Source organism: Lelliottia sp. RD5, from assembly GCF_056032945.1.
Window position 1 is genome coordinate 343,867 of the sequence record NZ_JBVYHQ010000003.1, and the last position, 56,459, is coordinate 400,325.

The 56,459-nt window shown below is 52.8% G+C and carries 55 protein-coding genes and 1 riboswitch (2 of these 56 only partly in view); of the genes, 34 read left to right on the plus strand and 21 right to left on the minus strand.

Annotation, left to right across the window (positions count from 1 at the left end; translation table 11 throughout):
- Positions 1 to 316 carry the final stretch of a multidrug resistance outer membrane protein MdtQ gene (gene mdtQ / locus AC0LWE_RS12565; RefSeq protein WP_219347555.1) on the plus strand. It extends 1,103 nt beyond the left edge of the window, so only the last 316 of its 1,419 coding nucleotides appear in the window; its start codon lies off the left edge, out of view; its stop codon occupies positions 314 to 316.
- 51 nt (positions 317 to 367) lie between these two features.
- Positions 368 to 1,141: an SDR family oxidoreductase gene (locus AC0LWE_RS12570; RefSeq protein ID WP_219347556.1), complete on the plus strand. Its 774-nt coding sequence runs from the start codon at positions 368 to 370 to the stop codon at positions 1,139 to 1,141.
- Between the two features lie 48 nt (positions 1,142 to 1,189).
- Here AC0LWE_RS12570 and AC0LWE_RS12575 read toward each other — a convergent pair whose 3' ends face one another.
- Positions 1,190 to 1,756, minus strand: coding sequence for a DedA family protein (locus AC0LWE_RS12575; RefSeq protein WP_059179245.1), 567 nt, complete (start codon positions 1,754 to 1,756; stop codon positions 1,190 to 1,192).
- Between the two features lie 175 nt (positions 1,757 to 1,931).
- Here AC0LWE_RS12575 and AC0LWE_RS12580 point away from each other — a divergent pair, with 175 nt between their 5' ends.
- Positions 1,932 to 2,519 carry a Yip1 family protein gene (locus tag AC0LWE_RS12580; RefSeq protein WP_059179244.1) on the plus strand — a complete coding sequence of 196 codons (588 nt, stop codon included), beginning with the start codon at positions 1,932 to 1,934 and terminating at the stop codon, positions 2,517 to 2,519.
- Between the two features lie 168 nt (positions 2,520 to 2,687).
- Positions 2,688 to 3,632, plus strand: a complete 945-nt coding sequence (gene pbpG, locus AC0LWE_RS12585) for a D-alanyl-D-alanine endopeptidase (RefSeq protein WP_202667491.1) — start codon at positions 2,688 to 2,690, stop codon at positions 3,630 to 3,632.
- Here the strand turns inward: pbpG and AC0LWE_RS12590 are convergent, their stop codons facing one another.
- Together AC0LWE_RS12590 and dld are read right to left on the minus strand one after the other, a co-directional pair.
- Entirely contained in the window at positions 3,633 to 4,187 is a 555-nt protein-coding gene (locus tag AC0LWE_RS12590) for a GNAT family N-acetyltransferase (protein WP_131488817.1), read from the minus strand.
- Positions 4,188 to 4,280: 93 nt separating this feature from the next.
- Positions 4,281 to 6,047, minus strand: a complete 1,767-nt coding sequence (gene dld / locus AC0LWE_RS12595) for a D-lactate dehydrogenase (protein WP_219347557.1) — start codon at positions 6,045 to 6,047, stop codon at positions 4,281 to 4,283.
- A 188-nt stretch (positions 6,048 to 6,235) separates the two neighbouring features.
- Between dld and bglX the strand changes: the two genes are divergently transcribed.
- The 5 genes from bglX to AC0LWE_RS12620 all read left to right on the plus strand — a co-directional run bounded on the left by bglX (position 6,236) and on the right by AC0LWE_RS12620 (position 12,430).
- Positions 6,236 to 8,533 (plus strand): beta-glucosidase BglX, encoded by a 2,298-nt coding sequence (gene bglX / locus AC0LWE_RS12600; protein WP_174343207.1) that lies wholly within the window; start codon positions 6,236 to 6,238, stop codon positions 8,531 to 8,533.
- 145 nt (positions 8,534 to 8,678) lie between these two features.
- Positions 8,679 to 9,596 carry a glycine betaine ABC transporter substrate-binding protein OsmF gene (osmF, locus tag AC0LWE_RS12605; protein WP_131488814.1) on the plus strand — a complete coding sequence of 306 codons (918 nt, stop codon included), beginning with the start codon at positions 8,679 to 8,681 and terminating at the stop codon, positions 9,594 to 9,596.
- Positions 9,597 to 9,608: 12 nt separating this feature from the next.
- Entirely contained in the window at positions 9,609 to 10,766 is a 1,158-nt protein-coding gene (locus AC0LWE_RS12610) for an ABC transporter permease (RefSeq protein ID WP_202693186.1), read from the plus strand.
- Positions 10,759 to 11,709: an ABC transporter ATP-binding protein gene (locus AC0LWE_RS12615; RefSeq protein WP_131488810.1), complete on the plus strand. Its 951-nt coding sequence runs from the start codon at positions 10,759 to 10,761 to the stop codon at positions 11,707 to 11,709. The genes AC0LWE_RS12610 and AC0LWE_RS12615 overlap by 8 nt, the downstream gene beginning before the upstream one ends.
- Positions 11,693 to 12,430 (plus strand): ABC transporter permease, encoded by a 738-nt coding sequence (locus AC0LWE_RS12620; RefSeq protein ID WP_202693185.1) that lies wholly within the window; start codon positions 11,693 to 11,695, stop codon positions 12,428 to 12,430. Before AC0LWE_RS12615 ends, AC0LWE_RS12620 begins: the two co-directional genes overlap by 17 nt.
- Here the strand turns inward: AC0LWE_RS12620 and AC0LWE_RS12625 are convergent.
- On the minus strand, positions 12,405 to 12,518 hold the full coding sequence (locus AC0LWE_RS12625) for a protein YohO (protein ID WP_015959724.1): 114 nt from the start codon (positions 12,516 to 12,518) through the stop codon (positions 12,405 to 12,407). The two genes, AC0LWE_RS12620 and AC0LWE_RS12625, sit on opposite strands and share 26 nt — an antisense overlap.
- 79 nt (positions 12,519 to 12,597) lie before the next feature.
- A complete protein-coding gene (gene mlrA / locus AC0LWE_RS12630) occupies positions 12,598 to 13,329 on the minus strand; it encodes an HTH-type transcriptional regulator MlrA (RefSeq protein WP_131488808.1) in 732 nt (243 codons plus the stop codon).
- A gap of 219 nt (positions 13,330 to 13,548) precedes the next feature.
- Here mlrA and AC0LWE_RS12635 point away from each other — a divergent pair, with 219 nt between their 5' ends.
- Genes AC0LWE_RS12635 through AC0LWE_RS12645 form a run of 3 tightly spaced genes read left to right on the plus strand, consistent with a single transcriptional unit; the run spans position 13,549 to position 16,463 of the window.
- Positions 13,549 to 15,237 carry a sensor histidine kinase gene (locus tag AC0LWE_RS12635; protein WP_219347558.1) on the plus strand — a complete coding sequence of 563 codons (1,689 nt, stop codon included), beginning with the start codon at positions 13,549 to 13,551 and terminating at the stop codon, positions 15,235 to 15,237.
- The gene (gene btsR / locus AC0LWE_RS12640; RefSeq protein WP_059179234.1) at positions 15,231 to 15,950 is read left to right on the plus strand and encodes a two-component system response regulator BtsR; all 720 of its coding nucleotides are present in this window, start codon (positions 15,231 to 15,233) and stop codon (positions 15,948 to 15,950) included. Before AC0LWE_RS12635 ends, btsR begins: the two co-directional genes overlap by 7 nt.
- Positions 15,951 to 15,995: 45 nt before the next feature.
- On the plus strand, positions 15,996 to 16,463 hold the full coding sequence (locus tag AC0LWE_RS12645) for a YehS family protein (protein ID WP_219347559.1): 468 nt from the start codon (positions 15,996 to 15,998) through the stop codon (positions 16,461 to 16,463).
- A gap of 31 nt (positions 16,464 to 16,494) precedes the next feature.
- Here the strand turns inward: AC0LWE_RS12645 and metG are convergent, their stop codons facing one another.
- Complete coding sequence (gene metG, locus AC0LWE_RS12650; protein ID WP_219347560.1) at positions 16,495 to 18,528, minus strand: methionine--tRNA ligase; 2,034 nt, start codon at positions 18,526 to 18,528, stop codon at positions 16,495 to 16,497.
- 166 nt (positions 18,529 to 18,694) lie between these two features.
- Here metG and apbC point away from each other — a divergent pair, with 166 nt between their 5' ends.
- Positions 18,695 to 19,804, plus strand: a complete 1,110-nt coding sequence (gene apbC / locus AC0LWE_RS12655) for an iron-sulfur cluster carrier protein ApbC (protein ID WP_219347561.1) — start codon at positions 18,695 to 18,697, stop codon at positions 19,802 to 19,804.
- A 23-nt stretch (positions 19,805 to 19,827) separates the two neighbouring features.
- Here apbC and AC0LWE_RS12660 read toward each other — a convergent pair whose 3' ends face one another.
- Entirely contained in the window at positions 19,828 to 20,310 is a 483-nt protein-coding gene (locus tag AC0LWE_RS12660) for a GNAT family N-acetyltransferase (RefSeq protein WP_219347562.1), read from the minus strand.
- Positions 20,258 to 20,587: an RcnB family protein gene (locus tag AC0LWE_RS12665; protein ID WP_216981158.1), complete on the minus strand. Its 330-nt coding sequence runs from the start codon at positions 20,585 to 20,587 to the stop codon at positions 20,258 to 20,260. Before AC0LWE_RS12665 ends, AC0LWE_RS12660 begins: the two co-directional genes overlap by 53 nt.
- A gap of 484 nt (positions 20,588 to 21,071) precedes the next feature.
- Here AC0LWE_RS12665 and AC0LWE_RS12670 point away from each other — a divergent pair, with 484 nt between their 5' ends.
- The 3 genes from AC0LWE_RS12670 to etk are packed head-to-tail and all read left to right on the plus strand — an operon-like array spanning position 21,072 to position 24,841.
- The gene (locus AC0LWE_RS12670; RefSeq protein WP_202693182.1) at positions 21,072 to 22,211 is read left to right on the plus strand and encodes a polysaccharide export protein; all 1,140 of its coding nucleotides are present in this window, start codon (positions 21,072 to 21,074) and stop codon (positions 22,209 to 22,211) included.
- Entirely contained in the window at positions 22,199 to 22,645 is a 447-nt protein-coding gene (locus AC0LWE_RS12675; RefSeq protein ID WP_059179228.1) for an arsenate reductase/protein-tyrosine-phosphatase family protein, read from the plus strand. Before AC0LWE_RS12670 ends, AC0LWE_RS12675 begins: the two co-directional genes overlap by 13 nt.
- A gap of 15 nt (positions 22,646 to 22,660) precedes the next feature.
- Complete coding sequence (etk, locus tag AC0LWE_RS12680) at positions 22,661 to 24,841, plus strand: tyrosine-protein kinase (protein ID WP_474265516.1); 2,181 nt, start codon at positions 22,661 to 22,663, stop codon at positions 24,839 to 24,841.
- A gap of 119 nt (positions 24,842 to 24,960) precedes the next feature.
- Here etk and AC0LWE_RS12685 read toward each other — a convergent pair whose 3' ends face one another.
- The 3 genes from AC0LWE_RS12685 to AC0LWE_RS12695 all read right to left on the minus strand — a co-directional run bounded on the left by AC0LWE_RS12685 (position 24,961) and on the right by AC0LWE_RS12695 (position 28,614).
- A complete protein-coding gene (locus tag AC0LWE_RS12685) occupies positions 24,961 to 26,427 on the minus strand; it encodes a pyridoxal phosphate-dependent decarboxylase family protein (protein WP_202667499.1) in 1,467 nt (488 codons plus the stop codon).
- 18 nt (positions 26,428 to 26,445) lie between these two features.
- Positions 26,446 to 27,822, minus strand: a complete 1,377-nt coding sequence (locus AC0LWE_RS12690) for a diaminobutyrate--2-oxoglutarate transaminase (RefSeq protein WP_202667500.1) — start codon at positions 27,820 to 27,822, stop codon at positions 26,446 to 26,448.
- A gap of 288 nt (positions 27,823 to 28,110) precedes the next feature.
- A complete protein-coding gene (locus AC0LWE_RS12695) occupies positions 28,111 to 28,614 on the minus strand; it encodes a hypothetical protein (protein WP_219347564.1) in 504 nt (167 codons plus the stop codon).
- Between the two features lie 670 nt (positions 28,615 to 29,284).
- Positions 29,285 to 29,381: riboswitch (TPP riboswitch) on the plus strand.
- 35 nt (positions 29,382 to 29,416) lie between these two features.
- On the opposite strand from AC0LWE_RS12695, the gene thiM reads away from it, so the two are divergent.
- From thiM to AC0LWE_RS12710, 3 genes are read left to right on the plus strand one after another with little or no spacing between them, the layout of a single operon-like run.
- Complete coding sequence (thiM, locus tag AC0LWE_RS12700) at positions 29,417 to 30,187, plus strand: hydroxyethylthiazole kinase (RefSeq protein ID WP_219347571.1); 771 nt, start codon at positions 29,417 to 29,419, stop codon at positions 30,185 to 30,187.
- Entirely contained in the window at positions 30,184 to 30,984 is an 801-nt protein-coding gene (gene thiD / locus AC0LWE_RS12705; protein ID WP_219347572.1) for a bifunctional hydroxymethylpyrimidine kinase/phosphomethylpyrimidine kinase, read from the plus strand. The genes thiM and thiD overlap by 4 nt, the downstream gene beginning before the upstream one ends.
- Positions 30,985 to 31,033: 49 nt before the next feature.
- Positions 31,034 to 31,780 carry a GntR family transcriptional regulator gene (locus AC0LWE_RS12710; RefSeq protein ID WP_059179221.1) on the plus strand — a complete coding sequence of 249 codons (747 nt, stop codon included), beginning with the start codon at positions 31,034 to 31,036 and terminating at the stop codon, positions 31,778 to 31,780.
- Here AC0LWE_RS12710 and AC0LWE_RS12715 read toward each other — a convergent pair.
- The 3 genes from AC0LWE_RS12715 to AC0LWE_RS12725 are packed head-to-tail and all read right to left on the minus strand — an operon-like array spanning position 31,754 to position 34,985.
- The gene (locus AC0LWE_RS12715; RefSeq protein WP_219347573.1) at positions 31,754 to 32,710 is read right to left on the minus strand and encodes a PfkB family carbohydrate kinase; all 957 of its coding nucleotides are present in this window, start codon (positions 32,708 to 32,710) and stop codon (positions 31,754 to 31,756) included. The genes AC0LWE_RS12710 and AC0LWE_RS12715 overlap by 27 nt on opposite strands.
- Positions 32,707 to 33,711 carry an ADP-ribosylglycohydrolase family protein gene (locus AC0LWE_RS12720; protein WP_219347574.1) on the minus strand — a complete coding sequence of 335 codons (1,005 nt, stop codon included), beginning with the start codon at positions 33,709 to 33,711 and terminating at the stop codon, positions 32,707 to 32,709. Before AC0LWE_RS12720 ends, AC0LWE_RS12715 begins: the two co-directional genes overlap by 4 nt.
- On the minus strand, positions 33,708 to 34,985 hold the full coding sequence (locus AC0LWE_RS12725) for a nucleoside permease (protein ID WP_059179218.1): 1,278 nt from the start codon (positions 34,983 to 34,985) through the stop codon (positions 33,708 to 33,710). The genes AC0LWE_RS12720 and AC0LWE_RS12725 overlap by 4 nt, the downstream gene beginning before the upstream one ends.
- A 251-nt stretch (positions 34,986 to 35,236) precedes the next feature.
- Between AC0LWE_RS12725 and fbaB the strand changes: the two genes are divergently transcribed.
- The 7 genes from fbaB (at position 35,237) to AC0LWE_RS12760 (ending at position 43,241) form a co-directional block, all read left to right on the plus strand.
- The gene (fbaB, locus tag AC0LWE_RS12730; RefSeq protein WP_219347575.1) at positions 35,237 to 36,289 is read left to right on the plus strand and encodes a class I fructose-bisphosphate aldolase; all 1,053 of its coding nucleotides are present in this window, start codon (positions 35,237 to 35,239) and stop codon (positions 36,287 to 36,289) included.
- Positions 36,290 to 36,877: 588 nt separating this feature from the next.
- Positions 36,878 to 38,032 carry a mandelate racemase family protein gene (locus AC0LWE_RS12735; RefSeq protein WP_059179216.1) on the plus strand — a complete coding sequence of 385 codons (1,155 nt, stop codon included), beginning with the start codon at positions 36,878 to 36,880 and terminating at the stop codon, positions 38,030 to 38,032.
- A gap of 38 nt (positions 38,033 to 38,070) precedes the next feature.
- Positions 38,071 to 39,687 (plus strand): ABC transporter substrate-binding protein, encoded by a 1,617-nt coding sequence (locus AC0LWE_RS12740; protein WP_219347576.1) that lies wholly within the window; start codon positions 38,071 to 38,073, stop codon positions 39,685 to 39,687.
- Positions 39,684 to 40,721, plus strand: a complete 1,038-nt coding sequence (locus AC0LWE_RS12745) for an ABC transporter permease (RefSeq protein ID WP_059179214.1) — start codon at positions 39,684 to 39,686, stop codon at positions 40,719 to 40,721. The genes AC0LWE_RS12740 and AC0LWE_RS12745 overlap by 4 nt, the downstream gene beginning before the upstream one ends.
- A complete protein-coding gene (locus AC0LWE_RS12750; RefSeq protein WP_059179213.1) occupies positions 40,718 to 41,623 on the plus strand; it encodes an ABC transporter permease in 906 nt (301 codons plus the stop codon). Before AC0LWE_RS12745 ends, AC0LWE_RS12750 begins: the two co-directional genes overlap by 4 nt.
- Positions 41,595 to 42,458 carry an ABC transporter ATP-binding protein gene (locus AC0LWE_RS12755; protein ID WP_059179491.1) on the plus strand — a complete coding sequence of 288 codons (864 nt, stop codon included), beginning with the start codon at positions 41,595 to 41,597 and terminating at the stop codon, positions 42,456 to 42,458. The genes AC0LWE_RS12750 and AC0LWE_RS12755 overlap by 29 nt, the downstream gene beginning before the upstream one ends.
- A 9-nt stretch (positions 42,459 to 42,467) precedes the next feature.
- A complete protein-coding gene (locus tag AC0LWE_RS12760) occupies positions 42,468 to 43,241 on the plus strand; it encodes an ABC transporter ATP-binding protein (protein WP_059179212.1) in 774 nt (257 codons plus the stop codon).
- Between the two features lie 58 nt (positions 43,242 to 43,299).
- Here AC0LWE_RS12760 and yegS read toward each other — a convergent pair whose 3' ends face one another.
- A complete protein-coding gene (gene yegS, locus AC0LWE_RS12765) occupies positions 43,300 to 44,199 on the minus strand; it encodes a lipid kinase YegS (RefSeq protein WP_202667508.1) in 900 nt (299 codons plus the stop codon).
- 228 nt (positions 44,200 to 44,427) lie between these two features.
- Here yegS and AC0LWE_RS12770 point away from each other — a divergent pair, with 228 nt between their 5' ends.
- Positions 44,428 to 44,868 carry an MFS transporter gene (locus tag AC0LWE_RS12770; RefSeq protein WP_219347577.1) on the plus strand — a complete coding sequence of 147 codons (441 nt, stop codon included), beginning with the start codon at positions 44,428 to 44,430 and terminating at the stop codon, positions 44,866 to 44,868.
- A 186-nt stretch (positions 44,869 to 45,054) separates the two neighbouring features.
- Positions 45,055 to 45,537, plus strand: a complete 483-nt coding sequence (locus AC0LWE_RS12775) for a glutathione peroxidase (RefSeq protein ID WP_219347578.1) — start codon at positions 45,055 to 45,057, stop codon at positions 45,535 to 45,537.
- 508 nt (positions 45,538 to 46,045) lie between these two features.
- Here AC0LWE_RS12775 and AC0LWE_RS12780 read toward each other — a convergent pair.
- On the minus strand, positions 46,046 to 47,515 hold the full coding sequence (locus AC0LWE_RS12780; RefSeq protein WP_219347579.1) for an SEC-C metal-binding domain-containing protein: 1,470 nt from the start codon (positions 47,513 to 47,515) through the stop codon (positions 46,046 to 46,048).
- Between the two features lie 446 nt (positions 47,516 to 47,961).
- Here AC0LWE_RS12780 and AC0LWE_RS12785 point away from each other — a divergent pair, with 446 nt between their 5' ends.
- On the plus strand, positions 47,962 to 48,705 hold the full coding sequence (locus AC0LWE_RS12785; RefSeq protein ID WP_059179490.1) for an SDR family oxidoreductase: 744 nt from the start codon (positions 47,962 to 47,964) through the stop codon (positions 48,703 to 48,705).
- A gap of 399 nt (positions 48,706 to 49,104) precedes the next feature.
- Here AC0LWE_RS12785 and trhP read toward each other — a convergent pair whose 3' ends face one another.
- Both trhP and AC0LWE_RS12795 read right to left on the minus strand, forming a co-directional pair.
- Positions 49,105 to 50,466 (minus strand): prephenate-dependent tRNA uridine(34) hydroxylase TrhP, encoded by a 1,362-nt coding sequence (gene trhP / locus AC0LWE_RS12790; protein WP_219347580.1) that lies wholly within the window; start codon positions 50,464 to 50,466, stop codon positions 49,105 to 49,107.
- A gap of 128 nt (positions 50,467 to 50,594) precedes the next feature.
- A complete protein-coding gene (locus tag AC0LWE_RS12795) occupies positions 50,595 to 51,005 on the minus strand; it encodes a hypothetical protein (protein ID WP_219347581.1) in 411 nt (136 codons plus the stop codon).
- Positions 51,006 to 51,246: 241 nt separating this feature from the next.
- Between AC0LWE_RS12795 and AC0LWE_RS12800 the strand changes: the two genes are divergently transcribed.
- Both AC0LWE_RS12800 and AC0LWE_RS12805 read left to right on the plus strand, forming a co-directional pair.
- On the plus strand, positions 51,247 to 51,675 hold the full coding sequence (locus AC0LWE_RS12800) for a VOC family protein (RefSeq protein WP_202667516.1): 429 nt from the start codon (positions 51,247 to 51,249) through the stop codon (positions 51,673 to 51,675).
- Between the two features lie 175 nt (positions 51,676 to 51,850).
- Positions 51,851 to 52,504: a hypothetical protein gene (locus AC0LWE_RS12805; protein ID WP_202667517.1), complete on the plus strand. Its 654-nt coding sequence runs from the start codon at positions 51,851 to 51,853 to the stop codon at positions 52,502 to 52,504.
- A 181-nt stretch (positions 52,505 to 52,685) separates the two neighbouring features.
- Here AC0LWE_RS12805 and AC0LWE_RS12810 read toward each other — a convergent pair whose 3' ends face one another.
- Positions 52,686 to 53,051 (minus strand): DUF596 domain-containing protein, encoded by a 366-nt coding sequence (locus AC0LWE_RS12810; protein WP_234592794.1) that lies wholly within the window; start codon positions 53,049 to 53,051, stop codon positions 52,686 to 52,688.
- Positions 53,052 to 53,237: 186 nt separating this feature from the next.
- Here AC0LWE_RS12810 and AC0LWE_RS12815 point away from each other — a divergent pair, with 186 nt between their 5' ends.
- Complete coding sequence (locus AC0LWE_RS12815) at positions 53,238 to 53,648, plus strand: ASCH domain-containing protein (protein WP_059179511.1); 411 nt, start codon at positions 53,238 to 53,240, stop codon at positions 53,646 to 53,648.
- 99 nt (positions 53,649 to 53,747) lie between these two features.
- On the opposite strand, the gene AC0LWE_RS12820 is transcribed toward AC0LWE_RS12815, so the two are convergent.
- Positions 53,748 to 54,257 (minus strand): GNAT family N-acetyltransferase, encoded by a 510-nt coding sequence (locus AC0LWE_RS12820; RefSeq protein ID WP_219347582.1) that lies wholly within the window; start codon positions 54,255 to 54,257, stop codon positions 53,748 to 53,750.
- Between the two features lie 110 nt (positions 54,258 to 54,367).
- On the opposite strand from AC0LWE_RS12820, the gene AC0LWE_RS12825 reads away from it, so the two are divergent.
- Positions 54,368 to 54,619, plus strand: a complete 252-nt coding sequence (locus AC0LWE_RS12825) for a hypothetical protein (protein ID WP_219347583.1) — start codon at positions 54,368 to 54,370, stop codon at positions 54,617 to 54,619.
- Complete coding sequence (locus AC0LWE_RS12830) at positions 54,616 to 55,293, plus strand: type 1 glutamine amidotransferase domain-containing protein (protein WP_219347584.1); 678 nt, start codon at positions 54,616 to 54,618, stop codon at positions 55,291 to 55,293. The genes AC0LWE_RS12825 and AC0LWE_RS12830 overlap by 4 nt, the downstream gene beginning before the upstream one ends.
- Positions 55,294 to 55,520: 227 nt before the next feature.
- On the opposite strand, the gene AC0LWE_RS12835 is transcribed toward AC0LWE_RS12830, so the two are convergent.
- A protein-coding gene (locus AC0LWE_RS12835; RefSeq protein WP_219347585.1) for an NADP-dependent oxidoreductase crosses the window boundary here: on the minus strand, positions 55,521 to 56,459 show its 3' portion. The gene runs 81 nt beyond the window's last position; the window shows 939 of its 1,020 coding nt (coding positions 82-1,020); the start codon falls outside the window, past its right edge; the stop codon is at positions 55,521 to 55,523.

The following is a 56,459-nucleotide window of genomic DNA, read 5'->3' on the forward strand; positions in this document are numbered from 1 at the left end:
GCAAAGTAATCTGAGCGTGGCAAATTACAATAAAGCCGTGATTGACGCGGTAAATCAGGTTGAACATGCCGCCAGTGAAGTTGAAACACTGATGCACAAAAATCAGCAACAGCAACATGTCGAAGCCGATGCCGCGCGCGTGGTTGCGCTCGCGCAGGCCCGTTTTAACGTCGGGATCATTGCCGGGTCGCGCGTCAGCGAAGCGAAAATCCCGGCGTTGCAGGAGCGCATCGCCGGTCTGGCGCTGAAGGGGCAATATGTTGATGCGACGCTTCAACTGACGGCGGCACTGGGCGGCGGTTATCACCAGAGTTAATCAGTGAGCATTATCTATACTTAACTCTTTGTGATTTCACCGGAGGTGAGTATGGCAGCAGCAAATCGCGTCGCAATTGTAACCGCATCAGATTCAGGGATAGGCAAAACCACGGCGTTGATGTTGGCTGAACGTGGCTTTGACATTGGTGTGACCTGGCATTCCGATGAAGACGGGGCGCTGAAAACCTGCCGTGAAATTAAGGCGCGGGGTCAGCGCGCCGAAGCTATCCAACTGGATCTAAGCGACCTTCCGCAGGGCGCGAAGGCGATCGAATCACTCATCGCCCGGTTTGGTCGCCTGGATGTGCTGGTAAACAACGCCGGGGCAATGACCAAAGCGCCGTTTCTGGATATGGCATTTGACGACTGGCGGGCGATATTCACCGTCGATGTGGATGGGGCATTTTTGTGCTCGCAAATTGCCGCGAGGCAGATGGTGAAGCAGGGGCGGGGTGGGCGGATCGTCAACATTACGTCCGTGCATGAACACACGCCGCTCCCTGATGCGAGCGCCTACACGGCGGCTAAACACGCGCTGGGCGGATTAACCAAATCGATGGCAATGGAACTGGTGCAGCATAACATTCTGGTCAACGCCGTCGCGCCTGGGGCGATAGCCACGCCGATGAACGACATGGATGAAAGCGAAATCGAAGAGGGGTCAATGCCAGAAATCCCGCTCGGACGCCCGGGGCACACCAAAGAGATCGCCAGCCTGGTGGCCTGGCTCTGCGACACTGACGCCAGCTACACCACCGGACAATCTTTTATTGTCGATGGGGGATTCATGATCGCAAACCCGCAATTTAAACCGGCAGAGTAATCTCTCCCCCTCTCTCATCGGGAGAGGGGATGACGTCACCCTGCTGATTTACTCTCGCTTTTTGTCCCGGTATTTCAGCCACAGCCGCACCGCAATGACCGCCACGGCAATCACTATCACCCAAATCCAGTGTTTCAAATGCTGATCGAGATCGTGCAGCCATGGGCCAATCACTTCGCCGCCAACGTATCCCAGCGAGGTGAAAATCAACGCCCAGGCGATGGCGCCGATGATATTGAGCGGCAGGAAGATTTTCGGCGACAGTCGACTGGCACCAATCAGCAACGGACCGATGATGCGAAACCCGTACATAAACCGCGTTCCGATAACGAACAAATAAGGGTGACGCTGTATCAGGCGCTGCGCGCGATTAATCTTCTTTTGATGTTTCTTAAAACGTTTTAAAAGCGCAGGGCCGAAGCGTAATCCCAGCAGATAAAGCAACTGATCGCCAATCATGCCGCCTAGCGCGACAGCGGCAACCACCAGCGGGAAGCGCAGCAATCCCTGATGGGCAGCCACGCCGCCTAGCAGGGTAATGGTTTCGCCCTCTGCCACGCTACCAATCACCAGGGCAACATATCCGTACTGTTCAATTAGATTATTGATATCCATAAGGTAAGCATAGTCTCCCTCAGTGAACCCGCTTTAATCATACACCCTGTCAATCAATGGTGTCGCAACCAACGCCGTTTCGTCTCCGTGGCCTTTTTTTAGGCTGTACATAAAATAATCGAAACCCTGCATTATACTGACAGTAACGCTTGCGGGCTGACAATGAGGGGGCTGTATGAACCATGTCTGGGGCCTTTTTTCCCATCCCAATCGTGAAATGCACGTTATCAGAAGTGAGAACGAAACGGTCGCGCACCATTACACGCACCATGTCCTGCTCATGGCGGCAGTCCCGGTGATATGCGCTTTTATTGGTACCACGCAAATCGGCTGGAATTTTGGCGATGGCAACATCGTAAAACTGTCGTGGGTGACCGGCCTGGCACTTGCGGTGATCTTCTACGGCATCATGCTCGCAGGTGTGGCGATCATGGGGCGCGTCATTTACTGGATGGCGCGTAACTATCCGCAGCGCCCATCATTGACGCTGTGTATGGTTTTCGCAGGTTACGTGGCAACCCCTCTGTTTATGAGCGGCATCGTGGCGCTGTATCCGCTGGTCTGGCTGTGCGCGCTTGTCGGCACTCTTGCGCTGTTTTACACCGGTTATCTGCTGTTTGTCGGTATCCCGACCTTCCTGAATATTAATAAAGAGGAAGGGTTAAGTTTCTCGGGATCGACGCTGGCTATCGGGGTGCTGGTGCTAGAGGCCTTGCTGGCGCTGACGGTGATCCTGTGGGGTTACGGCTATCGCCTGTTCTAACCTGTATGCATTGCTGGCGTAAATGCCAGCAATGCAGCATCTGTTCACGATTCTTCGCTGGCGACATGCGCCCGGCACCGCTATGATGCCTTTGCCAGCCTGTGTCCGCGCGTTTTCACAGGAGGCGTACGTCATAACGTGCATGAATAATTATCAGAAGTTTCCCCCATGCTGAAATTCCGAGTCTCATTACTTAGCCTTGCGCTGATCCTGGCGGTGCCCGTTGCCGCACCAGCGATCGCGAAAACACCTGCACTGACGACTGCCGCTCAACCGGAAATTGCTTCGGGTAGCGCGATGATTGTCGATCTGAACACCAACAAAGTGATCTATTCCAGTCACCCGGATCTGGTGCGTCCGATTGCCTCAATTACCAAATTAATGACCGCGATGGTAGTGCTGGATGCACGACTGCCGCTGGATGAGAAACTCAAGGTCGATATCAGCCAGACGCCGGAAATGAAGGGGATTTACTCTCGCGTGCGTTTGAACAGCGAAATCAGCCGTAAAAATATGCTGCTGCTGGCATTGATGTCCTCGGAAAACCGTGCGGCAGCGAGCCTGGCACATCATTATCCTGGTGGTTACGACGCGTTTATCCGCGCGATGAATGCGAAAGCGAAATCACTGGGGATGAAGAATACGCGTTTTGTGGAGCCGACGGGTCTGTCGATCCATAACGTGTCGACCGCGCGCGATCTGACCCAAATGCTGATCGCCAGCAAGCAGTATCCGCTGATCGGACAGCTCAGCACCACGCGTGAAGAGATGGCTACGTTTGCGAATCCGGCTTACACGCTGCCGTTCCGCAATACTAACCATCTGGTTTATCGGGAGAACTGGAATATTCAGTTAACCAAAACGGGCTTTACCAATGCGGCGGGTCACTGTCTGGTGATGCGTACCGTGTTCAACGGTAAACCGGTTGCGCTGGTGGTAATGGATGCCTTTGGTAAATACACCCACTTTGCCGATGCCAGCCGTCTACGGACCTGGATTGAAACCGGTAAAGCCCAGCCAGTACCGGCGGCAGCGTTGAGCTATAAAAAGCAAAAAGCTGCGCAAATGGCCTCAGCGTCATCGGCGGGTGAACAAACCGCGCAAAACGATTAACTATTCCGGCAGCGTCCAGTCACCGTCGTTGAGTGGACGCTGCATGATCAGCGTATCCCGCCAGTTCCCTTTCTTGTAGCCCACGCTTCTGAGCTGTCCGGCCACTTCAAAGCCATGCTTTTTATGCAGACGAATAGAGCCTGAATTGTTGTGCCCGTCACCCACCACCGCAATCATTTGTCGCCAGTGGCCTTGTTCGCAGCGTTCAATCAGGGCATCCATCAGCGCGCTGCCAAAACCGCGTCCAGTGGCGCTGGCATCGACATAGATCGACTCTTCAAGCGTATAGCGATAGGCAGGGCGAGCGCGATACAGCGCGGCATAGCAGTAACCCACCACCACACCACGATAAAGCGCCACCAGCCAGGGCAACCCCTCGGCGGCGATATCGCGCATGCGCTGGCGCATTTCATCAATAGCGGGAGGGACTTCTTCAAACGAGGCGCGACCGTTCAACACATGCCAGGCATAGATGGCGGCAATCGCGTGGACATCGTCAGGCTGGGCGTCGCGCACCTCAACTTCATTCGCAGATAAGATCTCAACGGCCGACATGGCGGGCTTTCTCCTGGAAGAAAAAAGCCGGAGAAACGTTTCTCCGGCACGTGTCGATACTCTAGTACGATTGATGTGTGCTTAACAATATTTTCAGTGAGGCTTTACGGCTTGTTCAGAGGCTTGCGAATCACCACCGTCTGAAGTAATCGCTTCACGCCAGTATTTATGCTTTGTCGTTTTGCCAATGCCGGGGTTCATGCTGTTTGTCGGATCATTCTTGCGATAAAAACGCTTAAGCGTGTCCGGTGCTTCATACAAATGACCGACATTGTGTTCAGCAGGGTACTGCGCCCCGCGCACGCGCAACAGTTCAAGCATTTCGTCTTTCAGAGCATGCGCATCGACGCCCTTTTTGACGATGTAATCCTGATGGAAAACGTGGCACATAAAGTGACCGTAATAGAGTTTATGCACCAGCTTGCTGTCGATCTCAGGCGGTAACTGTTCAAACCATTCCGTATCGTTACGACGCAGGGCAATGTCCAGCGCCAGAATGTCTTCGACTTCCTCGGAATGGACGGCCTGATAGCGAATCGCTGCGCCCGCGGCAGCAAAGCGGTGTAAAAACGCTTTGCTGCCTTCTTCCGGTGTACAGGCAAAGAAATCGCCCTCGGCAGTTTTAAAGAATTCACTCAGCCAGGTTTGCGCTTCATTAATCCCGTCGCCCGCCATCTTCAACAGCAGATGGTGTTCGTATTTATCACGCCAGCTTTTCATGCGCGGCGGTAAATGCGCCGGGAACGCGTTGCCCAGCTTCTGCATAAAACGATCGGTAAAATGCGGTTTAAACAGCGAGACTTTACCCAGCATCGCGTCGGCGCGGCCTTTCATGGTGAAGAAGAACGGCATTTTATCGGTGCCGAGCTTGTCGATCATCAGGAAGGTGTCTTTGCCGTAGCGCTCAGCGATATCGTAAATATCACGGTGCATGTATTCGCCCGCCACCGGCAGATTCGCGAATTCACCCAGAATATGGCGGCGGATTTCCGTCAACACGTCCGGCTGGTTGGTGCCGATATAAAAGACCTGCTGTTTTTTCTCGGCGGGGAAGGTGTCCAGACGCACGGCGAACACCGCCAGCTTGCCCGCACACCCGGAGGATTCAAACAGACGATCTGGATCGGCGTTGTAACGCGCCGGGGTATCGGCATCAATATCTCGCACGCGGGTAATGTAATCATGATCGTGGGCGTGACGACCGTCGTGCTGAACGTCAGCGTCCGTGACGCGCTCGTCGTCAAGTTTACTGAGGATCTGTTCTGGCGTGACGCCGAGATTGATACCCAGATGGTTCACCAGCGTGAGCTTGCCGTTTTCGTCAATGCGCGCGTACAGCGACATTTCGGTATAAGCCGGCCCGCGCTGCACCAGCGAACCGCCGGAGTTGTTGCAGATCCCACCGACCACCGATGCGCCAATACAGGATGAACCAATCACGGAATGGGGTTCGCGACCGAGCGGTTTTAGCGCCTTTTCCAGTGAATACAGCGTGGTGCCAGGGTACGCCAGCACCTGCTCACCTTTATCCAGCACATGCAGCTTATCCAGGCGTAAAGTGCTGATAATGACAATATCGCGGTCGTAATCATTGCCGTTTGGCGTGGAACCTTCCGTCAGACCGGTATTCGCCGCCTGCATCAGAATGATTTTGTCGGCTTCGACGCAGGCCGCCAGCACGCGCCACAGGTCCAGCAGCGTACCCGGGAAGACCACAGCCAGCGCCTCTCCCTGACCGGAACGAAAGCCTTTGCGATAACGAGCCGTTTTTTCCGGGTCAGTCAGCAGGTGCGAGTGGCCGACCAGCCGCGACAGTTCGTTAATGAATGCGTTGTGATGTTGAGTCCGAACAGAAGTCATTTTCCACTCCTTGTGGTGGGGCAAATTTCTCGCTGTAAAGCATAGCGCGATTAACTTATAAGCGAACAAGTATTCACGAGAAAAATCAGAGAATAACCCTGCAACGTTTTAAGGGTTTGTGGCACACTGCGCTTTTCGCACGGTCTGGCCGAGTTTTCCGGCGGTTGATGATGAGAGAGTACAACAACATGAAATGGCTTTGTTCTGTAGCTGTCGCAGTAGGTCTGGCGCTGCAACCCGCGCTCGCTGAAGATCTGTTTGGCAATCACCCGTTAACCCCGGAAGCACGCGATAAATTCGTCAACGAATTGCTCACGAAAATGACGGTCGATGAGAAAATCGGCCAGCTGCGTCTGATCAGCGTCGGACCGGATAACCCGAAAGAGGCGATCCGCGACATGATTCAGGAGAGTCAGGTCGGGGCGATTTTTAACACCGTGACCCGTGAAGACATCCGCAAAATGCAGGATCAGGTGATGCAGTTGAGCCGCCTGAAAATTCCTCTGTTCTTCGCTTACGATGTGGTCCACGGCCAGCGTACCGTTTTCCCTATCAGCCTCGGTTTAGCGTCCTCTTTCAATCTGGATGCGGTCAGAACCGTTGGGCGTATTTCTGCTTATGAAGCGGCGGATGATGGCCTGAACATGACCTGGGCACCTATGGTCGACGTCTCCCGCGATCCGCGTTGGGGCCGTGCGTCAGAAGGTTTTGGCGAAGATACCTACCTCACCGCGACCCTGGGCAAAACCATGGTAGAAGCGATGCAGGGTAAAAGCCCGGCGGATCGCTATTCGGTGATGACCAGCGTTAAACACTTTGCGGCATATGGCGCAGTCGAAGGCGGTAAAGAGTACAACACCGTGGATATGAGTCCGCAGCGTCTCTTCAACGACTACATGCCGCCGTACAAAGCCGGGCTGGATGCCGGTAGCGGTGCGGTCATGGTGGCGCTGAACTCTTTGAATGGCACACCGGCGACCTCAGATTCCTGGCTACTCAAAGATGTTCTGCGCGATCAGTGGGGCTTTAAAGGCATCACCGTTTCCGATCACGGCGCGATTAAAGAGTTGATTAAGCACGGTGCGGCGTCCGACCCAGAAGACGCGGTGCGCGTGGCGCTCAAAGCCGGTATCAACATGAGCATGAGCGACGAGTATTACAGCAAATATCTGCCCGATCTGGTGAAAACCGGCAAGGTGACGATGGCAGAGCTGGATGACGCCACGCGCCATGTGCTGAATGTAAAATATGACATGGGCTTGTTTAACGATCCGTACAGCCATCTGGGACCAAAAGATTCCGATCCGGCGGATACCAACGCGGAAAGTCGTCTGCACCGCAAAGATGCGCGTGAAGTGGCGCGCGAAAGTTTGGTTCTGCTGAAAAACCGTCTCGAGACGTTGCCGCTGAAAAAATCGGGCACCATTGCAGTCGTTGGTCCTCTGGCTGACAGCAAACGCGACGTGATGGGGAGCTGGTCCGCTGCGGGCGTGGCCGATCAATCCGTTACCGTGTTGACGGGGATTAAAAACGCGCTGGGTGAAAACGGCAAAGTGGTTTATGCCAAAGGCGCGAATGTCACCAACGATAAAGATATCGTGACGTTCCTGAATCAGTACGAAGAGGCGGTGAAAGTTGATCCGCGTTCTGCCCAGGCGATGATCGACGAAGCCGTTAACGCGGCAAAGCAGTCTGACGTGGTGGTTGCCGTCGTCGGCGAAGCGCAAGGCATGGCGCACGAGGCGTCCAGCCGCACGGATATCAACATTCCACAAAGTCAACGCGACCTGATTGCTGCGCTGAAAGCCACCGGTAAACCGCTGGTGCTGGTGCTGATGAACGGTCGTCCGCTGACGCTGGTCAAAGAGGATCAACAGGCTGACGCGCTGCTGGAAACCTGGTTTGCGGGTACTGAAGGCGGCAACGCGATTGCCGATGTGCTGTTTGGCGATTACAACCCATCGGGCAAGCTGCCGATGTCCTTCCCGCGCTCGGTTGGGCAGATCCCGGTGTACTACAGCCATCTCAATACGGGCCGTCCGTATAACGCGGATAAGCCAAACAAATACACCTCACGTTACTTTGACGAAGCGAACGGCCCGTTGTATCCGTTTGGTTACGGTTTGAGCTACACCACCTTCAACGTTTCCGACGTGAAAATGTCAGCACCGTCTATTAAACGTGACGGAAAAGTGACGGCCAGTGTGGAAGTGACCAATACCGGTAAACGTGAAGGGGCGACCGTGATCCAAATGTACGTTCAGGACGTCACCGCGTCGATGAGCCGACCGGTGAAACAGCTGCGCGGCTTCGAAAAAGTGGATCTGAAACCGGGTGAGACGAAAACCGTCAGCTTCCCGATTGATGTCGACGCGCTGAAGTTCTGGAATCAGCAGATGAAATATGACGCTGAGGCCGGCAAGTTTAACGTCTTTATCGGGGTGGACTCCGCTCGCGTGAATAAAGGCGAGTTCGAACTGCTGTAATTTTTCCTGCCCCTGAATCCCCCGCCAGTCGGGGGATTGTTCTTACCATATGCTAAAAACGCATTTTGTCGGTTAAATTCCCCGTTTTAAACTACGCTTTTCTCTCAAGCCTCTGATAAGGGCGATAAAAAATGAGGATAGCGGAATGACAATTTCAAAGCGGGTTTTAGGGTCTGCGGCGTTGCTGGCGGCGTTAAGCCTGCCCTTGCAGGCGGCTGAGCCGGTAAAAGTCGGATCGAAAATCGATACCGAAGGGGCTTTGCTCGGCAATATTATTCTTCAGGTTCTTGAAAGCCACGGCGTTAAAACGGTCAATAAAGTGCAGCTTGGTACAACGCCCGTCGTGCGCGGCGCGATCACGTCTGGTGAGCTGGATATCTATCCGGAATACACGGGCAACGGCGCATTTTTCTTTAAAGATGAAAACGATGCGGCGTGGAAAAATGCCAGCGCAGGCTACGAGAAAGTGAAAAAACTCGACGCCGAGCAAAATAAGCTCATCTGGTTGACGCCAGCCCCGGCAAACAACACCTGGACCATTGCCGTGCGCAAAGATCTGGCTGAGAAAGGCAAACTCACCTCCCTCGACGATTTAAGCCGTTATCTTAAAGAAAAAGGTGAGTTTAAACTCGCCGCATCGGCCGAATTTATCGAACGTCCGGACGCGTTACCGGCTTTTGAAAAAGCGTACGATTTCAAACTCGATCAGAAACAGCTTCTTTCCCTGGCTGGCGGTGACACGGCGGTGACGATTAAAGCTGCAGCGCAGCAAACATCGGGCGTGAATGCCGCGATGGCGTACGGCACAGACGGTCCGGTTGCCGCGCTGGGGCTACAAACGCTCACCGATCCAAAAGGTGTCCAGCCGATCTATGCGCCCGCGCCCGTTGTGCGTGAAGCGGTGCTGAAAGCCTATCCGCAGATGGGCGACTGGCTGAAGCCGGTGTTTGAAACGCTTGATGAAAAAACGCTGCAACAGCTCAACGCGAGCATTGCTGTGGAAGGGCTGGATGCTAAAAAAGTGGCGGCCGATTACCTGAAGCAAAAAGGTCTCGTGAAGTAACAGGGAAAAGTGGTGCCGATAAAATGTCATAACCGCGTACTGTTGCTGCTGGCGTGCTTTGCGCTGGCAGCGTGCGCGTTGCCGTTTGTTAATTTTGCCCCAAATCGCCTGGTTTCCGGTGAAGGGCGTGCGGTCTGGCAGATATGGGCGTTTTCGCCCATGTTGTTGGGACTGTCTCTGGTGCTGATGGCGTTGCTGTCGTTCTGGCGGGGGCGTCTGTCGCTGATTCTCACGTTGTTCCTGTGCGAATCTCTTTTCGCGTTACTGGTGTGGAGTGCCGGTCTGGCCGCCACGCATTTGAGCACGGTTGAAAGCCCGCTGGCACGAACGTCAATCGGCAGTGGATTGTGGCTGTGGATAGCCCTGTGCCTGCTGGGCTCTAGCGATGCGATTCGCCGACTCACTCAGCAGCCGCTCTGGCGCTGGCTGCTGAATGCGCAGATCTGGATCGTGCCCCTGTTGATCGTGTTTAGCGGCGAGCTACATTCGCTTTCGTTGCTGAAGGAGTACGCAAACCGCAAGGATGTGTTTGACGATGCGCTGGTCCAGCATCTGACCATTCTGTTTGGTACGCTGATTCCGGCGTTGCTGATCGGCGTACCTGTTGGCATGTGGTGTTATCGTCATCCCTCTCGTCAGGGGCCGGTTTTTGCCGTACTTAACGTGATTCAGACTATCCCTTCTGTGGCCCTTTTTGGTTTGCTGATTGCTCCGCTCGCCGGGCTGGTGAAATCATTTCCTGCGCTTTCATCATTGGGTATCGCAGGCACAGGGCTGACGCCTGCGCTCATTGCGCTGGTGCTATATGCATTGCTGCCATTGGCGCGCGGGGTTCTGGCGGGGTTAAGCCAGGTTTCACCGGACGTGCTGGAAAGCGCCAGTGCGATGGGCATGAGTCAGCGTCAGCGCTTCTGGAAGGTGCAGCTACCCATCGCGTTGCCGCTTCTGCTGCGCAGCCTGCGCGTGGTAACGGTACAAACCGTCGGTATGGCGGTGATTGCGGCGCTGATTGGTGCCGGCGGTTTCGGGGCGCTGGTTTTCCAGGGGTTGCTCAGCAGTGCGCTGGATTTAGTTTTGCTTGGCGTCATTCCAACCATTGCGCTGGCGGTGGTCATTGACGCCGTCTTTGCCTTGTGGCTCGCTCTGCTGAAAGGGAAAAATCATGATTGAATTTCATAATGTGAATAAGAATTTTGCCGGTCAGCCCGCAGTCCGCAACCTCAATTTACGCTTTGAAGAAGGGGCATTCTCAGTGCTGATTGGCACTTCCGGCTCCGGAAAATCCACGACGCTCAAGATGATCAACCGGCTGGTGGAACATGACAGCGGGATGATTCGTTTTGCCGGAGAGGAGATCCGCAGTCTGCCGGTGCTGGAGTTGCGCCGCCGCATGGGGTATGCCATTCAGTCGATTGGCCTGTTCCCGCACTGGACGGTCGCGCAGAATATTGCCACCGTACCGCAACTGCAAAAATGGTCGCGGCAGAAAGTTGCCGAACGGGTAGATGAACTGATGGCGCTGCTGGGACTTGAGCCGCAGTTGCGCGAGCGATTCCCGCATCAGCTTTCCGGCGGTCAGCAGCAGCGCGTGGGCGTGGCGCGTGCGCTGGCAGCGAATCCACAGGTGCTGTTGATGGATGAGCCTTTTGGTGCGCTGGACCCGGTCACGCGCGGCGCGTTGCAAACCGAGATGACGCGCATTCACCGCATTCTGGGCCGTACCATTATCCTGGTGACGCATGATATCGATGAAGCGCTGCGCCTTGCCGACCGACTGGTATTGATGGACAACGGTGAAGTGGTGCAGCAGGGAACGCCGCTCGAATTGTTAACCCGTCCGGCGACGGATTTTGTCCGCGAATTCTTTGGCCGCAGCGAACTGGGCGTTCGACTGCTTTCGCTTCGCACGGTAGGGGAATATCTGCGTCCTCAGAATGCCACCGTGACGGGCGATGCGCTGCATATTCAGATGAGCCTGCGTGATGCGCTTTCAGCCTTTGTCGCCCACCAATGTGAAGTCTTGCCGGTGGTTGATGAACACGGGACGCCGTGCGGCACGCTGCATTTTCGCGATCTGCTGGCAGGGGAGGTGGCGCATGAAGTGGATGCGTGATCCGCTGCTATGGCTGGTTGTGGTGTTTGTCGCGCTATTGGGATTGATGCCGCATAGCGGTGCGCTGTTTGGCGCGTTATTTCCTGAATTACCGCGACCGGTTTATTTGCAGGAGAGTTTTATCAGCCTGACGCTGGCGCATTTCTGGCTGGTGGGCGTGTCGAGCGTGATCGCAATTGTGCTGGGGGTTGGCGCCGGTATCGCGGTAACACGTCCCGCAGGAAAAGAGTTTCGCCCGCTGGTCGAGACCATTGCTGCCATCGGTCAGACATTTCCGCCCGTGGCGGTGCTCGCCATTGCCGTTCCGGTGATCGGGTTTGGTCAGGAACCGGCGATTATTGCGCTGATATTGTATGGCGTGTTGCCGATTTTACAGGCGACGCTGGCGGGACTGACGGCGGTTCCAGCGGCGGTGGTGAGCGTCGCAGAAGGCATGGGCATGAGCGCCGGACAGCGGCTGAGAAAGGTAGAACTGCCGCTTGCTGCCCCGGTGATTCTGGCGGGGATCCGAACGTCAGTCATTATTAATATTGGCACCGCGACCATTGCATCAACCGTTGGGGCGAATACGTTAGGCACGCCGATCATCATCGGTCTGAGCGGATTTAACACCGCGTATATTCTGCAAGGCGCGGTACTCGTTGCGCTGGCGGCGATTGTGGTCGATCGTGGTTTTGAACGACTGGCGCGGTATATCAGCCGACACCGCCACGCACGATAAATGAATAACCGGCCAGCATGACGCCGCCGATGCCGCTGATAGCCATTAAGGCGAAGAGAGTAATGGCGGCCACTTTGGTTGCCTTCATGATGTGCTCCTTTTGTTAACCGTCCAATTATACGGTGAAGCACGTCTGTTAATGAACCATTAAATGCCCTGAAGGTAAATTACGGACCGAGGGTAAAGACGGGATAGCCATGCTCTCGCCATTCGCTCAGGAGCTGTTGCTGAGCGGCGGTCGGAATATCGCCGCACCAGACAAGCAGCGTTTGCCCTTCGAACAGCTCCGGACGAAGGTTGGGTAAAGAATGCGCCAGCACGTCGACGCGCCAGCCTTGCTGAGTCGCAATCCACGCTTCGAGCCATAGACGCGTGGTGTCGTGCACATTCCAGCCAACGACCAGCGCATCTTTGCCGCTCTTCTTGCGTGCCGATGAGAGGCACACGGAAATGTAATTGATCAGCACGCCATCCAGCATGCTCAGTAACGTCTGCAATGTCGGTTGTTGGGACTGGAGGCGACGACGAAGAGGAATAAAGAGGTGAGTGATCAACGTCTGGGCAGGATAATCCCGCCCCTGTTCCTTGATCCAGGTGCGCAAGCGCTGAAGGTTTCCAGCCTGCAGGAACCGTAGCAGGGTTTCCTGATGCTCGCGCCATTCGCTCTGGCAACCGGGTTCGTGTTCGGTTAACAGCGACTTGACCTTGCTGACCTGTACGCCATTATCGATCCAGCTTTTGATTTCGCGGATACGGTCAATATCCGCATCGTTAAACAGGCGGTGTCCACCGTCGGTTCGCTGCGGTTTCAATAATCCATACCGTCGCTGCCAGGCTCGCAGTGTCACGGGATTGATCTCACAAAGCACTGCCACTTCACCTATTGTGTAAAGCGCCATGTTCGCCCCCTGGCTTGCGCATCCCCAGAATAACTGTAGACGCTGATTCACGAACCAGGAAGAATCGACCGTTTTTTGTACAAATAATGCGAAGGATGGACTATCTCCGGGTAAACGATGTGATACCGGACACGAATTACAGCTTTTTTGGAATGCTTCAAAGAAAGTTAATGTGCATCAGTGTATGTTACGCGTTTTTAGAAAGTGCGGTTTTCGGCTATGTACGAATTTAATCTGGTGTTGCTGCTGCTACAGCAGATGTGTGTGTTTTTGGTCATCGCGTGGCTGATGAGTAAAACGCGGCTGTTTATTCCGCTGATGCAGGTGACCGTTCGCCTCCCGCACAAACTACTTTGCTACGTCACTTTCTCCATTTTCTGCATTCTGGGGACCTATTTTGGTCTTCATATCGAAGATTCCATCGCCAATACTCGCGCTATCGGTGCCGTTATGGGCGGGTTGCTCGGCGGCCCGCTTGTCGGTGGTCTGGTGGGATTAACCGGCGGATTACATCGCTATTCGATGGGCGGGATGACGGCGTTGAGTTGTATGATCTCAACCATTGTTGAGGGATTGCTCGGCGGTCTGGTTCACAGCTATATGATCAAACGCGGTCGCCCGGATAAAGTTTTTAGCCCGCTGACCGCGGGGGCGATTACGCTTGTGGCCGAGCTGGCCCAAATGCTGATCATCTTGCTGATTGCGCGTCCCTTTGAAGATGCGCTGCATTTGGTCAGCAGCATCGCGGCACCGATGATGGTGACTAATACTGTGGGTGCGGCGTTGTTCATGCGCATCCTGCTCGACAAGCGCGCCATGTTTGAAAAATACACCTCAGCGTTTTCCTCCACGGCGTTAAAAGTCGCCGCGTCGACAGAAGGCATTTTGCGCCAGGGTTTTAACGAAGAGAACAGCATGAAAGTGGCGCAGGTGCTGTATCAGGAGCTGGATATCGGTGCCGTCGCCATTACCGACCGCGAACGATTACTGGCGTTTACCGGCACCGGTGACGACCATCATTTACCGGGTAAACCGATTTCCTCCGCTTACACGCTGCGGGCGATTGAAACAGGCGAGGTGGTTTACGCCGACGGTAACGAAGTGCCTTATCGCTGCTCGTTGCATCCCCAGTGTAAGCTTGGCTCTACGCTGGTGATCCCGCTGCGGGGTGAAAATCAGCACGTGATGGGGACCATTAAATTATACGAGGCCAAAAACCGCCTGTTCAGTTCCATCAACCGCACCTTAGGAGAGGGGATTGCACAGCTGTTATCGGCGCAAATCCTGGCCGGGCAATATGAACGGCAGAAAGCGTTGCTGACACAGTCAGAGATCAAACTGCTGCATGCGCAGGTGAATCCGCATTTCCTGTTCAATGCCCTGAATACGCTGAAGGCAGTGATCCGACGAGACAGTGACCAGGCGGCACAGCTGGTGCAGTTTCTCTCGACCTTTTTCCGCAAGAATTTGAAACGCCCGTCGGAGATAGTCACGCTGGCTGATGAGATTGAGCATGTGAATGCGTATCTGCAAATCGAGAAAGCACGATTCCAGTCGCGTTTGCAGGTGTCGTTATTTGTGCCGGATGAACTGTCGCATCAGCATCTTCCTGCGTTTACTTTGCAACCGATTGTTGAAAACGCCATTAAGCACGGGACATCCCAACTGCTGGGCACTGGTGAAATTAGCATCACGGCCAGCCAGTTTAATCATCATCTGGTGCTGGATATTGAAGATAATGCCGGGCTTTATCAGCCTGCGGCCGTAGCAGGCGGGTTGGGAATGAGCCTTGTGGACAAACGCCTGCACGCGCATTTTGGCGATGATTGCGGAATCACCGTCGCCTGTGAGGCAGACAGCTTTACCCGAATTACCTTAAGATTGCCGCTGGAGGAAAACGTATGCTAAGAGTGCTGATTGTTGACGATGAGCCGTTAGCGCGGGAAAACCTGCGGGTTCTGCTCCAGGAGCAGAACGATATCGAGATTGTGGGCGAATGCGCAAATGCGATAGAAGCTATTGGCGCAGTGCATAAATTGCGCCCGGACGTACTCTTTCTGGATATTCAGATGCCGCGCATTAGCGGTCTGGAAATGGTCGGAATGCTCGACCCCGAACACCGCCCGTATATCGTTTTTCTGACGGCGTTTGATGAGTACGCGGTGAAAGCGTTCGAGGAGCATGCGTTCGATTATTTGTTGAAACCGATTGAAGAAAAGCGGCTCGACAAGACGCTTAACCGTTTACGTCAGGAGCGTACCGTGCAGGACGTCTCGCTGCTACCGGAACATCAGCAGACGCTGAAATTCATTCCCTGCACCGGACATAGCCGAATTTATCTCCTGCAAATGGACGATGTGGCTTTCGTCAGCAGCCGCATGAGCGGTGTTTTTGTCACTAGCGCTGAAGGCAAGGAAGGTTTTACGGAGCTGACGCTGCGCACGCTCGAAAGCCGTACGCCGCTGATACGCTGCCATCGCCAGTATCTGGTGAACATGGCGCATCTGAAAGAGATCCGTCTGGAAGAGAACGGCCAGGCCGAACTGGTGTTACGCGCAGGGCAGACGGTGCCGGTGAGCCGCCGCTATCTCAAGAGCCTGAAAGAGGCGATTGGGCTGTAAAACTGGTACACTGCGCCTATCGCAATACCGAAAGCTGAAGGCATTATGTTAAGTAACGACATTCTTCGTAGCGTGCGCTACATCCTGAAATCGAATAACAACGATCTGGTGCGTATTCTCGCACTCGCCGAAGTGGAAACTAAGCCGGCAAATATTACCAGCTGGATAACCAAAGAAGACGAAGAGGGCTTTATTCGCTGCCCGGACATCATTCTCTCGTCGTTTTTGAATGGCCTGATTTACGATAAGCGCGGAAAGGCAGAAGACACGCCTCCGCTGTCGCCAGAGCGTCGTGTTAACAACAATCTCGTGTTGAAGAAATTGCGTATCGCATTTTCCCTCAAAACCGATGATGTGCTGGCGATCATGGCCGAGCAGAAATTCCGTGTGTCGATGCCGGAAATTACCGCCATGATGCGTGCGCCGGATCATAAGAATTACCGTGAATGTGGCGACCAGTTTTTGCGTTACTTCTTACGCGGGCTGACCAATCGCTTGCACAAGAAAGCATAAAAAAAGCCGGAGATTATCTCCGGCTTTTTATTTATTTCACCTGCTGACCAGGCTTGGCACCTTCGTCAGGGCTTAAAAGGAAGATATCTTTTCCGCCAGGACCTGCGGCCATCACCATCCCTTCAGAGATGCCGAAACGCATTTTGCGCGGCGCAAGGTTAGCAACCATCACCGTCTGGCGACCAATCAGCACCTGCGGATCGGGATAGGCAGAGCGAATGCCTGAGAAGACGTTACGCTTTTCACCACCCAGATCCAGCGTCAGGCGCAGCAGCTTGTCGGAGCCTTCAACGAATTCTGCATTTTCAATCAGCGCGACGCGTAAATCGACTTTCGCGAAATCATCAAAAGTAATGGTTTCCTGAATCGGGTCATCCGCCAGCGGGCCCGTCGCCGGAGCCGCAGCGGCTTTCACTTCTTCTTTAGACGCTTCAACCAGCGCTTCAACCTGTTTCATTTCGATACGATTGTAGAGCGCTTTAAAGGTGTTCACCTTGTGGCTGAGCAACGGCTGCTGAATAGCATCCCAGGTTAGTTCGGTGTTCAGGAATGCTTCTGCACGTTCAGAGAGCGTTGGCAGAACGGGCTTCAGATAGGTCATCAGCACGCGGAACAGGTTGATGCCCATGGAGCAAATCGCCTGCAGATCCGCATCGCGTCCTTCTTGCTTCGCGACAACCCACGGTGCCTGCTCATCGACATAGCGGTTTGCCAGATCGGCCAGGGCCATGATTTCGCGTACGGCTTTGCCGAACTCACGCGCTTCCCACGCTTCGCCAATTGTCGTCGCTGCGTCGGTGAAGGTTTTGTACAGCGCCGGATCGGCAAGTTCAGCCGCCATCACGCCGTCAAAACGCTTGCCGATAAAGCCAGCGTTACGGGACGCCAGGTTGACTACTTTATTCACGATGTCTGCGTTCACGCGCTGGACGAAGTCTTCCAGATTCAGGTCGATATCATCAATGCGAGACGAGAGCTTCGCGGTGTAGTAATAACGCAGACTGTCGGCGTCAAAGTGGTTCAGCCAGGTGCTGGCTTTAATGAACGTACCGCGAGATTTGGACATCTTCGCGCCATTCACAGTGACATAACCGTGGACGAACAGATTTGTCGGTTTACGGAAACCACTGCCTTCCAGCATGGCAGGCCAGAACAGGCTGTGGAAATAAACGATGTCTTTGCCGATGAAGTGATACAGCTCGGCATCGGAATCTTTCTTCCAGTATTCCTCAAAGCTCGTGGTATCGCCGCGCTTGTCGCACAGGTTCTTGAACGAGCCCATGTAGCCAATTGGCGCATCGAGCCAGACGTAGAAATATTTGCCCGGCGCGTCGGGAATTTCAAAGCCGAAGTAAGGCGCATCGCGGGAAATATCCCACTGCTGCAGACCGGATTCGAACCACTCCTGCATTTTGTTCGCCACCTGCTCCTGTAGCGCACCACTGCGTGTCCACGCCTGCAGCATTTCGCTAAACGACGGCAGGTCAAAGAAGAAGTGTTCAGAGTCACGCATCACCGGCGTCGCGCCAGACACCACGGATTTTGGCTCGATAAGCTCGGTTGGGCTGTAAGTTGCGCCGCACACTTCGCAGTTATCGCCGTACTGATCCGGGGATTTACATTTTGGACAAGTGCCTTTGACGAAACGATCCGGCAGGAACATGCCTTTTTCTGGATCGAATAGCTGAGAGATGGTGCGGTTTTTAATAAAACCGTTCTCTTTCAGACGGGTGTAGATAAGCTCCGACAGCTCGCGGTTCTCGTCGCTGTGCGTGGAGTGATAGTTGTCGTAGCTGATGTCAAAGCCAGCAAAATCGGTCTGATGCTCCTGACTCATTTCGGTAATCATCTGCTCTGGAGAAATGCCCAGTTGCTGTGCTTTCAGCATGATCGGTGTGCCGTGGGCATCGTCTGCGCAGATGAAGTTTACCTGGTGGCCGCGCATTCGCTGGTAACGGACCCAGACATCAGCCTGGATATGCTCCAGCATGTGGCCGAGGTGGATTGAACCGTTTGCGTACGGCAGTGCGCACGTTACCAGAATTTTTTTCGCGACTTGAGTCATAGTGGGCATTACTTCTTTTAACTGTAAAAAGGGCTTTTGATGTTACCCGAAAGGCCATAACTACGCCAAGAATTAAGGGCATCAATCCATAAATGAATAATTGTGACCACTGGGGTAAACTTAACGGTGACGAGTACTTTTTCAGAACAACAACAAAGGAGTCGGGATGAGTCCTCAATCCCAGGCCAAATCACCGGAAGCCTTACGAGCAATGGTCGCCGGGACGCTGGCAAATTTTCAGCATCCAACACTGAAACACAATCTTACAACGCTGAAAGCGTTGCACCATGTGGCATGGCTGGATGACACTCTGCATATCGAAGTGCAGATGCCGTTTATCTGGACGAATGCTTTCGAGGCGCTCAAAGAGCAGTGCAGTTCAGATCTGCTGCGCATCACAGGCGCGAAAGCGATTGACTGGAAATTGACGCACAATATCGCCACGCTAAAACGCGTAAAAAACCAGGCGGGCGTGAATGGTGTTAAGAACATTATCGCCATCAGCTCGGGTAAAGGCGGAGTAGGAAAATCCTCTACCGCAGTCAATCTGGCGCTGGCGCTGGCGGCTGAAGGGGCAAAAGTCGGGATTCTTGATGCCGATATTTACGGCCCCTCTATCCCTAATATGTTAGGTGCGGAGAATCAACGTCCAACCTCACCGGATGGCACCCATATGGCGCCTATTATCGCTCATGGAGTGGCGACCAATTCTATTGGTTATCTCGTCACCGATGATAACGCGATGGTGTGGCGCGGCCCGATGGCCAGTAAAGCGCTGTTGCAAATGCTGCAGGAAACCCTGTGGCCGGATCTTGATTATCTGGTCCTGGATATGCCGCCGGGCACCGGCGACATTCAGCTGACGCTGGCGCAAAATATTCCTGTCACGGGTGCTGTTGTCGTTACGACGCCGCAGGATATTGCGCTGATCGACGCTAAAAAAGGCATCGTCATGTTTGAGAAGGTTGAAGTGCCGGTGCTGGGTGTTGTCGAAAATATGAGTGTGCATATTTGCAGCAACTGCGGGCATCACGAAGCGATCTTTGGTACTGGTGGCGCTGAGAAACTGGCCGAGCAGTATCACACACAGCTTCTCGGACAAATGCCGCTGCATATCACGCTGCGCGAAGATCTGGATAAGGGTAAGCCAACGGTTGTTAGCCGTCCTGAAAGCGAGTTTGCCGAGATGTATCGCCAGCTAGCAGGGCGCGTCGCAGCCCAGCTTTACTGGCAGGGTGAAGTCATTCCGGGTGAGATCGCCTTCCGCGCGGTTTAAACACGCATCTTACAGGCTGCCTGTCAGGGTAGCCTGTAATGCATCAGATAATATTCTCCGTCCGGAGAATCTCCCGTCGCTTCGATGTGCCAACCGTGTCGTTGATAAAACCTCACGGCGCGCTCATTTTTGACCAGACACTTCAGGGCACCCGTGCTGGTGAAGCTTTTCTGAACGTGTGTTAACAACGCGCTTCCTACGCCTGCGTGCAGCCGTTGCGGATCGACAAACAGATTGTGCAGAAAATTATCGTTAGTCCATACCGAGGCAAATCCAACCCGATGACCGTCATGGATGGCGACCCAGATTTGCTCATCACGCGTAGCGGCATCGAAATCTTCGAGTTGCCACCGATCGCTATTAAGCCACGGCCAGGCCACCCGGCGAGAATGCAAAAAGAGCGTCCGCAGGAAAGGGCGATCGCTTTCCTGCCAGGGTCTAACGATGATCGAATCAGCGGTGATAGAAAATATCCCCGTTGTACGCTTTATAAATTTTACCGTCATTATCGCCAATCAGGACGTAATTTTCGCCCATGTAAGTCCAGTGTGTCCCTGCGTCCGGCGCGGGAAGATTACGCAGTTGATATTGTTTGATGGTGTACTCAGGCGTTTGGTACTGCGCCGGAGCGGTGTCACCAATTTTAAATTTTGTAAAGTCGGCGATGAATTCTTGTTCTTCATAGGCTTGAATGCCTGATGGTGAAGCCGTTTGTGGGGCAGAATAAGCCGCACTGGTCAGTGACATCAAGACACCCAAAAGCAGCATTTTACGCTTAGTCATTTTCTCTCCGCTTAGACTTTTACTGTTACCTCAACCCACTGTCTCATGCAGTGTGGTCAACAGGCCATTTTAAATGGCATGGCTGTGCTTGTTCGATAAAAAATGTAACAAATTTGGGCAGGTTTGCACATGGATTGATTCAATTCTCACGGGAATGCATTGGTGTGAATTAATCATAGAAATTATGATTCGTGAGAAGTATTTGAGTAATGGATAAAGTATAAAACTGGACACTACAGTGAATGAATTTATTAACACGACGTTCTAGTATTTAAAATTCATGCGAATACCCTGCATGACTTTATAGCTGACAGTATTTTGGCTTGCAATGGATTGCTAAAACATTCGCTGGTTTGTTTTTTGTCCATTACCTGATAAGGGTTTAATTTAAGTTTTTGATAAACTTTAAATTAAGTATATCACTTGCTTGTCATTTATAAGCAAGCCCTAATGATTTCTTAGAAAGTAAGACCTCGCTATTTACATGAAAAATAAAATATCGCTGCCAATTTTAACACTGATAATAAGCTATTTGACCGGGTGTGCTGCTTTACCTGGGCAACAACTTGGCTTATCAGGTAAAAATATCATTCTTGCAACGGATGCAAATTTTAATATTAATGAGAAAGTTGATGTGTATACCGTTACGCCTTCTCTCATCGATATGTTACGTCCAACGACGTTGAAATCTCAGTCAAATCCTAGTCTGGATGAGCGATTAAAGAAGTGGGAATACCACGTTGACGTTGGTGACATCCTCACGATCACCGTCTGGGATCACCCGGAACTCACCACACCCGCGGGGCAATATCGCAGTGCGAGCGACACCGGTAACTGGGTCGCATCAGACGGGACTCTTTTCTACCCTTATATCGGTAAATTACATGTTGCTGGCAAAACAGTGTCGCAAATCCGCGAAGAGATCGCTGCTCGCCTGGATTCAGTGATCGAAAGTCCGCAAGTAGACGTTAGCGTCGCGTCCTTCCGCTCTCAAAAAGCGTATGTGACAGGTGAAGTCGTTAAATCCGGGCAACAACCTATCACCAATATTCCACTGACTGTGATGGATGCAGTGAATGCAGCGGGGGGATTGTCTCCTGATGCTGACTGGCGTGACGTAGTGCTCACGCATAACGGGCAGGACAGTCACATTTCGCTTTATGCGCTTATGCAACATGGCGATCTCACGCAAAATAAATTGCTTTATCCCGGCGACATTTTGTTTGTCCCACGCAACGATGCGCTGAAAGTTTTCGTGATGGGAGAAGTTGTCAAACAGAGCACATTCAAGATGGATCGCAGCGGAATGACGCTCGCGGAGGCATTAGGAAATGCCGGCGGGCTCAATCAGGATATGGCGGATGCAACGGGCATTTTTGTTATCCGCTCGGAAGCCAAAACCGCGAAATCAGGAAAAATTGCCAGCATTTACCAACTCAATGCTAAAGATGCCTCGGCGTTAGTATTGGGAACGGAATTCCAGCTACAGCCTTACGATATTGTGTACGTGACGACTGCGCCATTATCACAGTGGAATCGTGTCATTTCCCAACTCGTTCCGACAATCAGTGGCGTGCATGATCTGACTGAAACCGTTCGCTATATCAGAACGTGGCCGCAGTAATGATTAACTCCATTTTGGTGGTTTGCACCGGAAATATATGCCGCTCGCCTATAGGTGAGCGGTTGTTACGCCAGCAAATGCCTGGTTTAACCGTGGCGTCTGCTGGCGTGAGTGGCCTGGTCGGTCACTCGGCGGACGCACGAGCCCAGGAGGTGGCCGCGTTACACGGTATTTCGCTTGAAGGTCATGTTGCGCAAAAACTTAGCCTGGAGTTGATGCGCGCTTACGATCTTATTTTGGCAATGGAACCTGAACATCTGAACCATATTTCATCTATTGCACCTGAAATCAGAGGCCGATCGCTCCTCTTTGGGCAATGGCTACAACCTCGGGAGATTCCCGATCCGTTTCGTAAAAGTCATGAAGCGTATGAATACGTATTTGATCTGCTTGGCAAGGCGAGTCAGGAATGGACTCAACGACTGAGTCACTAAAGGAATTAAGCATTAATGTCTTCACATACTACAAACGGTTATGTCGCAGCGACTGAAAATCAGGAGGTTGATCTCATTCGTTTGCTGGGCGTCATGATCGACCATCGTCTGCTTATTTTGTGCATTACCTTCCTCTTTACTGCGATCGCAGGACTGTATGCGTGTGTGGCGACGCCGATTTACAAGGCAGACGCCATGGTGCAAATCGAAGGGAAACAGGATAACAGCCTGCTTAAAAATCTTGGCGAATTGAACCCAGAACTTTCTCCCGATGCGTTACCTGAAATTCAGTTACTCAAATCACGCATGATCCTCGGTAAAACGGTGGACGATCTTCATCTGAACTATGACGTAAAAAATTATTATTTCCCCGTGTTTGGGCGTATCTGGGGGCGGATGACGGGACGCAAACCCGCCACGTTGAGTCTCATCAATTTACATATACCCGCTGTGAAGGGTAAGGCTCAGTCGCTGACGCTGACGATACAGGATTCAAAGAATTATCGTATTGAAGGTGATGATTTTCAGGGGGAAGGCGTTGTAGGTGAATTTTTCGAAAAGAATGGAGTGTCTCTCTGGGTAAACTCGATGGTTGGGCCATCTGGAACGCGGTTTATTCTGAATGAACAATCGAAGCTGGAATCCATTAATGCACTTAACAACCGGTTTGCTGTCGTCGAAACGGCCAAGCAAAGTGGTGTGCTTAACCTGTCGCTAACGGGTCCGGATCCCGACTTGATTGCCCGTTCGTTGGATAGCATCACAGAAAACTATTTACGCCAAAACATAGATCGTCAGGCCGCTCAGGATGCGAAAAGTCTGGCATTTTTACAGCGAGAATTGCCGCAAATCCGGGCAGATCTGGATTTGGCCGAGGAGCGGCTCAATAGCTATCGTAAACAACGCGATTCTGTTGACTTAACGCTGCAAGCAAAGTCCGTACTGGAACAGATTGTTAACGCGGATAACCAGTTGAATGAACTCACGTTTCGTGAAGCGGAGATTTCTCAACTTTTTAAAAAGGATCACCCGACTTATCGGGCGTTGAATGAAAAGCGGCAAACACTTGAAAACGAAAAAGCGCGCCTGAATAAACGCGTGACCGCGATGCCTTCAACGCAACAGGAAATACTGCGCTTGAGCAGGGACGTTGATTCCGGCCGTGCGGTTTACCAACAGCTCCTGACGCGCCAGCAGGAGCTCAGTATTTCTCGCTCAAGCGCAATTGGTAACGTCCGGATTATTGACTCTGCGGTCACACAGCCTGAACCGATTAAACCTCAGAAACCATTAATCGTGGTAATAGGAGGCCTGTTGGGCTTAGTCCTTTCTTTGGGCATCGTCCTGCTGCGTATGGCAATGAAACGGGGTATCGAAACGCCTGAGCAACTCGAAATGCAGGGAATAACTGTTCTTGCAACGTTGCCGCGTTCTGAATGGCTGTGGAAAAAGACGCGTTTGCGGAGTAAGCGATTTATCAGCGAACGCTGGAATCACAGAACACGAAATGTTCCTTTCCTGCCCGTGGACAGGCCGGTCGATGTCTTTGTTGAGGCTATTCGTGGCCTGCGTACCAGCCTGCATTTTACCATGATGGGGACCCATAATCGCGTCATCATGCTGACGGGCCCTACGCAGGACTGCGGTAAGACGCTGGTGGCTACGTCACTTGCTGCCATCGTTGCGCAAGCTGGGCAGAAAGTGCTGTTTATCGATGCAGATATGCGCAAAGGTTATGTCCATCAGATATTTTCGCTCACCAACCGTTGCGGTCTGGCTGATGTGTTAATGGGAAAAGGGGGATATCAGGAAGCTATACAGCACTATGCGCCCGGTGGCGTTGATGTGCTGACCTGCGGCCAGGCGCCGACTAACCCTTCGGAGTTGCTCATCGGGGATGATTTCCAGCAGCTACTAAAATGGGCCAACGAGCATTATGAGATGGTTATCGTTGATACCCCCCCAATACTTGCTGTCACGGATGCGTCATTAGTGGGAAGAAGGTCGGGTACAACATTGCTGGTGGCGAGATTTGGTATGACTAGCGTCAAAGAGATGCAGGCATGCGTTAAACGCCTTCATCTGGCTGGCGTTTCTATAGATGGTGCCATTCTGAATGATGTTGTTAAATCCGCTGCCATCTATTACACCGCGGGTTATAGCTCGTATGAGTACCGTCAGGCGGCCGAAAAGTAAAACGATGATGTGCACTCAGCGCAGCGAACGGTAATTCTCCGTGTCGGCATGCGTGTAGAGGGCGCTTTCGATTGACTAAAATTGTTCCCCTCTCCATGAGAAGAGGGGAACAAGCAAGATTATTTTGCCAGAATTTCTTGCGCGGTGCGTTCTACCAGTGAAAGCAGCACGATAACATCATCCATCGTTACCGTTGGATTCAGCAGCGTCAGCTTCAGGCAGGTCACACCGTTGTGCTCGGTCACACCGACGTTCGCACGACCAGAATCGAGTAGCGCGTCACCAATTTTCTGATTCAACAATGCAATAGCTGCATCATTCAGATCATGCTCAGGACGGAAGCGGAACAGCACGCTTGCCAGCTGCGGCTGCATGACCAGTTCCAGTGCATTATGGTTCTGCACATACACAGCCACTTCCTGCGCCAGCGTGACGCCATGATCGATAATCGCGGCATACTGCTCCTGACCTAACGCTTCCAGGCTCATCCACAGCTTCAGCGCATCAAAGCGACGCGTGGTCTGTAATGATTTGGACACCAGGTTCGGAACGCCTTGCTCTTCGTCGAACTCAGAGTTCAGGTATGCCGCCTGGTAACGCATCAGCTCATAATGACGGGCTTCTTTCAGCAGAAACGCGCCGCAGCTGATGGTCTGGAAGAACTGCTTGTGGAAGTCCAGAGTGATCGAGTCCACCAGTTCAATGCCGTCCAGATAGTCACGATATTTCTCTGACATCAGCAGCGCGCCGCCCCATGCCGCATCGACATGCACCCAAATCTGCTGTTCTGCAGCCATCTCAGCAATCGCGCGCAGCGGATCAATTGCACCCGCATCGGTAGTGCCCGCAGTTGCCACGATTGCCAGAATTTGCTCGCCGTTAGCATTGCAGTGCGCAATTTTAGCAGCCAGATCGTTCAGGTCCATACGTGAACAATCGTCTGTTTTCACCTGGATAACAGACTGATAGCCAAGACCCAGCAGTGCCATATTCTTCTGCACCGAGAAGTGTGCGTTTTCAGAACATAACACGCGGATTTTGCGCAGATCGCCAACCAAACCGTCCTGCTGGATCGAATGACCTTTAGCCGCGAAGAAAGCATCGCGCGCCAGCATCAGCCCCATCAGATTGCTCTGGGTCCCGCCACTGGTAAACACGCCTGCATCACCGGATTGATAGCCAACACGGGTGCGCAGCCAGTCGATCAGCTTCATTTCAATAATGGTGGCTGAAGGACTCTGATCCCAGGAATCCATGCTCTGGTTAGTGGCGTTGATCAGCACTTCCGCCGCCTGGCTGACCACCAGGCTTGGGCAATGCAGATGCGCTACGCACTGTGGATGGTGCACAGACAGACTGTCTTTCAGGAAATACTCAACGGCACGCGCAATAGCCGCTTCGTTGCCGAGGCCTTTCTGCCCGAAATTCAGAGAAATGTTGTCGCGCAGTTCGGCAACGTTTTTCCCCTGATACATTTCAGACTGTTGTAGCCACTGCATAACCGCCTGAGAGCTTTGCTCGATAGCCTGCTGATAGGCCTCGATGCTCTGCGCCGATGACGACAGAATTGGGTTTGAATCAGACATCGTGTTCAATAACTCCGTTTACGCGGGGCGAACGCCCGCAGCAAGCAGGGCCTGCTCAAATTTATCCAGGAAGACGTTCAGCTCTTGCTCGCTGATCAGCAGGGACGGCAACAGACGCAGCACGACGCCATCACGGCCACCACGTTCCAGAATCAAACCGGCTTCGAAGCATTTTTTCTGAATCAGCGCGGACAACTCGCCATCGCCCGGGAAGCTACCCATATGATCGGGCGCTTCGTTTGGTTTCACGATCTCAATACCGATCATCAAACCCAGACCGCGTACGTGGCCAATCACCGGATAGCGTTTCTGCAATTCGGCCAGTTGGCCTTTCAGCCACTCGCCCTGTGCAGCCACCTTGTCGGCAATGTCCTGGTCTTTCAGAATTTTCAGCGTCGTCAGGCCGGTCGCCATCGCCAACTGATTACCACGGAAAGTACCAGTGTGATGACCTGGCGCCCAGGCATCAAACTGCTTTTTGATACCGAGAACGGCCAGCGGCAGACCGCCACCGACGGCTTTAGACATAACGATGATATCTGGCTCGATACCGGCGTGTTCAAAGGCGAAGAACTTACCAGTACGTGCAAAGCCCGCCTGAACTTCATCAAGGATCAGCAGAATGCCGTGTTCCTGAGTCACTTTACGAATGCGTTGCAGCCACTCAGCCGGAGCCGGGTTCACGCCGCCTTCACCCTGAACGGCTTCCAGAATCACGGCCGCAGGTTTACGCACGCCGCTTTCAACGTCGTTGATCAGGTTGTCGAAATAGTAAGTCAGCGCTTTCACGCCCGCGTCACCACCAATGCCCAGCGGGCAGCGGTACTGGTGCGGATAAGGCATGAACTGCACTTCTGGCATCATGTTATCGACCGCTTCTTTCGGTGACAGGTTACCTGTCACGGACAGCGCGCCGTGGGTCATGCCGTGATAGCCGCCGGAGAAGCTAATAATGCTGCTACGGCCGGTCACTTTTTTCGCCAGCTTCAGCGCAGCTTCAACGGCGTCAGCGCCGGATGGGCCGGTGAACTGCAGGCAATATTCTTTACCCTGGCCAGGGAGCAGAGAGAGCAGATATTCAGAAAACTCGTCTTTCAACGGAGTTGTCAGATCCAGTGTATGTAACGGCAAGCCGCTGGTAATGACATTTTGGATGCTTTTCAGCACATCAGGATGGTTATGGCCAAGCGCGAGGGTGCCAGCGCCTGCAAGACAGTCAAGGTATTCTTTATTATCTGCATCGGTAATCCATACGCCGTCTGCTTTAGTAATCGCTAAAGGCAGCTTGCGAGGATAACTCCTGACGTTCGATTCAAACTCGGCCTGACGGGCCAGATAGGTTTCGTTGCTTTTGTGGGCATCTACGGTGTCAATACGGACTTTATCCGTCATCATATCACTCCTACAACCGGGGCTGGCTTATACGCCTCGATTGAATTAATAGTTAGTTAAGGATGGGTCAGGTAAAAAACGCGGCCAATATAGAGCCTTTTGGCGCGTGGCTCAATGGTTAATTTGTTTACTGTTTTGTTACAATGTAAAGGTGTTGGCGAAGGGGAGGTAAATCGATGTTTTTGCTGTAGTTTTATCGTATCAAAACACAGAAAAAAATCTCACAGATCCGCGCACTCAAAAGCCGCGCTGATGAAAGCGATAAAGGCGGCTTTTTCGGCCGCCCGTACGTTACTTCTGAATGACCTGAAGTAATCCATTGTCTCTGCCCTGCGTCTTATTCCATGACGCATCGGTAATTCCGTTGTCGTCCAGGGTAATAGAAAGAACATATCCCGCGCCTTTAATTTCGTAAGCATTGGCATTGAAACGTTTTACTGTGGCTTTTTTGCCGTTAATAGTGGCAGTAAAGAAACCATTACTGACCGTTGCATGAATTCCATTTGCCGAGAATGACGCTTCACGTAATGGATCGGCAACGTGTGCGGCCTGCGCATGTTGATCTACACCATGATGATGATGCTTATTATCATATTGCTGCGCGTATACAGCTGAACGGTTGTACGCATTCTGAAGTGCTGCGGCGCGGATAACATTTTGATTATCATGCTCAACTTTATAACACGTATCCAGGCTTACACCCGTACTTGTGCAATTGGCAATGCGCTGTGATTCTGTCGTACAACCCGAAAGCGTCGCCGCGCAAACCAAAACCGCTAATATCATCTTCATCATTCATTGATCCTAATATGTTTTTATTAAACGACACTGTGAAATAAACTGGTTGTTTCCAGGTTATTTGTAGTGGTTAGGCATTTAAAGTGGTTGTTTCCATAATGACGAGACAATGAAATCCCAGTCATTGGCTGATGCAATTTTCTGCCATATTGCTAACCGTATTTTTATATATCACGCCGATAAAAATCCCTGTGCCGACCAGGGAAATCGATACGATTGCCGAGACAATAATAAGTTTTAACATTTTCTACCATATTATTATAAATCATTAAGTTTATAGCGACTCTTACACAGAAACGAATTGGTTACCTTGGGCAACTATCCCGTAATTCGCTTCATTTGCATTTGATTTAGATCACGTAATATACGAATGAATAAGTAATTATGGGTTGACTGATTATTATATATAGCGTTGTTTTAATTGATTTTATTTTGTTTGTAATAGTCTGAAGAGTTGGGCGTGAATAGGGTTTTATTCATGGGGGAAAGATTATTAATCCTAAAAAATCAAGGATATTTAATGTTTACATATATAGGTAGTGACTCAACCTAAGTACGCCTGAAATAATAAATGTTTACAGCATTTTATGATCGGGAAAGAGGGGGCTAAGACGCTTGCTTAAGATAATCACTTCCTCTACGCTGTCCCGATTACTGATGTTTTAGGTAATTTGACTCGGGGTGCCCTTCCTTGTGAAGGCTGAGAAATACCCGTACCACCTGATCTGGATAATGCCAGCGTAGGGAAGTCAGGTGACTTTTAGGGTTATCGCTTCTTCGCGCAAGGCAGGAGCGAAATATGCAGCCTGACCGACTCGATTTACACGCCTTACATCACTTCCGTACGCGTTCCCCGCTCACACACTGCATGACCAACGATGTGGTGCAAACCTTTACGGCCAACGTATTGCTGGCACTTGACGCGTCTCCCGCAATGGTGATTGAAGCCGAAGAGGCAGAGCAATTTGCCGCGATGGCTGATGCCTTACTGATCAACGTCGGAACGCTGACCGCGCCGCGCGCGCAAGCGATGCGTCGGGCAATTGAAAGTGCAGTGGCCGCTGGAAAACCGTGGACGTTGGATCCCGTCGCCGTGGGTGCGCTTGCGTACCGCACCCGTTTTTGCCAGCAAATCCTCTCACTCAAACCTGCGGCGATCCGCGGTAATGCCTCGGAAATTCTCGCGCTTGCCGGTATGAGCGCCGGTGGGCGAGGCGTTGACACCACCGATACCGCTTCCAGTGCGTTGCCTGCCGCGATAGCCCTTGCCCGACAGACCAATGCCATTGTCGCGGTGACGGGCGAAGTGGATTACATCACCGATGGGCAACGCACGCAGAGCATCACCGGGGGCGATGTGATGATGACGCGCGTCGTGGGGACCGGCTGTGCGCTATCGGCCGTTGTCGCGGCAAGCTGTTCATTGCCTGGCGACCGGCTGGACAATGTTGCCGCGGCATGCGGGTTTATGAAACACGCCGGAAGCGTGGCTATCAAACAAAGCCGTGGACCGGGAAGCTTTGCCTGCACATTTATTGACGCACTCTGGAACTTGGAGGTGCAGGCATGAAACGTATCAACGCATTAACCATTGCTGGCACTGATCCGAGTGGTGGCGCCGGGATTCAGGCGGATCTGAAAACCTTCTCCGCCCTTGGGGCGTATGGCTGCTCGGTCATTACCGCACTGGTGGCGCAAAATACGCGCGGCGTGCAGTCGGTGTATCGTATCGAACCGGATTTTGTCGGTGCCCAGCTGGACTCTGTGTTCAGCGATGTTCGCATTGATTCCACCAAAATCGGCATGCTGGCAGAGGCGGATATCGTGGAAGCGGTCGCGGAGCGCCTCAAACATTATCGCGTTAAAAACGTGGTACTTGATACGGTGATGCTGGCGAAAAGTGGCGATCCGCTGCTATCTCCTGCTGCAGTCGAAACTCTGCGAAAACATCTTCTGCCGCACGTCGCGCTGATCACGCCAAATTTGCCGGAGGCGGCGGCGCTGCTGGATGCGCCTCATGCCCGTACCGAGCACGAGATGAAAGAGCAGGGGCGCGCACTTCTGGCGCTTGGCTGCGAGGCAGTGCTGATGAAAGGCGGCCATCTTGACGATCCTGAAAGCCCGGACTGGCTCTTCACGCGTGAGCGTATCCAGCGATTCACCGCGCCACGCGTCATGACCAAAAACACCCATGGTACCGGCTGCACGCTATCGGCAGCGCTGGCTGCACTCCGCCCACGTCATGATAGTTGGGAGGATACGGTGATGGAGGCCAAAATTTGGCTATCGCGCGCGCTGGAAAAAGCTGACAGTCTCGAAGTCGGTCACGGTATTGGCCCGGTACACCATTTTCATGCATGGTGGTAATGCCCCGAACGAGTATACTGGATAAGGATTTTCGGCCTGGAAAAGAGAGATGGAACAAGCGCATACCCGGTTAATTGCTCAGCTAAATGAACGTATTGCGGCAGCGGATAATACTCCGTTATACCTCAAGTTCGCCGAGACGGTAAAAAACGCCGTCCGTAGCGGCGCGCTGGAGCATGGCAATATTTTGCCGGGTGAACGCGATTTGAGCCAACTGACCGGTGTGTCACGCATCACCGTGCGTAAAGCGATGCAGGCGCTGGAAGAAGAGGGCGTGGTGACGCGCGCCCGCGGTTACGGGACGCAAATCAACAATATCTTTGAATACTCGCTGAAAGAGGCGCGCGGATTTTCTCAGCAGGTTGTGTTGCGTGGCAAAAAACCTGACACGCTGTGGGTCAACAAGCGGATCGTGAAATGCCCGGATGACGTGGCGGGGGAATTGTCCATCGCTCCGCAAAGTGACGTTTTTATGCTTAAACGCATTCGCTACGTGGACGAAGATGCGGTCTCCATTGAAGAGTCCTGGGTTCCGGTTGGACTCATTCACGACCCGGATGCAATTGGTATTTCACTGTATGACTATTTCCGTAGCCAAAACGTTTTCCCGCAGCGCACGCGTTCTCGTGTGAGCGCCCGGATGCCGGACAGTGAGTTCCAGAAGCATATCAACATGGACGAAAAAATTCCGGTGCTGGTGATCAAGCAGGTTGCGCTTGACCAGCAACACCGGCCCATTGAGTACAGCATCAGCTACTGCCGAAGCGATTTATATGTCTTTGTGTGCGAGGAGTAATGCCTCGCGCGTCGGCGCACAGTCGCCGCCGCGGTGACTGACGACCCACGCCGCCACTGCATTTCCCAGCGCGACAGCATCAGCAAAGCCCCAGCCCGCCGCTAGCCCGGCAAGCGTTCCGCCCGCGTGGCTGTCGCCTGCCCCGATCGTGTCCACCACGGTTGCGGGAAACGCCGCCACATGGCCGGTGTTTTCGCCGTCGTAATACCACGCGCCGTCTTTGTCATAACGCACGATCAGCGGGCAGCCATAGCGCTTCTGCCAGGCTTTGCCCAGTGACGCGTCATCAGCGCCAATACACGCGGCGGCGATATGCGCCTCCTGACGGTTAAGCGAAACAATCGGTTTGCAGGCCATAATCCGCGCCATTAATGCATCCGGAATATCTTCGAAGCGCGGGCCGAAATCGATAAACGGGGTGACGTCGCGCAGTTGCTCCAGCCAGCAGGTGAGCAACTCACCACAGGGTGCGGCCAACTGATAGCCGGATAAATAGACCAGGCTATTTGCGGGCACAACGAGTGTGTCCAGCCAGCGCTGCTGCCACTGATTTTCCACACCGCTGAACGACATAAACGTGCGCTCGCCGTCTGGCTCAACCAGCGCCAGGCACCAGCCGTTATCGCCCGTTTCGGCTTCCACCGCGCTATGCAGATCCTGCGCTGCCATCGCGTTGCGAATGATATCCGCCCAAACACCATGCCCCACCGGCAGCGCGTTTTGCGCGTCAATACCCAGACGTTTCAGCGCGATGGCAATATTCAGCGCGCATCCGCCAATATTAACGCCCTGTTGCTTAAGCTCAATATCGCAGCCGCGCCAGGGCAGGGCGTAAGCGTCGGCGATCACGTCGATGACCGCTGCGCCCAGTATCGTCACCGGACGCTGTGCTGTTAGCGACTCAAGACGGCGGGAAAATCCTGTGTTCATGTGCCCTCTCTTTGTTCCCGATAGTGCAGCAGTTTTTCGCTGTAATACTCAAAATTGAGCTGATTGACCGCATCCAGTTCAGCTTTAAATTCCGGGTTAATGGCCTGAACACCGTGTAATGCGCCACAAATGGCCGTTGCCATTGCCCCGATAGTGTCCGTATCGCCGCCGAGATTGGCGCACAATATGGCGCAGCGATTGGGGTCGGTGCCGGCAAGTTCTACCATCGCAATTGCGGCCGGAACGGATTCGATCGTGCTCGTTCCTGCGCCGATCAGCTGATAAATCCGCTCGCTGGCGGATTCGATGCCGTTGGCTTCACGTACGGTTTTCAACGCCAGTTCGAGACGTGCTGCCAGCGACGCGCTAAAGGTCGTAACGTTGGATTCTTGCGCGTAGCGCGCAATGCCGGGTAGGGCGTCGACAATGTTCTGCCAGCACTCGCCGTCTATCGCGCGGGAAATCGCCCACGAAATCACTACCGCACCGGCAATCGCCAGATCCGATTTGTGCGTCGGGCTGGATGCGAGCGCAACCTGACCCACAAAATGTTCAAGACGGGTGACCGGGAGCAGGCAGCCCAGCGGTGAGGCGCGCATTGCCGCACCGTTCGTCACGCCGTTATTTTCCAGTTCACTGACGGGCTTCCCGTCGCGAATGGCGTTCAACGCAATTTTAGACGTCGGGCCGAGCACATTTTTGTTGAAGGCATCGAACCGGTTTGCCCACAGCAGGATGTGCTTCCCAATGGTGTCAGCATGAATCTGTCCGTCGCACTCGATGATGGCATCGGCCAGCGCCAGTGCCATGGAAGTATCATCGGTAAACTCCGCGCGACCAAAATAGCAGGCGGCGTTGTTCTCTGCAGGCCCCGGCAAAAAGCGGTCTATCCAGCCGAAGTGCGCTTTGACACGGCTGCGCGGCCACAGCTCCGACGGCATGCCCATTGCGTCTCCCAGCGTCTGCCCATAAAGGGCACCGAGAATACGTTCTACTTTCATTTAACTTCCCCTCGTGTCAGCGCGGTATCGCCATCAACCACCTCAATTGCGGTGATCTCTTTATCCGATTCGCGGAAAAACAGCATAAACAGCACGGCGATAACGGCGATCATGATGCCGCCGAACGCCCACATTCCGGCCCAGTTGAAGGTCAACCCATTCACCGGCTCTTTATAAGCAAACATTTTTTCCATCATCACGCCGCCCAGGCGGTAGCCTAAAAGACTGCCAAAACCCTGACAGCACAGCGTGATCAATCCTTGCGCGGCGGTGCGCATATGCACTGGCGCTTTCTTATCCACGTAGATATAGGCGGTGACGTAATAGAAGTCGTAGCTCACACCGTGCAGCAAAATACCGAGGAACAGCAGGCCGTAGGTGAAGTACTCGTCCGCACCGCCAAAGACGAAAAAGGCGTAACGGATGGCGGCGGTGATAAGACCTAATAACAGAACCTTTTTGATACCAAAGCGCTTGGTAAAAAACGGCAGCGCCAGCATAAAGAAGATCTCGGAGAACTGGCCGAGCGTCATCCAGCCGGTGGCATTTTTCATGCCGACTTCAGTGAGATACCCGTTAGCGAAGATGTAATAAAACGCCAGCGGCATTGCGAACAGGAATGAACAGAAGAAGAACACCAGGAAATTTTTGTCGCGCAGCAGGATCAACGCGTCCAGCCCCAGCATGACTTTAATGTCCATTTTCCCCGTGCTCTTCGGCGGCGTGTTGGGCAGGAACAGCGCGAAGACACCCAGTACGACAGAGCTCGCTGCCGTCATAAGCAGTGGAATATTGGTATCAGAAATATCGTTATAACCCATCATTTGCGGTAAGAACCCGCAGGCCAGACCCGACGCAATCCAGCCAATTGTGCCCATCACGCGGATGCGCGGGAAGTCGGCTTCCACATCGTCCACGTTGGAGAAGGCGATGCTGTTGGTCAGCGCGATGGTTGGCATGTAGGTCAGTGAATAGGCCAGCAGAAGCGGGAAGAAGCTGCTGAATTCGGTTTGCTGTGCGGCGAAATAAATCAAGGCAGCACCAACAAACATCAGCAGCGACAATACTTTTTGCGCGGCAAAGAAACGGTCGGTCAGGGAGCCAACAAGAATCGGCGAGAGGATGGCAGCGATGGCGGTACAGGCGTAAGACCAGCCAATTTCGCCAGCGGTAAAGCCGCTTTTGCTCAGCCACAGCCACAGCGGCACAAACCAGGCGCCCCAGATAAACCATTCAACAAACATCATGAATGACAGTTGGACTTTCGTTTTCATTATTTAATCCTGCATGTCAGAGAGGGTACGCCTTTAACATACCATTCAATAATACCTTTTAAATACCTTTGTGATGAATCTTTGATCAATGTAACGGTTTTGTTGTACACGAAACGCGCCAGCACAGTGTGCTGAAAAAAAGCGCAGGCGGTGGAAATTCTGCTGTGTCGGTACCAGGCTTAGTCTGCCCATGAAATTTGGGTTTGGTTCACTCGCTCCGACATGACGTCGGAACTTACGGGAGCATCACTATGACTGATATTGCGCAGTTGCTTGGCAAAGACGCCGACAGCCTTTTACAGCATCGTTGTATGACTATTCCAGCCGAGCAGCTCTATCTGCCGGGCCATGATTATGTTGACCGCGTCATGATTGATAACAACCGGCCGCCGGCAGTGCTGCGGAACATGCAGACGCTTTACAACACCGGACGGCTGAGCGGAACCGGCTACCTGTCCATTTTGCCCGTTGACCAGGGCGTGGAGCACTCTGCTGGCGCATCATTTGCCGCGAATCCGCTCTATTTTGATCCGAAGAACATTGTTGAGCTGGCGATAGAAGCCGGCTGTAACTGTGTCGCGTCGACCTACGGCGTGCTGGCTTCGGTGTCACGTCGCTATGCACACCGCATTCCATTCCTCGTTAAGCTCAACCATAACGAGACGCTGAGTTATCCCACTGAATATGACCAAACGCTGTACGCCAGCGTGGAGCAGGCTTTTAACATGGGTGCGGTGGCGGTCGGGGCGACCATTTACTTTGGTTCTGAGCAGTCGCGTCGGCAGATTGAAGAGATCTCCGCAGCCTTTGAGCGCGCGCACGAGCTGGGGTTGGTGACCGTGCTGTGGGCGTATCTGCGTAATAATGCGTTCAAGAAAGACGGCGTGGATTATCACGTCTCTGCAGACCTTACCGGTCAGGCCAACCATCTTGCGGCCACCATCGGCGCAGATATCGTGAAGCAAAAAATGGCTGAAAATAACGGCGGCTACAAAGCGGTGAATTTTGGCTATACGGACGACCGCGTCTACAGCAAATTGACCAGCGATAACCCCATCGATCTGGTGCGCTACCAGCTTGCGAACTGCTATATGGGGCGTGCCGGGTTGATTAACTCCGGCGGTGCGGCAGGCGGTGAAACCGATTTAACTGATGCGGTACGGACAGCGGTTATCAACAAACGCGCTGGTGGGATGGGGCTGATCCTCGGTCGAAAAGCGTTTAAAAAGACGATGGCCGATGGCGTTAAGCTGATAAATGCGGTGCAGGATGTCTATCTGGATAGCAAAGTGACGATTGCGTAAATTTCCCCTCACCCTAACCCTCTCCCGGTGGGAGAGGGAATCGCCCGGTGCACTCTTTTCTCTCTCAATTTTCCTTCACACTATCCTCTGCAACGGAGAGACGAAATGCTCAGTGCATTTCTCCTTCAATTTTCCTCTCACACTATTCCTCTGCAACGGAGAGACGAAATGCTCAGTGCTTTTCTCCCTCAATTTTCCTTCACACTATTCCTCTGCAACGGAGAGACGAAATGCCCAGTGCTTTTCTCCCTCAATTTTCCCCTCACACTATTCCTCTGCAACGGAGAGACGAAGTGCTCAGTGCTTTCTCCCTCTCCCGTGGGAGAGGGCTGGGGTGAGGGCACCAGACCGCACGGTTAAAATCCGAAACCTAATTTCATTTCAGTCAAACTCGCCGCCCGATCCACTTCACAGTTCTCTGTCCTTTTGTGAAAAGTATCACTCCCTCCCGTGCATATGCACAATAAATGGCCGATGCTTAGCGGAATTTGTCTAAGGCCGTGGATGAATTTTGCGCTTAAAGTTAGTTTCGAAACAGCTTTTCAAATTACGACGTCGCTCTGACCTCTGTTGTGTTAAGGACTGATAATGAAAATTGAATCTGTAAACGTCACCGTCTTCCAGTATCCCACGCGTCGGGTGTCCGACACCGCCGGGCACTCGCATCCTGGACCTGAAAGCATGGCCAAAATGGCGATGCTGACGATTACCGCAGACGATGGCACCAAAGGGTATTCATTTGCGCCGCCGGAAGTGGTGCGCCCTTTTGTTGTGAATACCTTCTTTCGTAAAGTGCTGGTCGGCCAGGATGCGTTCAACCGCGAACGCATCTGGCAGGATCTGGCGCACTGGCAGCGCGGCAGCGCGCATCAGCTTACCGAACGCGCCCTGTCGTTTGTGGAGCAAGCGCTGTGGGATCTGATCGGTCGCAAACTGAATATGCCCGTGTGGAAACTATTGGGCGGGTTCCGCGATAAAGTGCCTGCGTACGGCAGCACCATGTGCGGTGACGATCTGCCGGGTGGCCTCTCGACGCCGGACGAATACGCAAGCTTTGCTGAAAAACTGGTGGCGCGCGGTTATAAAGCCATCAAGCTGCACACCTGGATGCCGCCGGTTTCCTTCGCGCCAAACCCCAAAATGGACGTCAAAGCGTGCGCTGCCGTGCGTGAAGCGGTCGGTCCGGATATCGACCTGATGATCGACGGCTATCACTGGTACAGCCGTACCGAAGCGCTGTACATCGGCAAAGAGCTGGAGAAACTCGACTTTGCCTGGTTCGAAGAACCGATGGAAGAAGAGAGCATGTCCTCTTACGCCTGGCTTGCTGAAAACCTGTCCATCCCAATCATTGGCCCGGAAAGCCTCGGCGGAAAACACCACAGCCGCGCCGACTGGGTTAAGGCGGGTGCGTGCGACATCTTACGCGCAGGCGCAAACGGTGTGGGCGGCATTTCCCCGACGCTCAAAGTGGCGAACCTTGCTGAGTCGTTTGGCATGGATTGCGAAGTCCACGGCAACGGCGCTGCAAGCCTGGCAGTTATCGGTGCCATCAAGAACTGCCGCTGGTACGAACGCGGTCTGTTGCATCCGTTCCTGGATTACGATGAACCCGCCGCCTACCTCAACAGTATCGTCGATCCGATGGATGAAAACGGCATTGTCAGCCTGCCGACTGGCCCAGGACTGGGCGAAGACATTAATTTTGCGTATATCGAAAACAATACCGTCAGCCACGACTGACACATAACGATATCTCACCCTACAAACGGTATACACAGATGAACAAAAACTCCCTCACGGGGGCGTGTTTACTCGCGCTCTCGCTGATGATGGGGAGCGGTGCGGCGTACGCAAAAACGCCGCCCGACCAGCTCATCATCGGTATGAATATGAACAACCTGCTGACGCTCGACCCGGCCGCCATGACCGGGAACGAAGTGGTCGGCATCGTGGTGAATCTCTACGATTCGCTGGTGGAACTCGATCCAAACCAGCTCACCAACGTCAGGCCCGCGCTGGCGAAACGCTGGGATATCGCCCCTGACCGCAAAACCCTGACCTTCCATCTGCGTGATGACGTCAAATTCCATTCCGGCAACCCGCTCACCGCACAGGACGTGGTGTGGTCGATGCGCCGTCTGCTGCACCTTAATCTGGCGCAGGCCTCGGTATGGAAATCCTATGGCTTCAGTAAAAAAAATATCGACCAGCAGATCAGCGCGCCGGACGACTACACGGTCCAGATCGTGTTGCCGAAAGCCAACGATCCCCAACTGGTGATTTACTCTCTCGGCGCGCTGGGCAACCTGGGCGTGCTCGACAGCAAAACGGTGCAAACCCATGAGGTCAATAACGACTGGGGCAACCGCTGGCTGACGACGAACGAAGCCGGGTCAGGGCCGTTTATGCTCGACACCTGGCAGGCGAAGGACGTGCTGCGGATGCAGCGTAATCCGCACTACTGGCGCGAACAGCCGAAGATGAACCGCGTTGTGCTGCGCCATTTCCAGGAATCACAAACCCTGCGCCTGATGATTGAAAAAGGCGATTTGGATATTGCCAATAATATGGCCGTCTCCGACATCAACGCCCTGCGTAAAGACCCAAACCTCACGGTTGAAGCCGTGCAAAAAGGGACGGTGTATTACGTGGCGATGAGCATGAAAGAGGCGCATTTCGCAAACCCTAAAGTGCGTGAAGCGGTGCGTTATCTGATCGATTATCAGGGCATCAATAAGGCGCTGATGCCGGGGTATGGCGTACTGCATCAGCGGCCGATTAAAGCCGGAATGCCGTCGACGCTGCCGGATCCGGGCTACAAGCTGGATATCCCGCGCGCCAAAAAACTGCTGGCGGAAGCAGGTTATCCGGAAGGATTCGACACCACGCTGCGCGTGCTGGCCGATCAGCCATTTTTGAATATCGCCATCGCGGTGCAGTCGACGCTGATGCAGGCGGGGATCAACGCCAAAATCATCACCGGCACCGGGAACCAGATTTACGGCGCCATGCGCGAGCGTAAATTCGATCTGCTGGTCGGGCGCGGCGGCAGTGGCGTGGAGCCACATCCGCATTCCAGCCTGCGTGCGCTGGTTTACAACCCGGACAACAGCGACGAAGCGCGGCTGACCAACTTCCAGGGCTGGCGCACCAGTTTCTACGATAAACCGCTGAATGAGATGATCGACAAAGCGCTGCTTGAGCGCGATCCGAAACAGCAAATTGCCGATTACCAGCAAATCCAGGTGCGCTACGACGAGCTGATCCCGGCGATGATTCCGCTCTCGCAAATGGTCGATTCCGTAGTGGTGCGTAATGAAGTCAAAAACTTCCAGTCGCACCCGTCAGCCACTACGTTCCTGCGCGAAGTGTATAAAACCGGAGGTGACAAATGAGCGTTGCGATCCTCTCTCCCGGCTCGCGTACCCGTCGTTTTTCGAAGCGACTGACGCAGGTGCTGATCACGCTGTTTGGCCTGCTGGTGCTGACGTTTTTTATCGGCCGCGTAATGCCGGTCGATCCAGTGCTGGCGATTGTCGGCCCGGATGCCGACCACAGCACCTATCAGCAGGTGTATCAGCAGTTAGGCTTTGATAAGTCGCTGCTGACGCAGTTCGGCATTTATCTGAACAATCTCCTGCATGGTGATCTGGGCAATGCGCTGCTGACCGGTAAACCGGTGACTGACGATATTATGCGCGTCTTCCCGGCCACGCTGGAGCTGGCCACCATGGCGATTATCGTCGGCGCAGGGCTTGGCATTCCGCTGGGCGTGCTGGCGGCAGCCCGTCGCAACAGCCTTTCCGATTACGTGGTCCGTATCATTAGCCTGGCGGGGTATTCCACACCGATCTTCTGGGTCGGGATGATGGGGCTGCTGCTGTTCTACGCCTGGCTCGGTTGGGTGGGCGGGGCCGGACGGCTTGATTTGGGGCTGGACGGTATCGTGCCGCGTCGTACCGGATTAATGACCGTCGATGCCCTGCTGGCGGGCAACAGCGCGGTGTTCTGGAACGCGATTAACCATCTGGTACTGCCTGCGTCCTTGCTCGGGTTTCACTCGCTGGCCTACATCAGCCGTATGACCCGCAGCTTTATGCTGGCGCAGCTGTCGCAGGAGTTCATCATCACGGCGCGCGTGAAAGGCTTAACCGAGCGTCAGGTTATCTGGAATCACGCGTTCCGCAATATTCTGGTACAGCTCCTGACCGTCGTGGCGCTGGCCTATGGCTCATTACTGGAAGGTGCGGTCCTGATTGAAACCGTCTTCTCCTGGCCGGGCTTTGGCTCGTATCTCACCGGCAGTTTACTGCTCGGCGACATGAACGCGGTGATGGGTTGTGTGCTGCTGGTGGGGCTGATCTTCGTGATGCTCAACCTGCTCTCCGACATGTTGTATCAATTCTTCGACCCGAGGACGAAATCATGACCGTTTCTCTGGATACGCCGCTGGGGGCGCGCAACAGCGAAAGCCGTCAGCGTATCAAACGTACGGCTCTGCGCGCCGCAGGATTTGTAGGCAAAATGGCGCGCAATCCGCTGACCGCGATTGGCGGCGGAATTGTTCTGCTCCTGCTGATTGTCGCGGCGTTTGCCCCGTGGATCGCGCCGTACAATCCGCTGGTTCAGGATCTCAACAATGCGCTGGTCGCGCCGAACGCGCAGCACTGGTTTGGCACTGACGAATTCGGTCGCGATATCTTTAGCCGGTTGGTCTATGGCTCGCGAATCACGCTTTACATCGTGCTGCTGGTGTCGGTCACCGTGGGTCCGCTGGGCCTGTTGCTGGGCGTCACCGCCGGGTATTTCGGTGGCAAAGTCGATGCGGTGCTGATGCGCGTGACCGACATTTTCATCTCGTTTCCAAGCCTCGTGCTGGCGCTGGCGTTTGTCGCCGCGCTGGGTCCAGGGCTTGAGCACGTGGTCATCGCGATTACGATCACTGCATGGCCGCCGATTGCCCGTCTGGCACGTGCCGAAACGCTCTCACTGCGTCAGGCTGATTTTATCTCCGCCGTGCGTTTGCAGGGGGCGTCCGCGCCACGCGTGCTGTGGCGACATATCGTGCCGCTGTGTCTGCCGTCGGTCATTATCCGCATCACCATGAATATGGCCGGGATCATCCTGACCGCTGCCGGGCTGGGCTTCCTTGGGCTTGGCGCACAGCCGCCGGAGCCGGAGTGGGGCGCAATGATTTCCAGCGGGCGCACTTACATGATGGAGTGCTGGTGGGTAGTGACTATTCCGGGGCTGGCGATTTTGATCAACAGCCTGGCGTTTAACTTCTTAGGAGATGGCCTACGTGACATCCTCGATCCTCGCAGCGAATAACGCACCTCTGCTCGACGTGCGCGATCTCCACGTCGATTTTATCAACGGCGGCGCGGTCACCCACGCGGTGCGCGGCGTCTCCTTCCAGCTCGGACGCGAAAAGCTGGCAATTGTCGGCGAATCAGGTTCCGGTAAATCCACGGTCGGGCGCGCACTATTACGCCTGCACCCGGCGAAAGCCCGTATCAGCGCCACGCGCATGCAGTTTGGCGATGTGGATCTTCAGCGCGTCAGCGAGGCGCAAATGCGCGGCATTCGCGGCAAGCGCATCTCGATGATCATGCAGGACCCGAAATACTCGCTCAATCCGGTGGTTTGCGTCGGCAACCAGATTGCTGAAGCCTGGCTGACGCACCATCCTGGTCGCAAAGCCGAGGCCAAGGCCAAAGTGCTGGAGATGCTCGATGTGGTGCGCATCCGTCAGCCGGAGCGGGTGTATAACCTTTATCCGCATGAAATTTCCGGCGGTCAGGGGCAGCGCATCATGATTGCGATGATGCTCATCACCGACCCGGATCTGGTGATCGCCGACGAACCAACATCCGCGCTGGATGTGTCCGTGCGTTTGCAGGTGCTGGGGTTGCTGGACGATCTGGTGAAATCGCGTGGTCTGGGGCTGATTTTTATCAGCCATGACATCAACCTGGTACGCAGTTTCTGCGACCGTGTGCTGGTGATGTACGCCGGGCGGGTGGTGGAATCCATCGCTGCCTGCGATCTGCATAACGCCAAACATCCGTACACGCAGGGCCTGATCAACGCGCTGCCGGAACTTAACCATCGCCGTCCGACGTTACCCGTCATGCAGCGTCAGGCCAGCTGGCTCACCGAGTAAGGAGCAGAGATGATCGAGATTAAACACCTCAACCTCGCGTTTGGCGAAGGTGAGAAGCGTAATCAGGTGCTGGACGACGTGAACATTCACGTCAAGGAAGGCGAGATTTACGGCCTGGTGGGCGAATCGGGTTCCGGTAAAACCACGGTGCTGAAATGCCTCGCGGGTCTGTTTACCCACTGGGACGGCGAGCTGGCAATCAACGGCAAACCGCTGGAGAAGCGCATCAGCCAGGAACGCTGCCGTCGCGTGCAGATGGTGTTTCAGGACCCGTACGGCTCGTTGCATCCGCGCCATACCATCGGTGACATTCTGGAGGAACCGCTACAAATTCAGGGCATGAATGACCGGGATCGCCGCATCCACGGTTTGCTGGACAAAGTGGGACTCAACCGGGCATTTCGCGATCGTTATCCGCACCAGCTTTCGGGCGGCCAACGACAGCGCGTGGCGATTGCCCGGGCGCTGATTCTGGAACCGCAGGTGCTGCTGCTGGATGAGCCGACGTCAGCGCTGGATGTCTCCGTGCAGGCCGAGATCCTGAATTTATTGGCGGATTTGCAGCGCGAATCCAATCTCACTTATCTGATGGTGACGCACGATTTGGGGGTGATTGCGCATCTGTGCCAGAAAGTGGCCGTGATGCAGTACGGCAAAATTCTGGAAACCTTGACCGTTGATGAGCTGGTGGCTGGCAATGCCAAAACCGACTATACCCGCATGCTGGTGAATGCCAGCCAGCAGTACAGTCGTGAAATGGCGCGCGAAGTGGCGGTGTATTAAAACGGTGATTCCCTCTCCTCCGCGCGGGAGAGGGGACTTTTCGTGCAGAGCTAAAACATTAGCGTAAAAGCGGGCAATCGGGCGGCAGTCGACAGTTCAGCGCGCGGGGCAACAGCGAAATACGGAAATGTTCTCCGCTTAGCGGCTCGCCGTCCAGATTAAACGTCATACCGTGTGGGGCGATAATTTCAAACCACGCGGACTGACCGTCGAGAATATTGGGGCTTTCTTCTGGATTGGTCAGCGTGGTGAACAGCGCCGGCAGCAATCCATCACTGGTAAAAATACGCAGTTGTAGCAAACCGTCATTAATCAATGCATCGGGGCAAAGCTGCTGCCCGCCACCGGCTTGACGCCCGTTACCGATGCCAATCACCAGCGCATCGCCCTGCCAGTGAAAATTCTCACCGTTGATTTCACAGCGGTCGGGCTTCAGCATATCCATCCGCATCAGACCATGAATCAAATACGACACGCCGCCGAGCGCTGCTTTGAGTTTTTCCGGCGTTTCGCTGGTGATCCGCGTGCCAAAACCGCCTGTCGCCATGTTAATAAAGCAGGTTTTATCATTAACCTGAGCGATATCCACCGCCGCGGCTTTCCCCGCAATCGCCAGCTGGAGCGCTTTATCCAGGCTCTCCGGAATCCCCGCGCTGGTGGCGAAATCATTCGCGGTACCGAGCGGTAAAATCCCCATCGCCGGACGGTCCGCCGCATCGCGCTCGATAAGCGCGGTCGCAATTTCATTGATTGTCCCGTCGCCACCGCCTGCGATAACGGTCTCAACGCCCAACTGGCAGGCCTCTTCGATATAACGCGCAGCGTCGCCTTTTTCCCAGGTGACGCGAACGTGAATAATCACTCCGTTATCACGCAGTTCAGCGATGACCTCGCGCAGCAGTTCGTTTCCGGCACTTTTGCCGTTGAGGATCAGTAAACTTTCCGGATATGTCGCCATCCACGATGCTCCCTATTTAGCTCTACCAAGAGTGTATCTCAGGGAAGGGAAAAGCGCGTAAGAACAGGATGAAAGGGACAAAATATGTCCCTCATCGATTTGTGATGTTGATTATGTGACTGTCGCCTCCGTGCCAGGAGTGGACTTCACCTGACAGTGAGCGTTGACATAAATATCATCCTACTCGTCGCAATCCACGAAGAAGCAGGTTCAGCGCGGTAATGGCTTTTGTTAATCGCCATTTTGTTCGCCTACGGTGTCGCAGGTATCGCCGGTAACTTTCTGGCGGGCATCACCGGAGCGCGCTACACGACATTCACTCTTATTATGATTGCGGCAGGTCTGGTGTTAACGCCGTTGCTGTTTATTACCACCGGGCAATCGGTTACAGGAGGTGGCGGTGTTCTCATCTTTTGGGGGCTGGCATACGGTGGACTTTCCGTCGGACTGATGACCTGGATGATGAAAGCCGCGCCGCGTGCCGTGGAAATTGCCGCTGCGCTTTATGTCGGGGTATTCAACACTGGGATTGCGTTGGGATCGTGGAGCGGGGGGCAGATCGTCGATATGTTGGCCCTGACAGACACACTCTGGTTGGCCTGCGGGTTAGCGACAGCAGCCTTGCTTTTGGCAGTGGCCGCTGGCCTGAATCGAGATAATACTGAGTAAAATCTGGCGCAGAGTGCCTGTTGGTTGCTCTTACCGTTCGACTTTGCAAAGATGAATCGCATACGATTCCCGACCTGCCACGCACTCTGGACGGGGTATTCTCTTCACGACACATACCCTGTGATCCCGAGACAGCACGTTAGGTTAATGTCGACGTCGAACCGGTTCAACTTTGAGGATTCCCCTATGACCGCCTTTTATCAACTTACGGCCACCAGCCTTGGCGGCCAGATTATCTCTATGAACGACTATGCGGGTAAGGTGGTTCTGGTCGTCAATACCGCCAGCCAGTGCGGTTTCACGCCACAGTATGGCGGCCTTGAGGCGCTTCATAAGAAATATGCCGCACAGGGTTTGGTGGTGCTTGGTTTCCCTTGCAATCAATTCGGTAAACAAGAACCCGGCGATGCCGACGACATTGCGCGGACCTGCCACATTAACTACGGGGTGAGCTTCCCGATCTTCGAGAAAGTCGAGGTCAACGGAACTGCAGCGCACCCGGTTTTTCGTTATCTAAAAAGCGAATTGCCCGGCGTGCTGGGTGGGCGGATCAAGTGGAACTTCACGAAATTCCTGATTGGACGCGACGGTAAACCGCTCAAACGTTTTGCACCGATCACCACACCGGAGAAAATGGAAACCGCCATCCTTGCTGCACTTGGGATTTAGGTGTTCGGTAAAACTATCCCGCAAAGGCTAGTGAGTAACGTGCATATATCGGCAACGTTGGAGGGTGATCATTATGTTTCACTGACCAAAATGCCGTAACGCGACTCATGCTCGCACGAGTCGCTATTTTCAGACATGACAAACGAGCGTTATCGTCAGTGCACCAACATCAACTGCAGTTCTCATCAGTGCACACACATCAACTGCAGCTGCACCTTTTCACGGTCGAAACCCAATCGTTTTCTATCGTTTCACCGGTGAAGTTGTGCCGATACCGCCGCACCCGACAAAGCTTGGCCAGCAGCGAACCCATTGGATGTAACCAAAAAAAGCCCCGTATTCACGGGCCTTTTTGTATCCGCTAGATTTGTGGTGGTAATGACATGACAGTCGGCAAAGTGCCAAGAGCGGGCATTGTTAACTGGTAACCCTAATATTGCACGGTGCTGTATTCGTAAGGTACGCATCATGCGCTATTGGATGGTAATACCGGATTGATGGTAGCAGATTAACCGTGGCACTTTTTGTATTTTTTCCCTGAGCCACAATAGCATGGTTCATTCCTACCTAACTTTTGCATATTGGAATTAGGCGGAGTGTAATGTTTGATAGTGGCTGACTGCTTCCAAGGCACAAAATCTGACATGACGTTAATGTCCCTAGCCGCTTTAAGTATTTCAGCTCTTTCGTCTCTCGGCATGGGTTTAGGAAAGTGGATATAAATAATGTCTTCTGACCTGCCACTATTATTTTTAGGTTCAGTCGCAATTGCTATTATTTTTTTTATTTTTTTGTGTCTTGCAAAGGCAATTGGGAAATACATGTTTATAAGCGCTACTCGGTGCTCTCTATATGTCAGGTAATCAATTTCATCTTTTTGAGGAACTAAGAGCAATAGATAGAACTTTCCCGATTCGTCAGGCGATTCAACCAGCATGGAGGACATTATGTGCGAAGGCACTGAATCCATTTTTTCCTTGAAGAGTTTAGATAAATAATAACGTGATGATCTACTTTCTTTAGCTACCTCTCTTATAGCTGCCTCATGCATTGAGAATGGCTGATCCCCGAAGAAGCCTACATTAGCTGCCAATATACTTTTAGAGCAATTTTCAATAAGGTCATCCCAAAAAATGCTTCCTTTTTTGATGGCAATGGCATGTTGATACTGAAATGATTTAGTGTAGTGAACCCATTCACCTTCTGGAATGGAAACTAATCCTTGCTCCCTTAAAATGTCATCAGATATGATTTTTTTATCCCCTAGCAAATAGCTAGCTAATATTTCTTCCTCACCAAGGCTAATCACAAGACGTTGTTCTCTGACTGCCTTCTCTTTAGCAATCAAGTATCCTATGAAATCGGTTGCAGTATTTAACTCGGTTAACAGTAGCGTTAGTGAAAGTTCATCAAGTACATGAATAAACGTCTTGTTCGGATACAGATCACCTACGCAAAAAATATTATTCAGGCATTCTTTCGCATCATATATAAAAGCGTTAACCAAAGTGGCTGAACTACCTTTCGATAATGAGTCAAAGTATTTTTTTGCTGGCGCGGAGATATTGTCCGTAACCGCAACAAGGTGGAATCGTGATGTTTTATTTATTTTCACAGGGAATTTCACTTTGCAATCTTTATCGATATAGATCCTGTGCGGGTTTTCTTTTATGAACTTCTCCGCTCCATACAATTGACGAGAAGAATCTATCACCGAACCTCTAAACCATCTTTTCCAGGCAATGCTAATATCTTTATCTTCATTAAATTTAATGCTTTTATCGGAGAAGATTATTACATTATCACCAAACACTACCAGCAAATCACATACTTCTTTGCCTGTTTTATTTTTAGAGTAACCTTCATCACTGTGTATATTTGCGTATGACCATAAACCAAGGAATGCGTTATCTGCCAAATTTATCAATTTTCCCTCTGATGCATTGAAGCCTGTATTTTTATCAATTTTTCTTAGCATAGGAATTCCATTTTTTGCTTATTAAACTAAAGCCTACTAAAACCAGTCTTATAGTCTAATTCAGGTTGTTTAAGCAAAAAAGTGCGTATTTATCCAGTAGCGCATGATGCGCACCTTACGAATACAGCACCATGCAATATTAGGGTTACCATTAATGGCAACCTTAACGCGCTTAAATGACCAGCAATAGCCACTATGCGGTTATTTTCATCCTGTGTCCGCTGTCCGCTGTCCGCTGTCCGCTCATTGCAGACCTTCGGCTCCAGCAGATCGTCTGCTTCGTGCCTGGAGCAGAAGTGACTGCTCCCCCGGTACGCTATTAAACAGTTTGCAGTGCCGCTTATTCATATTCCGCATGTAAAAAGGGCACTAACTGAAAGATGTCACTTCACCTCCTCATGTATATCTACATCCACACAAAGTGAATAAGAAAAGGATGCATGAAGATGCTGAGAGGTAAAAGAGCGGTTATTACTGGTGGAGGCGGGGGATTTGGTCAGGCGCTGTGCGTGTGGTTGGCACGAGAGGGTGTCGAGGTGGATTTTTGCGCGCGGCGGGATGATGATATTCAAAAAACCTGCAGCATCATTGCCGCTGAGAGCGGCATTGCAAAAGGGTATATCTGTGATTTAACCCGGCATGAATCGGTTGCTCAGCTTTCTTCACAGCTGTTAACTGCAGACAAGCCCATAGACATTTTAATCCTCAATGCTGCTCAGTGGTTGTCAGGGAGATTAGACGATCAGCCTGACACAGAAATTATCAATACCGTCAGTTCGGGGCTCACAGGTTCGATTCTACTGACTCAGGCGTTGCTGCCTGGATTAAGACGTTCAGACAGTGCTGATATCATCTCAATTATATCTTCATGCGGGATCCCGAATTTTACGGATTCAATTGCGCATCCCGCCTTTTTCGCGAGCAAACACGGGCTGAGCGGGTTTACTTCTAAACTGTCACAGCAACTGTCTGAAGAAAACATCCGTGTGACCGGCCTGTATCCACCGGATTTTGAGCTTACAGGGTTGGAGACGTTTGTTGATAGTCAATCCAGAATGGGGGAACGTCTGATGAACGGGCGATCGATCTGGGAAACGATTCGTTTTGTACTAACTCAACCGCGCAGTTGCCATATAAGTAGCATCTACTTTCAAGGTCCAACTCGCGAAGACCTGAGTGCCAGGAGCTGAATCCGATGACGTTGAACTCACAGCGCTTAGCAGGCCTTTAGCTTAGCCCCAGTTCGTCCGCTTCGTGGTGTGAGTTCAACGGGTCGAAGCATGCCCTGTGGACTAAATGGGGTTTACCTACCAGCGTCAGTTAAAACAAAAGCCCCGCATAAGCGAGGCTTTTTTGTGTTGATGTGGTCAATGCGCATAAATTGATGGAAAAGACCGTGTATGTCATTTGGTTAAAACAAAAAAATAAGCCTGCGTAAGGGAGATTACGCAGGCTAAGGAGGTGGTTCCTGGTACAGCTAGCATTTATGGGTTATGTTTTTCAGCGGAAGGGATAATACCCGTAACAAACGAAGCGGTATGTGATCCGATTCTAAGAATCTTCCTGATGTGAAAAATAACCCTAATAAACTATTTATTGTGCGGATTACGGGTGCTTTCACCGGCGAAATTACGCATCAGCAGTGCATATTCCAGCTCCACTTCTTCCGGTACGGGTAACCACACGGTGTGTCCGTCACCAGGTGCCACGGTGATGGTTTCGCCTTTGCCGTTTTCCAGGTGTTCCAGCGTAAAGTTGAGATTGCCCTGCGGGGTCATCAGCTCAAGACTATCGCCCAGGGTGAATTTGTTTTTCACCGCGACGGCTGCTAAATGGCCTTTACGTGCGCCGGTGAAATCACCGACAAACTGCTGACGCTCGGACACGGAATAGCCGTGCTCGTAGTTTTGGTAATCGTCATGTGTATGGCGACGCAGGAAACCTTCGGTATAGCCGCGATGGGCCAGGCCTTCCAGCGTCTCCAGCAGGCTGGTGTCAAACGGTTTGCCCGCTGCGGCGTCGTCAATGGCTTTGCGATACACTTGGGCGGTACGTGCGCAGTAGTAATAGGATTTGGTACGGCCTTCGATTTTTAACGAATGCACGCCCATCTGGGTCAAACGCTCAACGTGCGCAATCGCACGCAGATCTTTGGAGTTCATGATGTAAGTGCCGTGCTCGTCTTCGAACGCCGTCATGTACTCGCCCGGACGTTTGGCCTCTTCAATCATAAACACGCTGTCGGTCGGTGCGCCCACGCCCAGAGTCGGCTCAACGTTTTTCACCGGGATTGGTTCGTGCTGATGCACGATGTTGCCGATGTCGTCTTCTTTCCCTTCCTGGACATTGTATTCCCAGCGGCAGGCGTTGGTGCAGGTGCCCTGATTCGGGTCACGTTTGTTGATGTAGCCCGACAGCAGGCAACGGCCAGAATAGGCCATGCACAGCGCGCCGTGAACGAAGATTTCGAGCTCCATTTCTGGCACTTGAGTGCGGATTTCTTCGATCTCTTCCAGCGACAACTCACGCGACAGGATCACGCGGGTCAGGCCCATTTGTTTCCAGAATTTCACCGTCGCCCAGTTCACGGCGTTCGCCTGCACGGATAAGTGAATATCCATTTCCGGGAAGTTCTCGCGCACCAGCATGATTAAACCCGGATCCGACATAATCAGCGCGTCAGGACCCATTTCCATAACTGGCTTGAGATCGCGAATAAACGTTTTCAGCTTGGCGTTATGCGGCGCAATGTTCACCACAACGTAGAATTTTTTGCCCAGGGCATGCGCTTCATTGATGCCGAGCTGTAAATTTTCGTGGTTGAATTCGTTATTACGCACGCGCAGCGAGTAGCGCGGCTGACCCGCATACACGGCATCCGCGCCATAGGCGAAAGCGTAACGCATATTCTGCAGCGTTCCCGCCGGGGAAAGGAGTTCTGGTTTAAACATGTTTGTTCTCGTTCTGATGACAGGTCAGATCCGCCTGCACCAGGTGCAGCGGTGGGGAGATCCCGTACTTTAAGGGCGGGCATTGTAGCGCTGCGGGGGAGGGAGGTAAACCCTTTGCTCCGCCGCGTTTATTCTCGTCCGGCTTTGCGGTACTGCCAGTAGTGATAAGCCATATAGATCAATCCCAGGGGAATGGAGAGCGCAAGCACCGTGAACAGATAGAGGGGGCCCAGCCCCCTAAACCCTCTGTCGTCAATCATTTCAAATACTCTTTCGGAAACGCGAGGCCGGATAACGTCGTCGGTTCCTCTTTTTGCAAACGGAAAGAAAACAATTGAGAGGGCGGCGATGAAAAGCAACGGCGTGAAACCGGCGTAGTGATAAATATTGAAGATCGCGATGCCAAGAAGCAGAGCACCCAATGCCAGCTTGCCCAAAAAATCCAGGCTCCGGATAAACAGGATTAACGGGTTTTGCCTCCAGCGATTTTTCTTCTGCGCTTTTTGTTTTTGTAAATATCGACTGCTGCTTTTGCTCACGGTATTTCCTTCACCATCCCGAGGGCCATCAGAATAAAGGATAATATGGCTGCTTTCACCGCTCAGAATTTATGGGGCAGGTAACGCCATCGCCACAATTAATTCAGACGACAGCAGCTGTCTACGGGATCTCAGGGAGACAGGTTACACGGTTGGGCAAATTACGATACGGCCTTGACCTAAAGTTAACTTGAGCTTTTAAGATGCACGTTCTGAACTCAACCTGGGACATATTCTGCATATGAAAGATATTGATGTTGGTTTCACGCACGTTGCGTTTGTCGTCAGAGATTTAGATAAGAGCGTTGCTTTCTATCAGCGCTATGCCGGTATGGACGTTGTCCATTCGCGTGAGCCCGGCGTTCCGGATGCGCGTAAAGTGGCGTGGTTAAGCGATCATTCGCGCCCGTTTGCGCTGGTCCTTGTCCAGGCGGACAACGTCACCGATACCCCTTTGGGTCAGTTTGGTCACCTTGGCGTAGCCTGCGCGACCCGCGAAGAAATTGATCGTAAAACAGTGATGGCGCGTGAAGAAGGGTGCTTACGAAAAGCGCCTCAGGACTATGGCGAGCCGGTTGGCTACTTTGTCTTCTTTGCCGATCCGGACGGCAATACGCTGGAGCTCTCTTTTGGGCAACGTGTCGGACTGGAAGCCATTCGCAACGCGTGATCTCAACGAATGCGCAGCGCCGGGGGAAAACGCCGGCAGCGCTGCGCGCTCGATCATTGACGGAAGTAAAACGTTCAGTTTCTCAATCTGGATCACCGCGTGAATGAGGTTGTCGCACAGGCGTAAGACGGGCACTATGCGTACTGCCTGCGTCAATAATAAATAAGGGATTTTAATGTTCCGAAAATCGACTGCGATGACTTTACCTCTGCTGATGACGTCGGTATTCCTGCTGACAGGGTGTCCACCGCCACCGGATCTCACACAGTGGCAGCGCCCGGATACGGATATTGATGGCGTGCGCGACGCGATGCGTCAATGCGGCGAGCAAATTCCTGGCCCGGACATTCCCAAAACGGATAATGAATCTGTCCTGTATTACCAGTGTATGGAGAATCAGGGCTTTACCCGTAAAGACGGATTCAAAATTTGCAGCATTCGTGTTTATCGTGATACGCCAGCCTGTATCAGCCGAGATCAAGGATATCCCTTGAGCCAGAGGCAGCTAGACGCACTGCCTTTTGTCGCAGACCGTGGTTTCCATCCCATCAAGCCCGAATTTGGCGTAAGTCAGTCTTCCCTGGTTTCCTGGCGCAAAGCAGGGGCTTCGCTGCATTATTCTCATGAAATTGAAAACGACAAACAAGCACTGGCGGTGATGTATCAATGCGGTTATCCGCAACCTCTCGGCTCGGTGTCTTACGTACCGACGCTACGTAAAGCCGCGTATGTTCAGCAATGTATGTTGGATAAAGGTTTCGAACCGAAAAATAAGCTCAATTTAGTGTGCCGTAATTATCCGCACGTCACGGGCTGTCCAAAAATGTAAGGCTGTCGCGGAATGTATCCCAGAGAAACGGTATTAACACTCTGGGATTTTCTTCCGGATGTAATATCTATAATTTATTCAATTGATAATATTATATCTGCGACGACATATTTATAATGAAGCATTTAAAATGGAATACTGTATTTGAACGTCGAGAAAAATTCTGACTTAAGGCATTTCGTTACGTCCATATTTCTTGCCCATCAGACGTCAACCAAACAATCCCGGCCGGTGCTTTTACTAAAAACCACAGCCCAAACTCATCAAGGTCATCATCCTCGTCTTCCGATGAATAAGATGGCCAGGAATGGTGTAATAGCGCAAGCTGCTCTGAGAGCGTACCTGTCAAAAATATACCGTTCTTTGCAAGCTTAATGACTTTCTTTTTTAATAATTGGGTCAAAATATCAAAGAAGATCTTTTTTCTGAATAAGCGTTCGTCGGAATAGGCGGTGCAATCGATGCGAACGTGTTGCCACATTGCTCCCATCGACAGGCCATAAGAACTTTTGATAACGGATGAGTATAATGCGTTGCGATTTTCCATTATTTCTCCCTCAATTATCTCGTTCTCATGAACTTATCATTTGATAGTACTTTAATGAGAATTGCAACGGACTCCTCTGGCATGCGATAAACGGGAAATATACCCCCTCTCACGCGTGAGAAACTGTAAAAACTAGCCCAATATCTATAAGATTTCTTTTTAGCACCTGACGAATAAAGGAATGTGATGCGTACCGTCGACGACGTAAAAATGAAGTATCCAGGCGCCAATGCCTGGCAAATGGGTGATAGTCCAGAGCTGGCTAACGCGCTTGCCGATCTTATTATAAGAGGCCTAAAAACAGCCTCATGCGGCTCTTTGGCCTCTTACCAGCGAGAAGAATTCGCACCCAGGATGGGGAGTTACAACATCATCCTTAACGGTGAGGATGAACCGGTATGCGTTATCAGACTGGTTTCGATGCAACTGGTGCGTTTTTGCGATGTGACTGCTGAGTATGCCCGAAAGGAAGGTGAGGGCGATTTAAGCCTGGCGTACTGGCGGAAAGAACATCAGCGATTTTTTACTCGGGAAGGCTATTTTTCTGAGGATATGGAGCTGATTGCCGAAGAGTTTGAGGTGGTTGAAGTGCTGTGACCCAAAGAGACGTTCTTTGACAAAGCGTTTATCGCACGTGTTCCTGACGGCCACCGCGTCCGTGTCGTCTCTATCCGTAGTAAAGAGAAACCTGGGTCGTTAAAAATTCAAACGCATTGCTACGCGTCGCGCTGGATTAAGCTCATGTTTTACGTCCTCAGCTTTCTCGATTCTCAGATGCGGCGGACACGCGTGGTCCTCCACAGGCTCAAAACCCAGCGTGGCGTAAAATTTGGCATTGAAGGCGGCCATATTATCCGTTGTCAGTGTCGCGCCAGCCAAACCGCGTTGTTGCCCGCTGGAGAGCACTGTCTGCATCAACAATCTCCCGATTCCGCGGCGCTGCCAGTGGGGATGCACATCAATTTCAGCAATGTGCAGCCATAAATTCACAAATTTTCCTGCGGCAAATCCAACGGGGGTCAAATCAGGTGTAAAGGCCGCAAACAGCAGACCGTCGCGGCTGAAATCACTCAATTCCTGGAGGCTGTTTGCGAAAGGCTGACCCGTCACCGCGCCTGCGTCACGCAGCGTTTCATAAGCCGCTAACTCAATAGCGCGCAGTGCAGGAAAATGTGAAGGTTGTGCAGGGCTGACAGTAATATCCATAACTCAGTTCTCCATGGTTTTATGCATTTAAATCCCTGGCGGAAGACTATTTCGGGAACGATAAGGTTAGCCAGGCTACCTTTATAGCAAACATCACATCGGGTGCAGCGATGATTAACGGTGTGATGACTCACGCGGCCATCGACAGCCTGCCATTTGGTGGCGTCGGCGCATCCGGTATGGGGGCATACCACGGGATCCCTGTTTTCCGACATCGGAAACCGGTGGTGGTGCAAAACGAAGACGGCGCGTCTAACCTGCGCTTGCGCACGCTATCAGGAAAAAATCGCCGACATTATCGCATTTTTACAACGCTTAACCCGACACACTTGTCCAACAAAATCATCAGGAGAGAGCAATGAAAGTATTAATGGTTCTGACCTCGCACAGTGAACTGGGTAGTACCGGTAAGAAAACCGGTTTCTGGCTGGAGGAGTTTGCTGCCCCGTACTACGTCTTTAAAGACGCGGGTGCCGAAGTGGTGCTGGCGTCTCCGGCGGGCGGCCAGCCGCCGCTGGATCCGAAAAGCGATTTAGCCGATTTTCAGACCGAGATGACGGATCGCTTCAAAGCCGACCCGGATGCGCAGCGCGAACTCGCTAACACCCTGAAGCTCGACAGCGTGCGCGAGGAAGATTTTGATACCGTCTTCTATCCTGGCGGCCACGGCCCGCTGTGGGATTTGGCGGAGTCGAAGACCTCTATCGCCCTGATTGAAGCCTTTATCCGTGCCGGCAAACCGACGGGTTTCGTCTGCCACGCCCCGGGCGTGTTGCGCCACGTGAAAGCCGCCTCTGGCGAGCCGCTGGTTAAAGGTCGTCAGGTGACCGGTTTTACCAACGGTGAAGAGGCCGATGTTGAACTGACAGATGTTGTGCCTTTTCTGATTGAAGACGAGTTTATCGCGATGGGTGCGCACTACCAGAAAGGCCCGAACTGGGCACCGTTTGTTGTTGAAGACGGTAAGCTTGTCACCGGACAGAATCCCGCCAGCTCTGAAGACGCGGCCAAAGCCTTAGTCGCCCAGCTTCGCTAATCATTCAGGCAAGCATTCTCCCCTAAGCACAGCACGCGCTGTGCTTTCGCTTGCGTGCCGCATGGGATAAATAATCCATCTTCAAACGGGTACGGCTGTTTCTGGCACAGCGCGTAGAGAGCCAGGCGAGTCAGGGGGGACTGCTGTGCGTAGGAAGCGGGAATGGCGCACCGCTTCCCCGGGGCAAATGACGTTGGCGATTGAACCTGTCACAGCCGCCGCTGTCGTCACTCGTGTATCTTAACGACAACTTTGCCCTTCGCATGACCTCCAGCAAGATAGTCAAGCGCAGCCTTTGTTGCTGTAAACGGGAAAACCTTGTCGATCACCGGGACGATCTGTTCCGCTTCGATGAGCTTACTGATTTGAGTGAGTTGCGCGCCATCGGGCCGAACGAAGAGAAATGAATAGCTTAGGTTTCTCTTCTTTGAAAGACGCATGATTTTGCGGCTCATCAGGCTAAATACAAAACGCAGGATGATATTTAAATGTCGATCCCGTGCAAAAGCCGCATCTAACGGCCCAATGAGAGAAATGATCTTTCCGCCAGGATTAAGAATGTGAGTCGACTTTTCAATCGTATCTCCTCTGACCGTGCCCAGAACACAATCGTAGCCACTCAGCACGTTTTCAAATTCCTGTTTTTTATAATCAACCACTTCATCTGCGCCGAGACGACTCACCCAATCGATATTAGCTGAACTGGTTGTCGTTCCCACTTTGGCGCCAAGGTGCTTCGCCAGCTGGATGGCAAAGCTGCCAATGCCGCCGGAACCTGCCGGGATGAAAACCTTCTGACCGGGCTGCAGACGCGCGCGCTCTGTGAACGCCTGCCAGGAGGTGAGGCTCACCATGGGCAATGACGCTGCCTGCACAAAATCCAGATTGGCAGGTTTAATGGCCGCGAGACTTTCAGGCACAACGGCAAATTCGGCCAGCGATCCTCTTCCCGTGTCGAAAATACTGGCGAAGACTTCGTCGCCTGGCTTGAACCGCGTGACCCGGCTTCCTGTTTCAATGACCACCCCGGCCAGGTCGCTGCCCATTGTAGCGGGGAGCGTAAAATGCAAAACCGGTTTGAACATGCCAGTGGGGATCATGTTGTCAATGGGATTCAAACCAACAGCGTGAACCTTAACCAGAATTTCGTCAGCACCAACCGAAGG

Coding starts and splice junctions, on each gene's coding strand:
- AC0LWE_RS12820 (WP_219347582.1), bottom strand. CDS start 54,257: ATGGATATTACTGTCAGCCCTGCACAACCTTCACATTTTCCTGCACTG.
- dld (WP_219347557.1), bottom strand. CDS start 6,047: ATGACTTCTGTTCGGACTCAACATCACAACGCATTCATTAACGAACTG.
- AC0LWE_RS12695 (WP_219347564.1), bottom strand. CDS start 28,614: ATGATGAAGATGATATTAGCGGTTTTGGTTTGCGCGGCGACGCTTTCG.
- AC0LWE_RS12580 (WP_059179244.1), top strand. CDS start 1,932: ATGAACCATGTCTGGGGCCTTTTTTCCCATCCCAATCGTGAAATGCAC.
- AC0LWE_RS12625 (WP_015959724.1), bottom strand. CDS start 12,518: ATGAAGGCAACCAAAGTGGCCGCCATTACTCTCTTCGCCTTAATGGCT.
- AC0LWE_RS12635 (WP_219347558.1), top strand. CDS start 13,549: ATGTACGAATTTAATCTGGTGTTGCTGCTGCTACAGCAGATGTGTGTG.
- apbC (WP_219347561.1), top strand. CDS start 18,695: ATGAGTCCTCAATCCCAGGCCAAATCACCGGAAGCCTTACGAGCAATG.
- AC0LWE_RS12780 (WP_219347579.1), bottom strand. CDS start 47,515: ATGCTAAGAAAAATTGATAAAAATACAGGCTTCAATGCATCAGAGGGA.
- bglX (WP_174343207.1), top strand. CDS start 6,236: ATGAAATGGCTTTGTTCTGTAGCTGTCGCAGTAGGTCTGGCGCTGCAA.
- AC0LWE_RS12590 (WP_131488817.1), bottom strand. CDS start 4,187: ATGTCGGCCGTTGAGATCTTATCTGCGAATGAAGTTGAGGTGCGCGAC.
- AC0LWE_RS12670 (WP_202693182.1), top strand. CDS start 21,072: ATGAAAAATAAAATATCGCTGCCAATTTTAACACTGATAATAAGCTAT.
- AC0LWE_RS12570 (WP_219347556.1), top strand. CDS start 368: ATGGCAGCAGCAAATCGCGTCGCAATTGTAACCGCATCAGATTCAGGG.
- AC0LWE_RS12830 (WP_219347584.1), top strand. CDS start 54,616: ATGAAAGTATTAATGGTTCTGACCTCGCACAGTGAACTGGGTAGTACC.
- metG (WP_219347560.1), bottom strand. CDS start 18,528: ATGACTCAAGTCGCGAAAAAAATTCTGGTAACGTGCGCACTGCCGTAC.
- AC0LWE_RS12620 (WP_202693185.1), top strand. CDS start 11,693: ATGAAGTGGATGCGTGATCCGCTGCTATGGCTGGTTGTGGTGTTTGTC.
- pbpG (WP_202667491.1), top strand. CDS start 2,688: ATGCTGAAATTCCGAGTCTCATTACTTAGCCTTGCGCTGATCCTGGCG.
- AC0LWE_RS12720 (WP_219347574.1), bottom strand. CDS start 33,711: ATGAAAGTAGAACGTATTCTCGGTGCCCTTTATGGGCAGACGCTGGGA.
- osmF (WP_131488814.1), top strand. CDS start 8,679: ATGACAATTTCAAAGCGGGTTTTAGGGTCTGCGGCGTTGCTGGCGGCG.
- AC0LWE_RS12785 (WP_059179490.1), top strand. CDS start 47,962: ATGCTGAGAGGTAAAAGAGCGGTTATTACTGGTGGAGGCGGGGGATTT.
- fbaB (WP_219347575.1), top strand. CDS start 35,237: ATGACTGATATTGCGCAGTTGCTTGGCAAAGACGCCGACAGCCTTTTA.
- AC0LWE_RS12825 (WP_219347583.1), top strand. CDS start 54,368: ATGATTAACGGTGTGATGACTCACGCGGCCATCGACAGCCTGCCATTT.
- mlrA (WP_131488808.1), bottom strand. CDS start 13,329: ATGGCGCTTTACACAATAGGTGAAGTGGCAGTGCTTTGTGAGATCAAT.
- AC0LWE_RS12760 (WP_059179212.1), top strand. CDS start 42,468: ATGATCGAGATTAAACACCTCAACCTCGCGTTTGGCGAAGGTGAGAAG.
- thiM (WP_219347571.1), top strand. CDS start 29,417: ATGCAGCCTGACCGACTCGATTTACACGCCTTACATCACTTCCGTACG.
- btsR (WP_059179234.1), top strand. CDS start 15,231: ATGCTAAGAGTGCTGATTGTTGACGATGAGCCGTTAGCGCGGGAAAAC.
- AC0LWE_RS12810 (WP_234592794.1), bottom strand. CDS start 53,051: ATGGAAAATCGCAACGCATTATACTCATCCGTTATCAAAAGTTCTTAT.
- AC0LWE_RS12735 (WP_059179216.1), top strand. CDS start 36,878: ATGAAAATTGAATCTGTAAACGTCACCGTCTTCCAGTATCCCACGCGT.
- AC0LWE_RS12740 (WP_219347576.1), top strand. CDS start 38,071: ATGAACAAAAACTCCCTCACGGGGGCGTGTTTACTCGCGCTCTCGCTG.
- AC0LWE_RS12690 (WP_202667500.1), bottom strand. CDS start 27,822: ATGATGACGGATAAAGTCCGTATTGACACCGTAGATGCCCACAAAAGC.
- AC0LWE_RS12615 (WP_131488810.1), top strand. CDS start 10,759: ATGATTGAATTTCATAATGTGAATAAGAATTTTGCCGGTCAGCCCGCA.
- trhP (WP_219347580.1), bottom strand. CDS start 50,466: ATGTTTAAACCAGAACTCCTTTCCCCGGCGGGAACGCTGCAGAATATG.
- AC0LWE_RS12715 (WP_219347573.1), bottom strand. CDS start 32,710: ATGAACACAGGATTTTCCCGCCGTCTTGAGTCGCTAACAGCACAGCGT.
- thiD (WP_219347572.1), top strand. CDS start 30,184: ATGAAACGTATCAACGCATTAACCATTGCTGGCACTGATCCGAGTGGT.
- AC0LWE_RS12775 (WP_219347578.1), top strand. CDS start 45,055: ATGACCGCCTTTTATCAACTTACGGCCACCAGCCTTGGCGGCCAGATT.
- AC0LWE_RS12800 (WP_202667516.1), top strand. CDS start 51,247: ATGAAAGATATTGATGTTGGTTTCACGCACGTTGCGTTTGTCGTCAGA.
- AC0LWE_RS12685 (WP_202667499.1), bottom strand. CDS start 26,427: ATGTCTGATTCAAACCCAATTCTGTCGTCATCGGCGCAGAGCATCGAG.
- AC0LWE_RS12815 (WP_059179511.1), top strand. CDS start 53,238: ATGCGTACCGTCGACGACGTAAAAATGAAGTATCCAGGCGCCAATGCC.
- AC0LWE_RS12725 (WP_059179218.1), bottom strand. CDS start 34,985: ATGAAAACGAAAGTCCAACTGTCATTCATGATGTTTGTTGAATGGTTT.
- AC0LWE_RS12660 (WP_219347562.1), bottom strand. CDS start 20,310: ATGACGGTAAAATTTATAAAGCGTACAACGGGGATATTTTCTATCACC.
- AC0LWE_RS12665 (WP_216981158.1), bottom strand. CDS start 20,587: ATGACTAAGCGTAAAATGCTGCTTTTGGGTGTCTTGATGTCACTGACC.
- AC0LWE_RS12645 (WP_219347559.1), top strand. CDS start 15,996: ATGTTAAGTAACGACATTCTTCGTAGCGTGCGCTACATCCTGAAATCG.
- AC0LWE_RS12710 (WP_059179221.1), top strand. CDS start 31,034: ATGGAACAAGCGCATACCCGGTTAATTGCTCAGCTAAATGAACGTATT.
- AC0LWE_RS12575 (WP_059179245.1), bottom strand. CDS start 1,756: ATGGATATCAATAATCTAATTGAACAGTACGGATATGTTGCCCTGGTG.
- AC0LWE_RS12750 (WP_059179213.1), top strand. CDS start 40,718: ATGACCGTTTCTCTGGATACGCCGCTGGGGGCGCGCAACAGCGAAAGC.
- AC0LWE_RS12745 (WP_059179214.1), top strand. CDS start 39,684: ATGAGCGTTGCGATCCTCTCTCCCGGCTCGCGTACCCGTCGTTTTTCG.
- AC0LWE_RS12805 (WP_202667517.1), top strand. CDS start 51,851: ATGTTCCGAAAATCGACTGCGATGACTTTACCTCTGCTGATGACGTCG.
- yegS (WP_202667508.1), bottom strand. CDS start 44,199: ATGGCGACATATCCGGAAAGTTTACTGATCCTCAACGGCAAAAGTGCC.
- etk (WP_474265516.1), top strand. CDS start 22,661: ATGTCTTCACATACTACAAACGGTTATGTCGCAGCGACTGAAAATCAG.